We start from the raw sequence: 53,338 nt of genomic DNA, 5'->3' as shown, positions 1-53,338 counted from the left end.
TGGCGCGGGTTGATGTGGTGCAGCCGGTGTTGTGGGCGGTGATGGTGTCGTTGGCGGAGGTGTGGCGTTCGTTCGGTGTGGCCGTGGATGGTGTGGTGGGTCATTCGCAGGGTGAGGTGGCGGCTGCCTGTGTGGCGGGTGGGTTGAGCCTGGACGACGGGGCGCGTGTGGTGGCGTTGCGTTCCCGTGCGGTGGGGGTGTTGGCGGGGCGCGGCGGTATGGCGTCGGTGCCGTTGCGGGTGGATGTGGTGCGGGAGCGTCTGTCCGGGTGGGGTGGTCGGTTGTCGGTCGCGGCGGTCAACGGCCCGTTGTCGACGGTGGTTTCCGGTGACGCGGACGCTGTCACGGCACTGGTGGACGAGTTGCTGGGGGAAGGCGTACGGGCGCGGTCGGTCGAGGTGGATTACGCGTCGCACTCCTCGCATGTGGAGGAGATCCGCGAGCAGTTGCTCTCCGACCTGGAAGGCATCACACCTCGTTCCGGTGCGGTGCCGTTCTTCTCGACGGTGACGGGTGGCTGGCTGGACACGAAGGGCTTGGACGCGGAGTACTGGTACCGGAATCTGCGGGAGACCGTCGAGTTCGGGAAGGCGACGGAGGCGCTGTTGGGGGAGGGCTTCCGGTTCTTCGTCGAGGCCGGCCCGCACCCCGTGCTCACCTTCGGTGTCCAGCAGACCGCCGACCGGGCCGACACCGCCGGCTCCGCGCAGGGCCCCGCCGTGGTCGTCGGCACGCTGCGGCGCGGCGAGAGCGGCCTCGACCGCTTCCTGACCTCCTTGGGAGAGGCCCACGCGGGCGGTCTCTCGCCCGACTGGGACCGGGTGTTCGCCCGGCACCGTACGGACGGCGTCTCCCTGCCCACCTACCCCTTCCAGCGCCGCCCGTACTGGCTGGAGGACACCGGCCCGGCGGCAGGCGTTCCTGCCGGGACGCCGACGGAGGGCGACGACTTCTGGGAAGCCCTGGGCGGGGGTGACCTGGACCGGTTCACCACGGCCCTCGGGGTGGCGCCCGAGGACCCGCTGAACGTGGTGCTCCCCGCGCTCGCCACCTGGCGCACCGAGCGCACCGAGCGTTCGGTGGCCGACTCCTGGCGCTACCGCGTGACCTGGCGGGCCCTGCCCGAAGGCCCCCCGCCCGTGCTGGACGGCAGCTGGCTGATCCTGTCGTCGGACGGTCAGTCCGAGGAAGGAGCGCGCCGGTCGGAGGAGATCCTCCACGTCATGGAGCAGGCCGGCGTCTCGGTGGTCCATGTACGGCTCACCGAGGCGGGGGCCGACCGCGCCGTGCTGGCCGAACGGCTCCGTGTCTCCCTCGACGCGCTGCCCGGCCCGGTGACAGGCGTGCTGTCGCTGCTGGGCCTCGACGAGCGCCCGCACTCCGCGCACCCCTCCGTCCCGTTGGGCACCGCCCTCAACCTGACCCTGGTGCAGTCCCTCGGTGACGCCGCGATCGACGCGCCCCTGTGGTGGGCGACCCGGGGCGGAGTGTCGGTCGGGGCCACGGACACGGGGAGTGCGGTCAGTGCCGCGCAGAGTCTGCTGTGGGGGCTGGGCCGGGTCGCCGCGCTGGAGTTCCCGCAGCGCTGGGGCGGTCTGATCGACCTTCCGGAGGTCCTGGACGCGGACACCGCCCCCCGGCTGTGCCGGGTGCTGGCCGGTGCGGCCGGGGACGAGGACCAGGTCGCCGTACGGGCCGGCGGCTGCCACGGCCGGCGGCTGGTCCGGTCCGCGCTGGGCGACACCGTGCCGGGGCGGAACTGGCGGCCCGGTGGCACCGTGCTGATCACCGGCGGCACCGGCGGGATCGGCACGCAGATCGCGCGCTGGCTGGCCCGGCGGGGCGCCGCACACCTGGTGCTGGTCAGCCGGGGCGGAGCGGACGCGCCGGGTGCGCTGGAGCTCTCCGAGGAACTGTCCGGCCTGGGCTCTCAGGTCACCTTGGCGTCGTGCGACGTCGGTGACCTGGACGCCCTGCGCGCGCTGAAGGACGGCCTCGAACAGGACGGCCACCGGATCAGCACGGTCTTCCACGCGGCGGGGGCCGGGCTCCTGGTGCCCCTGCCCGACACCGACGTGGACGAGTTCGCTGGCACGCTCCATGCCAAGGCGGGCGGGGCCAGGAACCTGGACCTGCTCTTCGACCGGGACACGCTCGACGCGTTCGTCCTGTTCTCCTCCATCTCCGGGGTGTGGGGCAGCGCCGTCCACGGCGCCTACGCCGCCGCCAACGCCTACCTCGACGGCCTTGCCGAGGACCGCAGGAGCCGTGGCCTCGCCGCGACCTCCGTGGTGTGGGGGATCTGAAGCCCCGAGGGCGGGGCCGGGATGGCCGCCGAACTGGTGGAGGAGAACCTGCGCGGCCACGGCGTGCTCTTCATGCCGCCGGCGGTCGCGATCACCGGACTCCAGCAGGTCCTCGACCACGACGAGACGGTGACCGTGGTCGCCGACATCGACTGGGACCGCTTCGCGACGGTGTTCACCTCGGCCCGTCCGAGCCCGCTGTTCGACGAACTCCCGGAGGTTCGCACCGCGTTGGTCGCCGAACCGGCGACCGTCGGAAGCGGGGCCGAGGAGACCTCCTCGGCGCTGCGCGACCGGCTCGAGCCCCTCCCCGCGGCCGAGCGGGCCCGGGTGCTGGTCGACCTGGTCCGGACCCACGCGGCCGCCGTGCTCGGCCACGGGTCGCCGGACGAGGTCACCCCCGGCCGCGCCTTCCGCGACCTGGGCTTCGACTCACTGACCGCCGTGGACATGCGCAACCGGCTCAACACCGCCACCGGCCTGCGGCTCCCGGTCACCGTCGTCTTCGACTACGCCTCGGCCACCGCGCTCGCCCGGCACCTGGAGACCGGACTGCTGGGCGCCGCCGAGGAGCCCGCCGCCGCCCGGCAGCTCCCGTCCGTGGCCCCCGCTGAGGACGACGACCCCATCGTGATCGTCTCCATGAGCTGCCGCTACCCCGGTGGCGTACGCACGCCCGAGGACCTGTGGCACCTGGTCGCGGACGGACGCGACGCCGTCTCCGGGCTGCCGTCCGACCGGGGCTGGGACCTCGAAGCGTTGTACGACGCGGACCCCGACCGGCCCGGCAGGAGCTACGCCGCCGCAGGCGGATTCATCCGGGACGCTGACCGGTTCGACCCGGCCTTCTTCGGGATCTCCCCGCGTGAGGCCCTGGCCATGGACCCGCAGCAGCGGCTGCTGCTCGAAACGTCCTGGGAGGCGATCGAGCGCGCCGGTATCGACCCGACGACCCTGCAAGGCACCCCGACCGGGGTCTTCGCCGGGGCCTCCTACCAGGGATACGGCGGCACCCTGAGCGAGGTCCCCGAAGAGCTGGAGGGCCTGTTCATCGCGGGCATCTCCACCAGCGTCCTGTCCGGCAGGGTCGCCTACCAACTCGGCCTCCAGGGGCCCGCCGTGACCGTGGACACGGCCTGCTCCTCGTCCCTGGTGGCGGTCCACCTCGCCGCGCGGTCGCTGCGCGCGGGCGAGTGCCAGCTGGCTCTGGCGGGCGGCGCCACGGTGATGGGCACCCCGCTGTCGTTCACCGGCTTCAGCCGGCAGCGGGGGCTCGCCGAGGACGGGCGCTGCAGGTCCTTCGCTGCATCGGCCGACGGCTTCGGCATGGCCGAGGGCGTGGGCCTGCTGGTCCTGGAACGCCTTTCGGACGCCCGCCGCAACGGCCACCCGGTGCTCGCGGTGCTGCGCGGCTCGGCCATCAACCAGGACGGCGCGAGCAACGGGCTGACCGCGCCCAGCGGCCTGGCCCAGCAACGGGTGATCCGCGACGCGCTGGCCGACGCCCGGCTGACGGCCGCCGACGTGGACGCCGTAGAGGCGCACGGCACCGGTACCCGGCTGGGTGATCCGATCGAGGCCGACGCGCTGTTGGCCACGTACGGTCAGGACCGGCCCGCCGACCTCCCGTTGCGGCTGGGGTCGCTGAAGTCGAACATCGGCCACACCCAGGCCGCCGCTGGGGTCGGCGGCATCATCAAGATGGTGCTGGCCATGGCGCACGGCGAGCTGCCCCGGACCCTGCACATCGACCGGCCGTCCCCGAACGTCGACTGGACGGCGGGCGCCGTCGAACTGCTGACCGAGGCCGCACCCTGGCCGGAGACCGGCAGGCCGCGCCGGGCCGGGGTGTCCTCGTTCGGCCTCAGCGGCACCAACGCCCATGTCGTCATCGAGCAGCCGCCCGCCGAGGCCGCACTTCCGTCGCCCGCGTCGCCGGCCGCGCCGGTGCCCGAACTCCCCGCCGAGTCCGGCGAGAAGGCCGCGGGCGCCCCGCGCCCCGCCGTCCCGTGGGTCCTGTCCGGGCGGACCGCCGAGGCGGTCAAGGCCCAAGCGGAGCGGCTGCACACGTATCTGACGGATCATCCGGAGCTGTCGTCCGCCGACATCGGCCATTCGCTGGCCACCACCAGGACCGCCTTCGAGCACCGCGCGGCCGTCGTCAGTGACGACCGTACGGCCCTGCTGGGTGGCCTGGCGGCGCTGGCCGCCGGCGACCGCGCACCCGACCTGGTCGAGGGCACCGTCGCCCGGTCGTCCAGGACCGTCCTCGTCTTCCCCGGCCAGGGGTCCCAGTGGGCCGGCATGGCCCGGGAACTGCTCGACCACGCCCCGGCCTTCGCCGACCGGATCGCGGCCTGTGAACGCGCCCTCGCCCCGCACCTGGACTGGTCGCCGCTCGCGGTCCTGCGCGAGGAGCCCGACGCGCCCCCGCTGGACCGGGTGGACGTGGTGCAGCCCGTGCTGTTCGCCGTGATGGTGTCGCTGGCCGAGCTGTGGCGGGCGCACGGGGTCGTCCCCGACGCCGTGGTCGGCCACTCCCAGGGGGAGATCGCCGCCGCCTGTGTGGCCGGTGCGCTCTCGCTGGACGACGCGGCCCGCATCGTCGCCCTGCGCAGCCGGGCCCTGTCGGCCCTGACCGGCCGAGGCGGCATGCTGTTCGTACCGCAGCCCGCCGAAGCCGTACGCGAAGCGCTCGCCGACCACGTCGGACTGCTCGACATCGCCGCCGTCAACGGGCCGACGTCGGTGACGGTCTCCGGCGACCCGGCGGCGCTGGAACGGCTGAGCGAGCGGTACGCCGAGGAGGGCGTCCTGACCTGGCCGGTCCCCGGGGTGGACTTCGCCGGCCACTCGCCCCAGGTGGAGGAGATCCGGGAGGAACTGCTCACCCTGCTCGGCCCCACCACGCCCCGGACGTCCGCCATCCCCTTCTACTCCACGGTCAGCGGCGGCCCCATGGACACCCTGGGCCTGGACGCCGCGTACTGGTACAAGAACCTGCGCCGCCCCGTGGAGTTCGGACGGGCGGTCGACGCGCTCATCGCCGACGGACACCACATCTTCGTCGAGTGCAGCACCCACCCCGCTCTCACCGTCTGGCTCCAGCAGGCCGTCGAAGCGGCCGGGATCGGTGACGGAGCCGTCGTCGGCACCCTGCGCCGCACCGAGGGCGGCCCCGGCCGCTTCCTCGCCGCGCTCACCGAACTCCACGTGAGCGGAGTGCCGGTGGACTGGGGCACGGTGTTCGCCGGAACCGGAGCCCGTACGCGGCACCTGCCCACGTACGCCTTCCAGCAGCAACGCTACTGGCTGGAGCCCACCGCCCCCGACCGGTCCGCCACCACCACGACCGGCGCCGGCCCGGCCGACTCCGGCTTCTGGAGCGCCGTCGACCGCGGGGACCTGGACGCCCTCGCCACCACCCTGCGGGTCGAGGACGGGGAACTGCGGTCCTCCCTCGCCTCCCTGGTGCCCACCCTCGCCGCGTGGGCACGCGGCCGGGCCGACGACCGGACCGCCGACAACTGGCGCTACCGGGTCGCCTGGAAGGCCCTGCCCACCCCCGAACGCCCCCGCCTCACCGGCAGCTGGCTCGTCGTCGCCCCGGCCGGAAACGCCGACGACCCGGCCGTCACGTTCGCCATGGACTCCCTGCGGGGACACGGCGCCACCCCCGTCCTGGTCGAGGCGGGCCCCGACGCGACCGACCGGACACGCTTCGCCACCCTCCTCCGCGACGCCCACGAGCGCACCGACGGGCCGCCCACCGGTCTCCTGTCACTGCTCGCCCTGGCCGAGGAACCCCACGACGGGGGATCGGCGCTTCCCCGCGGCCTCACCCTGACGGTCGCCCTCCTCCAGGCCCTGGGCGACCTCGGCACCGACGCCCCGCTCTGGTGCGCCACCCGGGGCGCGGTGTCGGTCGGCCGCTCCGACCGGATCGGCAGCACGCTCCAGGCCCTGGTCTGGGGGCTCGGCGGGGTCGCCGGTGTCGAGTACCCGCAGCGCTGGGCCGGCCTGATCGACCTGCCGCGACGGCTCGACGACCGGGCCGCGACCCGGCTCGCCGGAGCGCTGACGGGCCCGGACGGAGAGGACCAACTGGCCGTACGCGCCACCGGCCTCCACGGCCGCAGGGTCGTCCACGCCGGACTCGGTGGCACCGCCCCCGCACGCGACTGGACCCCCGAGGGCACGGTCCTGATCACCGGCGGCACCGGCGGCCTCGGCGCCCAGATCGCCCGTCGGCTCGCCCGTACCGGTACCGCGCACCTGCTGCTCACCAGCCGACGCGGTGCCCAGGCCCCGGGGGCCGACGACCTCCTGGCCGAACTGCGCGGACTCGGTGCCACCGTCACCGTCGCGGCCTGTGACGTCGCAGACCGCGACGCGCTGGCGGACCTGCTCGACGGCCTTCCGGCCGAGCGCCCGCTCCGCGCCGTGCTGCACACCGCGGGCATCCTCGACGACGGGGTGATCGACACGATCACCCCCGAACGCGCGGCCGGGGTCCTGCGCCCCAAGCTCGACGGCGCCCGCAACCTCGACGAACTCACCCGGGAACTCGACCTCACCGCCTTCGTGCTCTTCTCCTCCCTCGCCGGCACGCTCGGCGGCACCGGCCAGGGCAGTTACGCCGCCGCCAACGCCTACCTCGACGCGCTGGCCCGGCACCGCCGCGACCTCGGACTGCCCGGCACCTCGGTGGCCTGGGGCCTGTGGGGCGGTGACAGCCTCGCCTCCGGAGCGGTCGCCGAGCGGCTGATCCGCGACGGTCTGCCCGCCATGGACCCCGCCACGGCCACGGCCGCGCTGCACCGGGCCCTCGACCACGACGACACGGCCGTCCTCGTCGCGGACTTCGCCTGGGACCGCTTCACCCGGGCGTACACCGCGCTCCGGCCCAGCCCCGCCCTCGGGGACCTGCCCGAGGTACGGGAGGTGCTCGACGCCCCGGGCGGGCCCCGGAGCACGGCCGACGGCGCCGAGCCGCCCGCCCTGCGGCTGGCCGCACTGCCCCCGGCGGAACGGGACCGGGCGCTCCTGGACCTGGTCCGCCGCGAGGTCGCCGCCGTGCTCGGCCACCCCGGGCCCGAGGCGGTGGGACCCGACCAGGCGTTCAAGGACATCGGCTTCGACTCGCTGACCGCCGTCGAACTCCGCAACCGGCTCGCCGCCGCCACCGGCCTGAGGCTGTCGGTGACCCTGGCCTTCGACTACCCCACCGCCACGGACCTGGCCGGACACCTGCGCACCGAACTGCCGGGGTCGCCCGCCACCGAGGCGCCCGCCATCCCCCGGCAACTGCTGGGGGCCGTCGCGGTGCCCGAGGACGAGGCGATCGCCGTGGTCGCCATGAGCTGCCGCTACCCCGGCGGCGTCAGCACCCCCGAGGAGCTCTGGGAGCTCGTCGCGGGCGGGCAGGACGCGATCACCGGCTTCCCCACCGGACGAGGCTGGGACCTGGACGGCCTCTACGACCCCGACCCGGACCGGGTCGGCAGCACCTACGCGCGGGAGGGCGGCTTCCTCCACGACGCCGACCGCTTCGATCCGGCTTTCTTCGGGATCTCCCCGCGCGAGGCGCTGACCATCGACCCCCAGCAGCGGCTGCTGCTGGAACTCTCCTGGGAGGCCTTCGAACGGGCCGGCATCGACCCGCTGTCGCTCAAGTGCAGCCCGAGCGGCGTCTTCGTCGGATGCAGCCACCACGACTACGGGTCGCGCGTCACCGAACCCTCCGAAGAGTTCGAGGGCTACCTCGGCATCGGCAGCGCGGGCAGCGTGGCGTCCGGGCGCATCTCCTACAGTCTCGGTCTCGAAGGCCCCGCGGTGACCATCGACACGGCGTGCTCCTCCTCGCTGGTCGCGGTCCACCTCGCGGCCCGGTCGCTGCGCTCCGGCGAATGCTCGCTGGCGCTCGCTGGCGGGGTCACCGTGATGTCCACCCCGGGCGCGTTCGTGGAGTTCAGCAGGCAACGGGTGCTGGCCGAGGACGGCCGCTGCAAACCGTTCGCCGCCGCCGCCGACGGCACCTCCTGGGCCGAGGGCGCCGGACTGCTCGTCCTGGAACGCCTCTCGGACGCCCGGCGCAACGGCCACCCCGTACTCGCCCTCGTACGCGGCTCCGCCGTCAACCAGGACGGCGCCAGCAACGGCCTGACCGCCCCCAACGGCCCCTCCCAGCAGCGGGTGATCCGTGCGGCGTTGGCGGACGCCGGGCTGACGGCCTCCGAGGTCGACGCGGTGGAGGCGCACGGCACCGGCACCCGTCTCGGCGACCCGATCGAAGCCCAGGCGCTGCTGGCCACGTACGGCCGGGAACGCGGTGCGCGGGAGCCGCTGTTGCTGGGGTCGCTGAAGTCGAACATCGGGCACAGCCAGGCCGCCGCCGGAGTCGCCGGCATCATCAAGATGGTGCAGGCCATGCGGCACGGCGCGCTGCCACGCACCCTGCACGTCGACACGCCGACCCCCCACGTGGACTGGTCGTCAGGTGCGGTCCGGCTGCTCACCGACGACACCCCGTGGCCGGAGACCGGCCGCCCCCGGCGGGCCGCCGTGTCGTCGTTCGGCGTCAGCGGCACCAACGCCCACACCATCCTCGAACAGCCCACCGAAGCGGCTTCGGCCGCCGGTCCGGTGCAGGCTCCGGAGGATGCCTTCGCCCTGCCCGGTCGGGCAGGGACCGGAGCGTCCCTCGGCCCCGACGTATGCGAACCGGCCGGGACCGGACCGCCCNGCCGACCCCGATGTATCCGAACCGGAGCAGGCCGCCGCCCCCGACGCCTCCGGCGCCGCTCAGCCCCGCGCCCTCACCGTCCCGGACGCCTCCGCAACCCCCGGCGCCTCCGGCCCCTCCCTGCCCGACACCCCAGCGCCGAACCCGGCGGCCACCACCGCGCCCGCCCTGCCCTGGCTGCTCTCCGCCCGCAGCGCGTCCGCGCTGCGCGCCCAGGCCGCCCGGCTGCTGCGGCACGTGGAGAGGCACCCGGCCCTCGCCGTCGCGGACCTGGGCCGTTCCCTGGCTCTGAACCGCAGCACCTTCGAGTACCGGGCCGCCCTCACCGGCACGGACCGGCGGGCCCTGCTCCAGGGGCTCGCCGCGCTCGCCGCCGGAGAGCCGTCGGCGGACCTGGTGAGCGGTGTCACCGGTCCGGCGGCGAAGACCGCCTTCCTCTTCCCCGGCCAGGGCAGCCAGCGCACCGGCATGGGCGCCGGCCTGTACGCGCGGTTCCCGGCCTTCGCCGACGCCTTCGACGCGGTCTGCGCGGAACTCGACCCGCTGCTGGACCGCCCGCTGCGGGAGGTGATCGACGCGGGCCCCGGCGATCCGGACCACGGTCTGCTGGACCGTACCGAGTACACCCAGCCCGCCCTGTTCGCCCTCGGCGTCGCCCTGTTCCGGCTTGTCGAGCACTGGGGCGTACGTCCCGACCGGCTGCTCGGCCACTCCGTGGGCGAGCTGGCCGCCGCCCATGTCGCGGGCGTGTTCGCCCTGCCCGACGCCGCACGGCTGGTGGTCGCGCGGGGACGGCTGATGCAGGCCCTCCCGGAGGGCGGCGCGATGGCCGCCCTCGCCGCCGGGGAGGAGGAGGTGCTGCCGCTGCTCGCGGGCCGCGAGAGCGCCGTAGGTCTCGCGGCGGTCAACGGCCCGGCCTCGACCGTGATATCGGGCGACGCAGCGGCGGTCGACGAGATCGCCGCCGTACTCGCCGCGCGCGGGCGCAAGACCCGTCGGCTGCGCGTCTCCCACGCCTTCCACTCGCCCCTCATGGAGCCCATGCTCACCGAGTTCCGCGAGGTCGTTGCCCAGGTCGTCCCGGGGGCGGCCACCGTCCCCGTCATCTCCGACCTGACGGGCGAGCCTGCCACCTCCGAGCAACTCGGCTCACCGGACTACTGGGTGGAGCACGTGCGCGGCACCGTCCGCTTCGAGGACGGCGTGCGGCACCTGGAACGCGACGGCGTCACCGCGTTCCTGGAACTCGGACCCGATGGCGCGCTCACCGCCCTGGGCCAGGACTGCCTGACCGGAGCCACCGGAGCCACCGCAGCCGTCGGAGGCTCCGAAGGCACCGGTACCGCCGCCCTCACCGGCACCCCCCTGCTGCTGCTGCCGCTGCTGCGCAAGGACCGGCCCGAGGCACCCGCGGCGGCCACCGCCCTGGCCCGACTGCACGTCGCGGGCGTCCCGGTGGACTGGAGCGCCGTCCACTCCGGTGGTCCGTCCCGCCCCGCCGTCGACCTGCCGACCTACGCCTTCCAGCGCGGCAGCTACTGGCTGGCGGCCGGTCCGGCCACCGCGGACCTGCCCGCGGCCGGACTCCGGACCGTCGACCACCCGCTGCTCGGCGCCGGAACGGAACTCGCGGACTCCGACGGCTTCCTCTTCACCGGCAGGTTCTCGGCCCGCAGCCACCCCTGGCTGGCCGACCACGGCGTCTACGAAGGGGTGCTGTTCCCCGCCACCGCGTTCCTGGAACTCGCGGTCCGCGCGGGTGACCAGGTCGGCTGCGACCAGGTCGAGGAACTGACCCTGGAGGCACCGCTGGTGCTCCCGCCGGGCGGAGCGGTCGCCCTCCAGCTCACCGTCGGCAGCCCGGACGCCTCCGGCACCCGCCCGCTGAGTGTCCACGCCCGGGCGGCCGACGACGGCCCTGACGCCCCCTGGACCCGGCACGCGAGCGGTCTGCTCACCCCCGCCGAGGACCCCGGCCCGGCAGACCGCTCCGACCAGGCGGGCCCGGGCGACCCCGTGGCCTGGCCGCCGCCCGGAGCCGTCCCCCTCGACACGGACGGCCTGTACGACCGATTCGCTGACGGCGGCTTCGCCTACGGCCCCGCGTTCCAGGGCCTGCGCGCGGCCTGGCGGCTGGGCGACGAGGTGTACGCCGTCGCGAGCCTGCCGGAGGAACAGCGGCCGGAAGCCGCCGCGTTCGGCCTGCACCCGGCGCTGCTGGACGCCGCCCTGCACGCACTGGTCTTCGACGTACTGGAAGGACCCGCGCAGGGCTGGCTGCCGTTCTCCTGGAACGGGGTGCGCCTGCACGCCTCCGGCGCCACCGAACTCCGGCTGCGGCTGACCCCCACCGGCCGCGACGCCGTCACCGTACGGGCGACCGACGCCACCGGGCGGCCCGTGGTCTCGGCCCGCTCCCTCGTCCTGCGGCCCGTCTCGCCCGACCGCTTCCGGGCCACGCGCACCGGACACCACGAGGAACTCTTCCGCCCCGAGTGGCACACCCTGCCCGAGCGCACCGGCGCAGCGGCGGACACCGTCCCCGACCCGGAGACCTGGACCGTGCTCGGCACCGGGACCCCCCTGCCCGGCGCCGCGCCGCTCCCCGGCCGTACGGTCACCGACCTCGCCGCGCTCTCCGCCCTGCTCGATGCGGGCGAGCACCCGCCCCGGCTGGTCCTGGCCGCCCCGCACGCGCCGCCCGGCACCCTCCGCGACGCGGTCCACGACGGCCTCGGCACGGTCCTCGCCCTACTGCGCGGCTGGCTGGCCGACGAGCGCCTGACCGGCTCCAAGCTGGTCCTGGTCACCGCGGGCGCGGTGCCGGTGACCGGCGACGACGCCCCGGACCCGGCCCTGGCCGCGCTCTGGGGCCTGGTCCGCTCGGCCCAGACCGAGAACCCCGACCGTTTCGTCCTGCTGGACCTGGACGCCCACGACAATCCGCCCGCCGTCCTCGCCGAAGCCCTCGCATCAGGGGAGCCCCAGCTCGCGATCCGGGCCGGGGCCGTCCACACCGCCCGGCTCGCCCACGTACCGCTGGCCGCCCCCGGCCGCACCCCCGGCTGGTCCGGCGACGGGACCGTCCTGATCACCGGCGGCACCGGCGCGATCGGCGCCCACATCGCCCGCCACCTGGCCGCCGAACACGGCGTCCGGCACCTGCTGCTGACCAGCCGCAGCGGCCCCGCCGCCGACGGCGCGGCGGAACTCGTCGCCGAACTCGCCGCCCTGGGCGCGCACGCCGAGATCACCGCCTGCGACGCCGCCGACCGCGACGCCCTGGCCGCCCTGCTGGCCGACCTGCCTCACGCACATCCCCTGACCGGGGTGATCCACGCGGCGGGCGTCCTGGCCGACGGCGTCGTCGCCACCATGACGCCCGAGCAACTGAACCTGGTCCTGCGCCCCAAGGTGGACGCCGCCGTCAACCTGCACGAACTCACCGCCGGGCTGGACCTCTCCGAGTTCGTCCTCTTCTCCTCCATCGCCGGAGTCTTCGGCGGCATGGGCCAGGGCAACTACGCCGCCGCCAACGCCTTCCTGGACGCCCTGGCCCACCGGCGCCGCGCCGACGGGCTGCCCGGCCGCTCCCTCGCCTGGGGCCTGTGGGCCAACAGCACCGGGATGACCGGCGGGCTCACGGAGGCGGACCTGCGACGGATCGCCAGGGGCGGGATCGTCGCCTTCGAACCGGACCAGGGACTGGCCCTGTTCGACACGGCCGCCACCCTCGACGAGCCAGTGCTCCTCCCGCTGCGGCTCGACACCGTCGCCGTCCGCGCGCAGGCCGTCACCGGAGGCGTCCCCGCCCTGCTGCGCGGCCTGGTGCGCCCCGCCGCACGGCGCGCCGTCGCGGGCCCCGCCACCGGCACCGGCCCCGACGGGCCCGAAGCGCTGAAGCAGCGCCTCGGCTCCCTCGACGAGACCCGGCGCGGCCGGGTCCTCCTCGACCTGGTCCGCACCCACGCCGCCTTGGTCCTCGGCCACAGCGGCCCGGCCGAGGTCGAGCCCGGACGCGGCCTGCTGGAGGTCGGCTTCGACTCGCTGACGGCGGTGGAACTGCGCAACCGGCTGCGCGCCGCCACCGGCCACCCCCTGCCGGCCACCCTGCTCTTCGACCACCCCACCCCGGCCGCCGTCGCCGCACACCTTGCCGCCGAACTGGTCGCCGACGCCGCACCCGGCCCGGTCTCCGGCCTCACCGAACTGGACCGCCTGGAAGGCGCACTCGACGGCGGCGTCGACGACCCGGCGGACCGCGAACGGCTCGCCGCCCGGCTCCGGGAACTCCTCGGGCGCCTCGACCCGGCGGCCACCGCAGGCGACGGCACGGCGGCCGACTCCCTCGAGGACCGCATGGACGGCGCCAGCGACGACGAACTCTTCGACCTCATCGACAGCGAGCTCGGCCTGTCATGACACCGAACCGACACGCGAACCAGGACGGCGGCTCCCGATGGTGAATGACGACAAGCTGAGGGACTACCTCAAGCGCGTGACCGCGGACCTGCACCGCACCCGCCGACGCCTGACCGAAGCGGAGGAAGCGGGCCGCGAACCCATCGCGGTCGTCGCGATGAGCTGCCGCTACCCCGGCGGCGTACGGTCCCCCGAGGACCTCTGGCGCCTGGTCACGGACGGGACCGACGCCATCACCGGATTCCCCCGCGACCGGGGCTGGGACCTCGACCACCTGGACGACCCGGAACAACTGCGCGAGGGCACCAGCCACACCGCCCTGGGCGGCTTCCTCGACGACGTCGGCCACTTCGACCCCGGGTTCTTCGGCATCTCCCCGCGCGAAGCACTCGCGATGGACCCGCAGCAGCGGCTCCTCCTGGAGACCACCTGGGAGGCGTTCGAACGGGCCAGCATCGACCCCGCGACCCTGCGCGGCAGCAGGACCGGCGTCTTCGCCGGAGTGATGTACCAGGACTACGCGGTACGGCTGCGCCAGGTCCCCGACGACGTGGCCGGGTACGTCGGCAGCGGCAGCTCCGACAGCGTCGCCTCGGGCCGCGTCGCCTACACCTTCGGCCTGGAGGGCCCGGCGGTCAGCGTCGACACCGCCTGCTCCTCCTCGCTGGTCGCCATCCACCTCGCCGCCCAGGCCCTGCGGTCCGGCGACTGCACCCTGGCCCTGGCCGGGGGCGCGATGGTCATGTCGACACCCGTCCCGTTCGTGGAGATGAGCCGCCAGGGCGGCCTGGCCCGGGACGGCCGCTGCAAGTCCTTCGCCGCCTCCGCCGACGGCACCGGCTGGGGCGAGGGCGTCGGCATGCTCCTGCTGGAGCGCCTCTCCGACGCCCGGCGCAACGGCCACCCGGTCCTCGCCCTGATCCGTGGCACCGCCGTCAACCAGGACGGCGCCAGCAGCAGGCTCACCGCCCCCAACGGCCCCGCCCAGCAGCGCGTCATCCGCCACTCCCTGGCCAACGCGGGACTCACCCCCGCCGACGTGGACGTGGTCGAGGCGCACGGCACCGGCACCCCGCTGGGCGACCCGATCGAGGCCCAGGCCCTGCTGGCCACCTACGGGCAGGACCGCGCGGACGGCCAGCCGCTGCTCCTCGGCTCGCTCAAGTCCAACATCGGGCACACCCAGGCGGCGGCCGGAGTCGGCGGCGTCATCAAGACCGTCCTCGCCCTGCGGCACGGCACCGTCCCGCCCACCCTGCACGCGCAGGACCCCTCCCCGCAGATCGACTGGACGGCGGGCGCGGTACGCCTGGTCACCGCGAACACCCCCTGGCCCGAGACCGGACGGCCGCGCCGGGCGGCGGTCTCCTCGTTCGGCGTCAGCGGTACCAACGGACATGTCGTCCTGGAGCAGGCGGAGGAAGAACGGGCGGACGGAGAACGGGCGGACGCCCCCGGAGCCCCCGCCGAGCACGGAGAACCGGACGCCCAGGGCAGCTCCGACGCCCCCGTCGGCCAGGACACGGCCCGGCACACCCCGGCCCCGTACGGCACACCGCCACCCGTCCTCCCATGGGTGCTCTCCGGACGCACCGTCGAAGCGCTGCGCGCCCAGGCCGCACGGCTCCGCGACCACCTCGACACGCACCCCGGACCCGGCCCGGCCGAGGTCGGCCACGCCCTCGCCACGACCCGCGCCGCGCACGAGCACCGGGCGGTCCTGATCGGGGCACACCCCGACGAGTTCCGGGACGGCCTCGACGCCCTGGCGGCCGGACGCACCGTCCCCGGCCTGGTCGGCGGCATTGCCGGAACCGGCGGGCAGGTCGCCCTCGTCTTCCCCGGGCAGGGGTCCCAATGGGCCGGCATGGCCGTCGAACTCCTCGACTCCGCCCCCGCCTTCGCCGCCCGCTTCGCGGAGTGCGAGGCTGCCCTGGCCCCCTACGTCGACTGGTCCCTGGAAGCCGTCCTGCGCGGCGCCCCCGGCACCCCGCCGGGCGAACGCGTCGACGTGGTGCAGCCGGTGCTCTGGGCCGTCATGGTCTCCCTCGCCGAACTGTGGCGCTCCCACGGCATCACCCCCGGCGCCGTCATCGGCCACTCCCAGGGCGAGATCGCCGCCGCGTGCGTCGCCGAAGCCCTCTCCCTGGACGACGCCGCACGGATCGTCGCCCTGCGCAGCCGGGCCATCCGCGCCCTGGCCGGACGCGGCGGCATGGCCTCGGTGGCCCTGCCCGCCGAACAGGTCACCGAACACCTCGCCTCCTGGGAGGGCCGGCTCTCCGTCGCCGCCGTCAACGGACCCGCCTCCACCGTCGTCTCCGGCGACACCGACGCGCTCGACGCCTTCCTCGACCGGACGACGGCCCTGGACATCCGCAGCCGGCGCGTCCCCGTCGACTACGCCTCGCACAGCGCCCACGTCGAGGACATCCGTACGGAACTGCTCACCCAGCTGGACGGGGTGACCCCGCGTCCGTCCGTCGTCCCCTTCTACTCCACGGTCAGCGGCGCCCTGTTGGAGGACACCTCCGTCCTCGACGCCGACTACTGGTACCGGAACCTGCGCGGGACCGTCCGCTTCGAACAGGCCACCCGCGCCCTGCTCGCGGACGGCTACCAGGTCCTCCTGGAGAGCAGCCCGCACCCGGTCCTCACCGTCGGGATGCTGGAGACCGTCGAGGACGCGGGTGTCGACGCCACCGCCCTGGGCACCCTGCGCCGCGACGACGGCGGCCCGCGCCGGTTCACCGAGTCGCTGGCCGAACTCCATCTGCGCGGAGTCTCCCCGGACTGGGACACCGTCTTCGCCGGCCGCCGCCCCGGACGGGTGGAACTGCCCACCTACGCTTTCCAGCGCGCCCCGTACTGGCTGGAGGACGGCGCCGCACCCACCGCCGACGTCACCTCCGCCGGACTGACCCCCGCCGGCCATCCTCTGCTGGGCGCCGTCGTGCTCCTCGCCGACAGCGACGGCCTGCTCCTCACCGGCCGACTGTCGGCCCGCACCCATCCGTGGCTCACCGACCACGCCGTCGGCGGCCGGGCACTCCTCCCGGGCACCGCCTTCCTGGAACTCGCACTCCAGGCCGGAGCCCGCGTCGGCTGCCCCCGGGTCGAGGAGTTCACCCTTGAGGCCCCCCTGGTGCTGCCCGAGCACGGCGGCACCGTACTGCGCCTCACCGTGGGCGCTCCCGACTCCCTGGGCCACCGCCCGCTCAGCCTGCACTCCCGGCCGGACACCACCGCCGACGGAGACTTCGACGACGAGTGGACCCGGCACGCCGAAGGCGTCCTGGCCCAGGACGGCGCCGAAGCCACCGGGGCCGGCGGGCCGATGCCATGGCCGCCGCCCGACGCCGAACCCCTCGACCTCGACGGGCTGTACGACCGCTTCGCGGCGGGCGGATTCGCCTACGGTCCCGCCTTCCAGGGCCTGCGCGCGGCCTGGCGGCGCGGCGACGAACTGTTCGCGGAGGCCACCGTGACCGCCCCCGACGCCGACCGCTTCGGCCTCCACCCGGCCCTGCTGGACGCGGCCCTGCACGCCACCGGCGTGCCCGGCGCCCCCGGCGCGGACGCCCACCCCGGGGGACGGCTGCCGTTCTCCTGGAACGGTGTCACCCTGCACGCCACCGGCGCCGGGGTGATCCGCGTCCGGCTCGCCCCGGCCGGACCCGACGCGGTGACGCTCGCCGTCGCCGACGCGACCGGTGCCCCCGTGGCAACCGTCGACGCGCTGGTCCTGCGGCCCGCCGGAACGCTCGCCCTCGGCGCCGACCGGGCGCCTCAAGGCCGCCGCCACCAGGACCTCTACGCCACGGAATGGGTCACCGCACCCCCGCGCGCCGGCGGCGCACCCGTCCACCGCACCGCAGACCTGGCCACACTGCAGGCCGCCGTCGACGCCGGAGCCCCGGTGCCCGGAACGGTCCTGCTCGTCTGTGGGGAGCCGGACGCGGCCGGACCGGCCGCCGCGGTCCGCGCGGCCGTCCACCAGGCCCTCACCGACGTACAGACCTGGCTCGCCGACGACCGCTTCGCGGGCGCGCGCCTGGTGTTCGCCACCCGGGGCGCGGTCAGCGCCGGGGAAGCCGGGGAAGGGGAGGACGTACGCAACCCCGCGCACAGCGCGCTCTGGGGGCTGGTCCGTTCGGCCCGTTCCGAACACCCCGGGCGCTTCGCCCTGCTCGACCTCGACCTCGACGACGAACACGGCACCTTCCCGGGCGTCGCCGCCGCCCTAGCCTCGGGGGAACCGGAGTCCGCGGTGCGCGGCGACGTCCGCGTACCCCGGCTGGTCCGGGTCCTCAAGAACGCCCCGGACCCCTCGGACGACGCGGCCGGGCCCCTCCCGTCCTTCGACCCGGACGGTACGGTCCTGATCACCGGCGGTACCGGCCTACTCGGCTCCCACATCGCCCGCCGCCTGGTCACCGCGCACGGCGTCCGGCACCTGCTGCTACTCTCCCGCAGCGGCCCGGCCGCCGCCGGAGCGGAGGAACTCCGTTCCGAACTAGCCGAGTTGGGCGCCGAGACCGCCGTCGTCGCCTGCGACGCCGCCGACCGGGACGCCTTGGCCGCCGTACTCGCGGACCTCCCGCCCGCCCACCCGCTGACCGCCGTGATCCACACGGCGGGCGCCCTCGACGACGGCGTCGTCACCGCGCTCACGCCTGAACGCGTGGACGCCGTCCTGCGCCCCAAGGCCGAGGCCGCCCTCCACCTGCACGAACTGACCCGCGACCTCGACCTCACCCACTTCGTACTCTTCTCCTCGGCCGCGGGCACCTTCGGCGGCCCCGGACAGGCCAACTACGCCGCCGCCAACGCCTTCCTCGACGCCCTCGCCGTCCGGCGCCGGGCGGCGGGACTGGCGGGCCAGTCGCTGGCCTGGACCCTGTGGGAGCAGCCCAGCGTCCTCACCGGACACCTGGACGAGGACGACGTACGCCGCCTTGCCCGGTCCGGGATGCCGCCGCTCTCCACCGAGCGGGGACTCGCGCTATTCGACACCGCGCTCACCGTGGACCGGGCCGCCCTGGTCCCGATGCGCCTCGACAGCGCCGCCCTGCGGTCTGCGGCCACGGCCGAAACCCTGCCACCGCTGCTGCGCGGCCTGGCGCGCACCCCGCCGCGCCGGGCCGCCGCGGGCGCGGAGGCGGCGGCCGATGACAACGCCCTGCGTCACCGCCTCGCGGCCCTCGACGCGGGCGGACGGACCCGGCTGCTCGTCGAACTCGTCCGCACCCACGCGGCAGCCGTCCTCGGCCACCCCGCCCCGGACACCCTCGACCCCGGACGTGCCTTCCGCGAACTGGGATTCGACTCGCTGGCCTCGGTGGAACTGCGCAACCGCCTCAACACCGCCACCGGCCTGCGCCTCCCCGCAGGCCTGGTGTTCGACCACCCGACCCCGGCGGCGCTCGCTGCCTTCCTGGGCGCCGGACTCAGGGCCCCGAATGCCGCCACGACAACGGCCTACACACCCTCCGTACCCGCGCGGCCGGCCGACCGGAACCGGGACGCGGACGACGACCGGATCGCGATCGTCTCCGTGGCCTGCCGTCTCCCCGGCGGTGTCCGTTCCCCCGAGGACCTGTGGCGGATGCTGGACGAGGGCCGCGACGGCATCTCCGGGTTCCCCACCGACCGGGGCTGGAGCCTGGACACTCTCTACGACCCCGATCCCGACCGCACCGGCACCTCCTACACCCGCCACGGCGGCTTCCTCCACGACGCGGCCGACTTCGACGCGGAGTTCTTCGGCATCTCCCCGCGCGAGGCCCTGGCCATGGACCCGCAGCAGCGGCTGCTCCTGGAGACCACCTGGGAACTCTTCGAGCGCGCGGCCATCGACCCGTCCACCCTGCGCGGCGCCCCGGTCGGCACGTACGTCGGTCTGATGCAGCAGGATTACGCAGCCCGGCTGCTGCCCTACATCCCCGAGGACGTCGAAGGGTTCCTCGGCACCGGAAACTCGGGAAGCATCGTCTCCGGACGCCTGGCCTACTTCTTCGGCCTGGAAGGCCCCGCCGTCACGGTGGACACGGCGTGCTCGTCGTCGCTGGTGGCCCTGCATCTCGCGGTACGGGCGCTGCGCTCGGGCGAGTGCTCCCTCGCCCTGGCCGGCGGTGTCAACGTGATGTGCAGCCCCGAACTCTTCGTCGAGTTCAGCCGACAGGGCGGACTCGCCCCGGACGGCCGCTGCAAGTCCTTCGCGGCGGCAGCCGACGGGACCGCCTTCGGGGAGGGCGTGGGGATGCTGCTGGTGGAGCGGTTGTCGGACGCGCGGCGTCATGGGCATCCGGTGCTGGCGGTGGTGCGGGGTTCGGCCACGAACCAGGACGGTGCGAGCAATGGTCTGACGGCGCCGAACGGTCCGTCGCAGCAGCGGGTGATCCGGGCGGCACTGGCGGACGCGGGGCTGACGGCGTCGGATGTGGATGTGGTGGAGGCGCACGGGACGGGGACCCGGTTGGGTGATCCGATCGAGGCGCAGGCGCTGCTGGCGACGTACGGGCAGGACCGGCCGGTGGACCGTCCCGTCTGGATCGGTTCGCTGAAGTCCAACATCGGACACGCCTCGGCAGCCGCAGGTGTGGCAGGGGTCATCAAGTCGGTACTCGCCCTGCGGCACGGGGTGATGCCCAAGACGCTGTACGTGGACGGTCCGACGCCTGAGGTGGACTGGTCGGCGGGGGCCGGACAGTTGCTGACCGAGGCCCGTACGTGGGACGAAACGGGCAGTCCGCGCCGGGCCGGGGTCTCCTCCTTCGGCGTCAGTGGCACCAACGCCCACGTCATCCTCGAACAGGCCCCGGCCGACCCGAAACCTGCCGCGGACCAGCTCATCGACGGGTCCGGGACACCGGAGACCGTACCCGCCGCCGTCCCCCTGCTCCTCTCGGCACGCACTCCGGAAGCACTGCGCGCCCAGGCCGCGGCGCTGTCGGCCCGGATCACGGACGGGTCGGGCGTCCGCGCGGCGGACGTGGCCTTCTCCCTGGCCACGGGCCGCAGCGCGCTGGGACACCGCGCGGCCCTGGTGGGCACGGAGAACCTCGCCGAGCACCTCACCGCGCTGTCACAGGGGGCTGCGGTGTCCGGCGGAGGGCTGGTTTCCGGCCGTTCGGTGCTGGTTCTCCCCGGTCAGGGGTCGCAGTGGGTGGGGATGGCTGCGGAGTTGTTGGCGGAGTCGGAGGTCTTCGCGGGGCGGATGGCGGAGTGTGAGCGGGCTCTGGGGCCTTACGTGGATTGGTCGTTGACGGAGGCGTTGGGGTCGGAGCGGTTGTTGGCGCGGGTTGATGTGGTGCAGTCGGTGTTGTGGGCGGTGATGGTGTCGCTGGCCGAGGTGTGGCGGTCGTTCGGTGTGGCCGTGGACGGCGTGGTCGGTCATTCGCAGGGTGAGGTGGCCGCCGCTTGCGTGGCGGGTGGGCTGAGCCTCGACGACGGGGCACGGGTGGTGGCGTTGCGTTCCCGTGCGGTGGGGGTGTTGGCGGGCCGGGGTGGCATGGCATCAGTCCCGTTGCCGGTGGGCGAGGTGCGGGAGCGTCTGTCCGGGTGGGGTGGCCGGTTGTCGGTCGCGGCGGTCAATGGCCCGTTGTCGACGGTGGTTTGCGGTGATGCGGACGCCGTCGCAGAGCTGGTGGAGGGGCTTGTCGCTGAAGGGGTGCGGGCGCGGTTGATCGAGGTGGACTACGCGTCGCACTCCTCCCATGTGGAGGAGATCCGCGAGCAGTTGCTCTCCGACCTGGCAGGGATCACCCCGCGCTCGGGTGCGGTGCCCTTTTTCTCGACGGTGACGGGTGGCTGGCTGGACACGAAGGGCTTGGACGCGGAGTACTGGTACCGGAATCTGCGCGAGACCGTTGAGTTCGAGCAGGCGACGAGAACGCTGTTGGCCGATGGTTTCCGGTTCTTCATCGAGGCGAGCCCTCACCCCGTGCTGGGTGTGGCGGTGGGGGAGGCGGCGGAGGCAGCGGGCGTGGATGCCGCGGTGCTCGGGACCCTGCGGCGTGGGGAGGGCGGCCAGGAGCAGGTGTTGCGTGCGGTGGGCCGTGCCTGGGAGTGCGGACTGGACGTGGACTGGTCCGGGGTGTTCCCGGGGGCGCGGCGGGTCGAGTTGCCGACGTACGCCTTCCAGCGCAGCCGCTACTGGCTCGACGTTCCGACCACTAGTTGGGATGTCGCCTCGGCGGGGCTCGCCACGACCGGTCACCCACTGCTCGGTGCGGCGACGCAGGTCGCGGACTCCGACGAGCTGCTGCTCAGCGGCCGGATCTCGCTGGACACCCACCCCTGGCTCGCTGACCACGCGGTGTCGGGCGTCGTCGTCTTCCCCGGCACGGCCTTTCTCGAACTCGCGCTGCGCGCCGGGGCCGAGGCGGAGTGCCCGGTGGTCGAGGAGCTGACCCTCGGATCGGCACTCGCGCTCCCGGCCGAAGGCGCCGTCCACCTCCAGCTTCGGGTCGCCGCGCCCGACGGCGACGGCCGCCGGCGGCTCAGCGTGTTCGCCCGTACCGCACGGGACGCCGAGGCGCCCTGGACCGAGCACGCCACCGGGACGTTGGCGCCCCGGCCCGCTGGGGACCCGGCCGGTCTGCTGAGCTGGCCGCCGCCCGGCGCCGAACGCGTGGCCACCGGCGACCTCTACGAGCGCTTCGCGGAGGCCGGCCACCGCTACGGCCCCGCCTTCCGCGGCATCCGTGCCGCATGGCTCCGGGGCGGCGAGGTGTTCGCGGAAGTGGTGCTGCCGGAGCCGCAGCACGCCGACGCCGCCGGATGCGTGCTGCACCCCGCGCTGCTGGACGCGGCCCTCCAGACCGCCGCACTGCTGCCCGACGGGGACGGCCGGGCCCGGCTGCCCTTCAGCTGGAACGGGGTGACCGGCGGGATCACCGGGGCCACCACACTGCGCGTACGGCTCGCCGCCGACGCGCCGGACTCCGTGACCCTGCACGCCCACGACCTGTCGGGCCGTCAGGTGCTCGGGGTGGAGTCTCTGCTGCTGCGGCCTCCGGCCGAGGGCGGGCCGCTCTCCGCGTCCGCCCACGCCGACCTGCTGTACCGCCTCGACTGGATCCCGGCCACCGGCCCGGCCGACAGTGCCCCGCCCTCCTGGGGAGCCCTCGGCGGTGCCGTCCCCGGCGTGGTGTCGTGGCAGGACCTCGACGCCCTGGGGGCCGCACTCGGAGCGGGCGCCGCCCTCCCCGAGGTGATCGTGGCGGCCGTCGACACCACCGACCTGCCCGACGCCGCCGACCGGGTCCGCGTCACCGCGCACCGGGGCCTCGCCCTCGTACAGGAATGGCTGGCCGACGAGCGGTTCGCCGGGGCCAAGCTGGTCCTGCTCACCAGGGACGCGGTCCGCACCGGACCGGTCGACCGGCCCGTCGATCCCGCCCAGGCCGCCCTGTGGGGCCTGGTGCGCAGCGCGCGGGCCGAGCACCCCGGGCGCTTCGTCCTCGTCGACGCGGCCGGGACCACCGAGCCGGCGGACCTGCTGCCGGTGGCGCTCGCCGCCGGGGAACCCGAGCTGGCGCTGCGGACCGGCCCGCCCCTGCTGCCCCGGCTGGTGCGCGGCGGACGGGCCGACGGCACGCTGTCCCTGCCGGACTGCGCCGCCTGGCGGCTCACCACCGACGGCCGTGGCTCCCCGGAGGACATCACGGCGGAGCCCGCCCCCGAGGCCCTCGCCCCGCTGGGCAAGGGCGAGGTACGGATCGCGGTGCGCGCCGCCGGGCTGAACTTCCACGACGTCATCGCCGCGCTCGGCCTGGACCCCGGCCCCGAACAACAGGGCCTGGGCAGCGAGGGCGCCGGGACCGTCGTCGAGGTCGGCCCGGGGGTGGACGACCTGGTGCCCGGGGACCGGGTGATGGGGATCTTCACGGGCGCGTTCGGCCCGACCGCCGTCGCCGACCGCCGTACCGTCGCCCGGATACCGGCGGGCTGGTCCTTCGCCCGCGCGGCGTCCGTGCCGGTGGTGTTCCTCACCGCCTACTACGGCCTGTTCGACCTCGGAGGGCTGCGGCGTGGGGAATCGGTACTCGTCCACGCCGGGGCGGGCGGTGTCGGCATGGCGGCGGTGCAGCTCGCCCGGCACGCCGGGGCGCGGGTGTTCGCGACGGCCTCGCCCGCCAAGTGGGACGTCCTGCGGGCCGGTGGGCTGGACGACGCGAACATCGCCTCGACCCGGACCACCGACTTCGCGGAGAAGTTCCTGACGGCCACCGAAGGGCGCGGCGTCGACCTCGTACTCGACAGTCTGGCGCGGGACTTCGTCGACGCCGGTCTGCGGCTGCTGCCGAACGGCGGCCGGTTCGTGGAGATGGGCAAGACCGACGTCCGCGACCCCGAGGCGGTCGCCCGGCAGTACCCCGGGGTGCGCTACCGGGCGTTCGACCTGGTGGAGGCCGGTCCGGAGCGGATCGGTGAGATGCTCACCGACGTCCTGCGCCTGTTCGAGCAGGGAGCGCTGCGTCCCCTGCCCGTCACCGGCTGGGACGTCCGGCAGGCCCCGGCCGCCCTGCGCTCGCTCAGCAGGGCCCGGGGCGTCGGCAAGAACGTCCTGCTGCTGCCCACTCCGCCGGACCCCGAAGGGACCGTCCTGATCACCGGGGCCACCGGCACGCTGGGGCGGCTCCTGGCCCGGCACCTGGTCGTCGCGCACGGCATCCGGCACCTGCTGCTGGCGGGCCGCCGGGGCGGCACCGCCGACGGAGTGCCGGAGCTGGTAGGGGAGTTGACCGGGCTCGGGGCGTCGGTGACCGTCGCCGCCTGCGACGCCGCCGACCGCGCCGCGCTCGCCGCCCTGCTCGGGTCGGTGGACGCCGCGCACCCGCTGACCGCCGTCGTCCACGCGGCCGGTGTCCTGGACGACGCCATGGTCACCGGGCTGACCCCGGACCGGCTCGACCGCGTCCTGCGGCCCAAGGCGGACGCGGCGCTGGCCCTGGACGAACTCACCCGGGACCTCGACCTCGCGGCGCTGGTCCTGTTCTCCTCGGGCGCCGCCCAGTTCGGTGCGGCCGGGCAGGCGAACTACGCCGCCGCCAACGCGGTCCTCGACGCCCTCGCCGCCGAACGCCGGGCCGGGGGACTGCCCGGACTGTCCATCGGCTGGGGCCTGTGGGAGGAGCGCAGCGGGATGACCGCAGGGGTGACCGCGGGCCGGGGCACCGGGGCGGGCGCGCTGACCTCGACGGAGGGCCTCGCCCTGTTCGACGCGGCGCTGGACTCCCCGTACGCCTACCGGCTCGCGGCCAGGATCGCCCCGTCCGCGCTGCGGGCGGACGACCGGCTGCCCGCCGTGCTCCGCGGCCTGGTCCGCCCCGCCCGCACCGGTGCCGCCTCCGCCGCCGAACCGGCCCGCTCGATGGCACGGCAGCTCGCGGAGCTGCCCGAGGCCGAGCTGCACCGGACCCTGCTCGACCTGGTGCGGGGCACCGCCGCGGCGGTGCTCGGCCACAGCTCGCCCGACCTGGTCCGTCCGGCCCGCCCGTTCAAGGACGTCGGCTTCGACTCCCTCACCGGCGTCGAACTGCGCAACCGGCTGGCCTCCTCGACCGGTCTGCGGCTGCCGCCCGCGCTCGTCTTCGACCACCCCACCCCGGAGGCACTGGCCCACCACCTCGCCGGGCGGGCCACCGCCGCCCGCCCGACCGGCGACGCGGCGGTCCGGGCCGGGCTCGACACCCTGGAGACCCTGCTCGACGCCCTGCCGCCGGACGGTGTCAGCGACGAACTCGCCGCCCGGATACGGGAGGTGCTGGCCCGCCCGCTGCCCGGCGGGCCGCCGGCCGCCACCGCCCGCCCCACGGACGACGCGGACGAGCTGGCCCCCGAGCTGATCGAGACGGCCACCGACGACGAGATGTTCGACTACATCGACCGGCAGTTGGGGTCGGCATGACGGGGGCACCGGTCCGCGCGCCTCACCCCGTCCGCGTACTCCACGCCGTGTGCGTACGCGCCGTTCGCGCACCCCGCGCACCGGGAAACGAGACCCGAGCAGCCCGAGACGAAAGCAGCGGTGTCCAGTGAGCGACCAGAGGATGCGCGACTACCTCAACCGGGTGACCATCGACCTGCGGAACACCCGGCAGCGGCTCCGGGAAGCCGAGGCCCGTACGAGCGAGCCCATCGCGATCGTGTCCATGGCCTGCCGCTTCCCCGGCGGTGTCCGCACCCCGGAAGACCTGTGGGACCTGCTCGCCGAAGGCCGCGACACGGTCGCGGCCGTCCCCGGCGACCGGGGCTGGGAGACCGTCTGGCCGTCCGGCGGCACGGTCCCCGGGCAGGGGGCGTTCCTGGACGGTGCGGCCGACTTCGACCCGGAGTTCTTCGGCATCTCGCCCCGTGAGGCGGTCGCCATGGACCCGCAGCAGCGGCTGCTGCTGATGGCGTCCTGGGAGGCCGTCGAGCAGGCCGGCATCGACCCGCTCACCCTGCGGGGCAGCCGTACCGGGGTGTACGCCGCGGCCATCGACCAGGGGTACGCGACGCTCGGCCCCGGTGCTGCCGAGGCCGTCCAGGGGTTCCTGATGACGGGGAACTCGATGAGCGTGATGTCCGGGCGGGTGTCCTACGCGCTCGGCCTTGAGGGCCCCGCCGTCACCGTGGACACCGCCTGTTCGGCCTCGCTGGTGGCGCTGCACCTCGCGGCGCGGGCCCTGCGGGCCGGTGAGTGCTCGCTCGCGCTCGCCGGTGGTGTCAGCGTGATGGCGCTCCCGGCGGTGTTCGTCGAGTTCAGCAGGCAGGGCGCGATGTCCCCCGACGGCCGCTGCAAGCCGTTCGCGGCGGCGGCGGACGGCACCGGCTGGGGCGAGGGCGTGGGGATGCTGTTGCTGGAGCGGCTGTCGGACGCGCGCCGCAACGGCCGTACGGTGCTGGCCGTGCTGCGCGGCTCGGCCATCAACCAGGACGGCGCGAGCAATGGTCTGACCGCCCCCAACGGTCCGTCGCAGCAGCGGGTGATCCGGGCGGCGCTGGCGGACGCGGGCGTGACCGCGTCCGACGTGGACGCGGTGGAGGCACACGGCACCGGTACCACGCTGGGCGACCCGATCGAGGCCGATGCGCTGTTGGCCACGTACGGTCAGGACCGGCCCGCCGACCGGCCGTTGTGGCTGGGTTCGCTGAAGTCCAACATCGGGCACACCCAGGCCGCCGCCGGGGTCGCCGGGGTCATCAAGACGGTCCTCGCCCTGCGGCACGGTGTCCTGCCGCGCACCCTGCACGTGGACGCGCCCACTCCGCACGCCGACTGGTCCTCGGGCGCTGTCGAACTCCTCACCGAGGCCCGCGACTGGCCCGCCGTCGACCGGCCGCGCCGGGCCGGGGTGTCCTCGTTCGGCATGAGCGGCACCAACGCGCACGTCGTCCTCGAACAGGTACCGGAACCGGAACCGGCCGAACAGGCGCCGGAACCGGCCGACGGAGCGGAAGAGGTGACCGACGGGCCGGAAGCGCAGACCGACGGACCGTTGGCCGAGCAGGCGGACGTGCCCGGGGCCGCGTTGCCCTGGGTGCTGTCCGGCCGCACCGCCTCCGCGCTCGGGGACCAGGCGGCGCGGTTGCGCGCCCGGCTCACCACGGGCGCGCCCGCACAGCCGGCCGATATCGGGTTCTCGCTGGCGACCACCCGGTCCGCCTTCGAACACCGGGCCGTGCTGATCGGCGGCGGGCACCACGCCCTGCTGAACGGGCTCGCCGCCCTGTCCGCACCTGCCCCGGACCTCCCCACTGCCCCGGGCACGGACCGACCCGACGCCCCCGCCCCGCCTGCGGACGCCGTCACCGCCCCCGCCGACGTCGTCATGGGCACCGGCCGGGTCGTCGAGGGCCGGACGGCGCTGGTGTTCCCCGGCCAGGGCTCCCAGTGGACCGGTATGGCCCGGGACCTGCTCGCCACCAGCCCCGCCTTTCGGGACCGTCTCGCCGCTTGCGACGCCGCCCTCTCCGCCCATGTCGACTGGCGGCTCCCCGCCGTCCTGGAGGGTGTGCCCGGGGTGCCCGACCTGGAACGTGTGGACGTGGTGCAGCCGGTGCTGTGGGCGGTGATGGTGTCCCTGGCCGCGCACTGGGAGTCCTGGGGCGTCCGGCCCGACGCCGTGGTCGGGCACAGCCAGGGAGAGATCGCCGCCGCCGTGGTGGCGGGAGCGCTGAGCCTGGAGGACGGGGCGAAGGTCGTCGCCCTGCGCAGCCGGGCCATCCGGGCGCTGGCCGGGCTCGGCGGCATGGTCGCGGTGTCCCTGCCCGAGGAGGAGGTCCGGGCCGCAATCGCCCCCTGGGCCGAGAAGCTGTCGGTGGCCGCCGTCAACGGGCCCGCCGCCGTGGTGGTCTCGGGGGAGCCGGGGGCCCTCGCCGAACTGCTCGCCCACTGCGCCGCGCAGGGCGTACGGGCCCGGTCCATACCCGTGGACTACGCCTCGCACTCGGCCCAGGTCGAACGGATCAGGTCCGAGGTGCTGAACGCGCTGGCCGGAGTACGCCCGCTCCCGGCCCGTACACCACTGTTCTCCACCGTCACCGGCGACCGGCTCGACACCACGGTCATGGACGCCGACTACTGGTACCGCAACCTCCGCGGGACCGTCCGCTTCGACGCGGCCGTACGCTCCCTGGTCGAGCAGGGCCACGAGGTCTTCGTCGAGGTGTCGCCGCACCCGGTGCTGACCATGGCCCTCCAGGACACCGCCGAGGCCACCGGCGCCGCGGAGCCGCCCGTGGTCGTCGGCACCCTGCGCCGCGACGACGGCGGACTGCGCCGGGCCCTGACCTCGGCCGCCGAGCTGTGGGTGGCGGGCGCGTCCGTCGACTGGTCCGCGGCGTACGCCGGTACCGGCGTACGCCCGACCGCCCTGCCCGGATACCCCTTCCAACTGCGGCGCTACTGGCTGGAGCCGGAGACGGCGCCCGGCACCGGACCGGCCGCCGACCCGCACGACACGGCCTTCTGGCACATGGTCGACCACGAGGCCCCGGCCGAGATCGCCGCCCGCCTCGCCGTCGACGAGGACGCCCTCGCCCCCGTACTGCCCGCCCTGCGCGGCTGGCACGCACAACGGCGCGACGAGAGCGTCATCGACTCCTGGCGCTACCGCATCGGCTGGCAGCCCCTGCCCGACCCGCCGGCCGCCACTCCCGCCGGGACCTGGCTCGTCGTCCTGCCCGCCGGACACGACGACGCACGGGTACGCGGCCCGCTGCTCGCCCTCACCGAAGCGGGCGCCACCGTCGTCACGGCGGAACTCACGGCCGACGCCGTCCACCGCACGGACCTCGCGGACACGCTCGCCACCGCCCTCGGCGGCCTCGTCCCGACGGGCGTGCTGTCGCTGCTGGCCGCCGCCGACCGCCCCCACCCCGACCACCCGGCCCTGCCCACCGGGACGGCACTCACCGTCGCCCTGGTGCAGGCCCTGGGCGACTTGGGCCTCACTGCGCCTCTCTGGTGCGCCACGACCGGGGCTGTGTCCACAGGCCCGGACGACCCGGTCACCCGCCCCCGCCAGGCACTGGTCTGGGGCACCGGACTGGTGGCCGCACTGGAACTGTCCGCCCGCTGGGGCGGACTCATCGACCTGCCACCGGAGCTGGACGCCCGCGCCAGGACCCGGTTCGCCGCCGTACTTACGGCCTCCGTCCCCGGCACGGGCAGCGCCGGCACGAGCGGCGGCCCCGGCCGCGAGGACCAGCTCGCTCTGCGCCCCACCGGGGTCCTCGCCCGCCGCCTCCGGCGCGCCCCCCGGAGCGGCACCCCCACCAGCCGCTGGACGCCCCGTGGCACCGTACTGCTGACCGGCGGCACCGGAGCCATCGGCCCGCACCTCGCCCGCTGGCTGGCCCGCAGCGGCGCCACCCACCTCGTCCTACCCGGCCGCCGCGGCCCCCAGGCACCCGGCGCGGCCGAACTCGCCGCCGAACTGGCCGCCCTCGGCGTGCGACTGACCCTGCCCGTCTGCGATCTGTCGGACCGTCAGGCGGTGGCGGAGCTGCTCACCGGGCTGGAGACGGCGGGCGACCCGGTCACCGCGGTCGTCCACGCGGCCGCCTTCGTGGCGCTCGCCCCGCTGGACGGCACACCGATGTCCGCGTTCGAACAGATCGTCGCAGCCAAGGCCGCCGGAGCCGAACACCTCGACGCCCTGCTCGACCGCGAACTCGACGCCTTCGTCCTGTTCTCCTCGATCGCCGGAGTCTGGGGCAGCGGCAACCACGGCGCCTACGCCGCCGCCAACGCCTACCTCGACGCCCTGGCCCAGCACCGCCGGGCCCGCGGCCTCACCGCCACCACCGTCGACTGGGGCATCTGGCAGGCCGAGAACCCCTGGCAGGACCGCGTCGCCGGAGCGGACGCCGACCTGTTCAACCTGGAGCAGCACGGCCTGCCCCGGATCGCCCCCGACCTCGCCTTCCACGCCCTGCGCCAGGCGCTCGACGACGACGAGACCGTCCTCACCGTCGCGGACGTGGACTGGGAGCGGTTCGCCGCCGTCTTCACCTCCACCCGCCCCAGCCCGCTGCTCACCGGCATCCCCGAGGCTCGCCGCGCCCTGGAGGCCGTGGCCGCAGACGCGGAGGCACCCGCCGCCGCGCTGCTGCGCCAACGGCTCGCCACCCTCGCCGAATCCGAACAGCACCGGCTGCTGCTCGACCTGGTCCGCACCCATGCCGCAGCCGTCCTCGGCCATGCCACGGTGGACGCGATCCGGCCCGGCAGAGCCTTCCAGGACCTGGGCTTCGCCTCCCTCACCGCCGTCGAACTCCGCAACCGGCTCAACGCGGCCACCGGACTGCGGCTGCCGTCCACCCTGATCTTCGACCACCCGTCGTCCACCGCGCTCGCCCAGGAGATCCGCACCGAATTGCTCGGCCGCCAGGCCACCGACCCGGCCCCCTCCGACCCGCGCCTCTCCGACCCGGCCCGCTCGGTCACGGACGCCGCCGCGCATCCGCCCGCGCCCGACGACGAACCGATCGCGATCGTCTCCATGGCCTGCCGCTTCCCCGGGGGCATCGGCACCCCCGAAGAGCTCTGGCGCCTGCTCGTCGACGGCGGCGACGCCGTCTCCGACCTCCCCACCGACCGGGGCTGGGACATCGAGGCCCTCTACGACCCCGATCCCGACCACCCCGGCACCTCGACGACCCGGCGGGGCGGCTTCCTCCACGACGCGGCCGACTTCGACGCGGAGTTCTTCGGTATATCGCCGCGCGAGGCCCTGGCCATGGACCCGCAGCAGCGGCTGCTCCTGGAGACCACCTGGGAGGCCATCGAGCGCGCGGCCATCGACCCGGCCGCCCTGCGCGGCAGTCGCACCGGAGTGTTCACCGGCGTCAACTACGCCGACTACGCGGCCGTCGTCGCCCAGTCGGAGGAAGGGGACGGCCACCTCCTCACCGGCAGCGCACCCAGCGTCGTATCCGGCCGGGTCGCCTACACCCTGGGCCTCGAAGGCCCCGCGGTGACCATCGACACGGCCTGCTCCTCCTCCCTCGTCGCCCTGCACCTCGCGGGCCGGGCGCTGCGCGGCGGGGACTGCTCGCTCGCGCTGGTCGGCGGCGTCGCCGTGATGGCCACCCCCGGCGCCCTCATCAGCTTCTCCCGTCAGCGAGGACTGGCCGAGGACGGCCGCTGCAAGGCGTTCTCGGACGACGCGGATGGCATGGGCATGGGCGAGGGCGTCGGCGTCCTGCTGCTGGAACGGCTGTCGGACGCCCGCCGCAACGGACACCCGGTCCTGGCGGTGGTACGCGGCTCCGCCGTCAACCAGGACGGCGCGAGCAACGGCCTCTCCGCCCCCAACGGCCCGTCCCAACAGCGGGTGATCCGGGCGGCGTTGGCGGACGCGGGTCTGACGGCGTCCGAGGTGGACGTGGTGGAGGCCCACGGTACCGGCACCACCCTGGGCGACCCCATCGAGGCGCAGGCGCTGCTGGCCACGTACGGCCAGGACCGGCCCGCCAACCGGCCCCTGCTGGTCGGCTCCCTCAAGTCCAACCTCGGCCACGCCCAGGCGGCGTCGGGGGTGGCAGGGATAATCAAGACGGTGCTGTCCATGCGGCACGGACAGGTGCCCCGCACCCTGCACGTCGGCAGGCCCTCCGGCCACGTCGACTGGACACGCGGAGCCCTGGCCCTCGCGACCGAGCAGCAGCCCTGGCCGCTCCACCAAGGCCGTCCCTTACGGGCCGGGGTGTCCTCCTTCGGCCTGAGCGGCACCAACGTCCACACCATCCTCGAACACGCTCCCCTGGACGACGACGGCCCGCCTGCCGAGCGCGCCCCCCTGCCGGCGGTTCCCTGGCTCCTGTCGGCGAAGGGCCCGCAGGCACTGCGCTCCCAGGCCGACCGTCTACGCCGCCACTTGGACGGCAGCCCCGTACCCGACCCGCGCGACATCGGGTCCGCCCTGAACACACGCACCGCCTTCGAGTACCGGAGGGCGCTGATCGGAGACCGGGACCAACTTCCCGCCCTGCTCGCCCAGATGGCTGACGACGAATCGGGAGCGTGGGACGGCGGCCGTACGGTCGAAGGTCGTTCGGTGCTGGTCTTCCCGGGTCAGGGGTCGCAGTGGGTGGGGATGGCTGCGGAGTTGTTGGCGGAGTCGGAGGTCTTCGCGGGGCGGATGGCGGAGTGTGAGCGGGCTCTGGGGCCTTACGTGGATTGGTCGTTGACGGAGGCGTTGGGGTCGGAGCGGTTGTTGGCGCGGGTTGATGTGGTGCAGCCGGTGTTGTGGGCGGTGATGGTGTCGCTGGCGGAGGTGTGGCGGTCGTTCGGTGTGGTGCCGGATGCGGTGGTGGGGCATTCGCAGGGTGAGGTGGCGGCTGCCTGCGTGGCGGGTGGGTTGAGTTTGGAGGATGGGGCCCGTGTGGTGGCGTTGCGTTCCCGTGCGGTGGGGGTGTTGGCGGGGCGGGGCGGTATGGCGTCGGTGCCGTTGTCGGTGGATGTGGTGCGTGAGCGCATAGCCCCGTGGGCGGGGTGGTTGTCGGTGGCTGCGGTCAACGGCCCCTTATCGACGGTGGTTTCGGGTGACGCGGACGCGATTGCCGGTCTCCTCGAAGAACTGGCCGGTGAGGGTGTCCGGGCCCGTAGTGTCGAGGTGGATTACGCGTCGCACTCCTCGCATGTGGAGGAGATCCGCGAGCAGTTGCTCGCCGGTCTGAAGGGCATCAGCCCGCGCTCGGGCGCGGTGCCGTTTCTCTCGACGGTGACGGGTGGCTGGCTGGACACGAAGAACCTGGACGCCGAGTACTGGTACCAAAACCTCCGGCGGACCGTCGAGTTCGGGAACGCGACGGAGACGCTGCTGACCGACGGTTTCCGGTTCTTCGTCGAGGTCGGCCCGCACCCTGTGCTGGGCGTTGCGGTGGGGGAGTCGGTCGAGACGGCCGGTGTGGATGCCGCGGTGCTCGGGACGCTCCGGCGTGGAGAAGGCGGCCAGGAGCAGGTGTTGCGTGCGGTGGGCCGCGCCTGGGAGCGGGGGTTGGGGGTCGACTGGTCGGGGGCGTTCCCGGGGGCGCGGCGGGTCGAGTTGCCGACGTATGCCTTCCAGTGCAGCCGCTACTGGCCCGCGCCGGTGCTCACTACGGCGGCCGATGTGGGATCGGCCGGGCTCGACCCCGCCGGCCACCCCCTCCTCGGAGCGGCCACCGAACTGGCCGACACGGGTGAACTGCTGCTCAGCGGCCGGTTGTCGCTGCGGACTCACCCCTGGCTCGCCGACCACGCCGTGGCCGGTACGATCCTGCTGCCCGGCGCGGCCTTCGCGGAACTCGCCGTACGCGCGGCGGACGAGGCCGGATGCCACACGGTGGAGGAACTGACGCTCCAGTCACCGCTGTTGATACCTGCCGACACCGCCGTGCGCCTGCAAGTACGGGTCGGCGCGGCGGACGCGCACGGCAGCCGCTCCCTGGACCTGTTCTCCTGCCCTGAGGACGCGACGACCTCGCACTGGACCGCGCACGCGACCGGCGTACTCACCGCCGACGCCACGACCCGCAAGCCACCGCCCGCACCGGACGACCCCGGATCCTGGCCCCCGCCCGGTGCCGTCCCGATCCCCGTCGACGACCTGTACGAGCGGTTCCACACCTCCGGCTACGGCTACGGACCGGCCTTCCGCGGGCTCACCAGCGCCTGGCGCCGGGGAGACGAGATCCTCACCGAGGTGCGCCTGCCCGAGGACCAGCACCGGTCCGCCGCCGCCTTCGGTGTGCACCCCGCCCTCCTGGACGCCGCCCTGCAGGGACTGTTCCTGCGTGGCCGGCCGGAGAGCGGGCCGGGCCCGGACCGGCCGTCCGCCGGGCTGCCGTTCTCCTGGAGCGGAGTCAGGCTGTACGCCTCCGAGGCCACCGCGCTCAGGGTACGGCTCGGCTCCCGGCCGGACGGGTCGGTGGCGATCGACGCCACCGACCCGAACGGCCTCCCGGTCGCCTCGGTCGAGGCGCTCGCCGTCCGCCCGGTAGATCTCGACGCCCTCCGCCCGGTCGGCGGGCCGGAATCCCTCTACCGGGTGCAGTGGTCGGCGGCGCCCGACACCGCGCCCGTCGGCCCCCTCGGATACTGGGCCGTCCTCGGTGATCGGGCACTCCTCCCGGACACGGACAGCCATCCGGACCTGGCCGCGCTCGGTGCCGCGCTGGACGGGGGAGCGCCGTTGCCCGCCGCCGTACTGGCCTGGTGCGACCCCACGCCGCATCCTCTGTCCCCGCCCGACGCCGCGTCCGTACACACCGCACTCGACGACGCCCTGCGGCTCGTCCAGGAGTGGCTGGCCGACCCGCGCTGGGACGACGGCGCCCGGCTCGTCCTCGTCACCCGGGGTGCGGTCTCCACGGCGCCCGGTGAGGAGGTCACCGACCTCACCGGCGCGGCCGTCCGCGGCCTCGTCCGCTCCGCCCAGTCCGAGCATCCGGACCGCTTCCTGCTGATCGACACCGACGACCCGGCCGCCGTGACCCGCCTGCTGCCCCGGGCCCTGGCCGGAGCCGATCCCCAACTGGCGATCCGCGCCGGGCAACTCCTCGCGCCTCGACTCGCCAGGGCCACCATCACGACAGAGCTGAACCCGGGCACGGATGTGCACCCAGGCCCTGACCCGGACCTGAACACGAACCCGGCCCCGGACGCGCTCGCGGGCCCTGCTCCGGCCCCTGCCCCCGGCACCCCGTCCGGTATCGGCGCGCCGGGTGGAACGGTCCTCGTCACCGGAGCAGGTGGCGCGCTCGGCGGTCTGGTGGCCCAGCACCTCGTGACCGCGCACGGCGTACGGAACCTGCTGCTCGTCGGCAGGCGCGGCGCCGACGCCCCGGGCCTGGCCGGCCTCGCCGCCGAACTGCGCGGCCTCGGCGCCCGGGTGGATGTGGAGGCGTGCGACGTCGCCGACCGGGACGCGCTCACAGCCCTGCTCGCCGGCATCCCCGCCGACCGTCCGCTGAGCGCGGTCGTCCACGCGGCCGGTGTCCTGGACGACGGTACGGTCGAGTCGCTGACCCCCGCGCGGATGCGCCACGTACTGCGGCCCAAGGTCGATGCGGCTCTCCATCTGCACGCCCTCACCCGTGATCTGCCGCTGTCGGCCTTTGTCCTGTTCTCCTCCGCGTCCGCCACGGTCGGCAACGCCGGTCAGGGCAACTACGCGGCCGCCAACGCCTTCCTCGACGCGCTCGCCCAGCACCGCCGGGCCCTGAAACTGCCCGCCCAGTCACTCGCCTGGGGCCTGTGGGAACGCCGTAGCGCCATGACCGGGACGCTGACCGCCGCCGACCTGCGGCGTATGTCCCGGGGAGGCACAGCGGCCATCGGCAGCGAAGAGGGAATGGCGCTGTTCGACGCGGCCCTCACCCTGGACGAACCGCTGCTCGTGCCGGTCAGGATCGACCTCGGCCGGCTCCGGGCGGCGGCCCGGACCGCGCCCGTCCCGGCCCTGCTCTCGGCCCTGGTCCCCGGCACCGTACGCCGCCCGGCCTCCGGGGCGGACGCCGCCGAGGCCGACTTGCTGCGCCGCCGGCTGACCGGCCTCCCCCCTGCGGAACGCCTCGCCATCCTGCTCGACCTGGTACGGAGCCGGGGCGCCGACATCCTCGGCCGCGGCGGAGCCGGGTCCATCGACCCGGACCAGCCGTTCAAGGACCTCGGCTTCGACTCGCTCACCTCGGTCGAACTCCGCAACCGGCTCAGCGCCGCCACCGGCCGCCGGCTGCCTGCGACCCTGGTCTTCGACCACCCCACCCCCGCCACCGTCGCCGCCTACCTCAGCACACGCCTGGTACCCGACGGGCCGGGCGGACCCGCCGTCACCGGGAAGGCGGCCGGGACGTCGGACCACGAGATCGGCTCCCTGCTCGCCACGATCCCGCCCGCCGCCCTGCGCCGGGCCGGTCTCCTCGACACGCTCCTGGCCCTCGCCGGCCGGCCGGAGGCAGCGGCGGGCGACACCGGCACTCCCGCCGCCGAGGCCATCGAGGACATGGCCGTCGACGAACTCGTCCGGATGGCCCTGGGTGGCGAACGTGACTGACCGACAGCCGCAGAAGGAGAAGCCGAACCCCATGCCCGCCGACACGGATCAGGTGGTCGCCGCCCTGCGCGCCTCGCTGCTGGACAACCAGCGCCTGCGGGAGGAGAACCGACGGCTCCGCGACGACTGTGCCGAGCCCGTCGCCATCGTGGCGATGAGCTGCCGCTACCCCGGGGGTGTGCGTACCCCGGAAGACCTGTGGGAGCTGCTGCTCAAGGAACGCGACGCGGTCTCGCCGTTCCCCACCGACCGGGGCTGGGACGTCGAGGGCGGCTTCGACGCGGACCCCGACGCCCCCGGCACGTTCTACGTCAGGGAAGGAGGCTTCCTCCACGACGCCACCGGCTTCGACCCCGGCTTCTTCGGCATCTCCCCGCGCGAGGCCCTGGCCATGGACCCGCAGCAGCGGCTGCTGCTGGAAGCGTCATGGGATGCGGTGGAACGCGCGGGCATCGACCCGACGACCCTGCGCGGCAGTCGCACCGGCGTCTACACCGGAGTGATCTACGGCGAGTACGCGTCCCGCCTCGACCGCGTACCCGACGAGGTGGAGGGCTTCCTCGGCACCGGCAGCATCCCGAGCGTCGCCTCGGGCCGTATCGCCTACACCCTGGGCCTGGAAGGCCCGGCCGTCACCCTGGACACCGCCTGCTCGTCCTCCCTGGTCGCCGTCCACCTCGCCTGCCAGGGGCTGCGCTCCGGCGACACCACCCTGGCCCTGGCCGGCGGGGTGACCGTGATGTCTACCCCCGGGCTGTACGTCGGATTCAGCCGCCAGCGCGGGCTGGCACCCGACGGGCGCAGCAAGTCCTTCTCCTCCGCGGCGGACGGAGCCGGGTTCGGGGAGGGCTTGGGTCTGCTCCTGCTGGAACGCCTCTCGGACGCCCGGCGCGCGGGCCACCCCGTCCTGGCCGTCATCCGGGGCTCGGCCGTCAACCAGGACGGCGCCAGCAACGGGCTGACCGCACCGAACGGGCCCGCGCAGCAGCGCGTGATCGGCCAGGCCCTCACTCGTGCCGGACTCGCCCCGTCGGAGGTGGACATGGTGGAGGCGCACGGCACCGGCACCGTGCTCGGCGACCCCATCGAGGCCCAGGCGCTGCTGGCCACGTACGGCCAGGACCGGCCCGCCGACCGCCCGCTGCGGCTGGGCTCGCTGAAGTCCAACCTCTCCCACACCCAGGCCGCCGCGGGCGTCGGCGGGGTGATCAAGTCGGTGTTGGCGATACGGCACGGAGTGATGCCGCGCACCCTGCACATCGACCGCCCCTCGCCCGGCGTCGACTGGACCGAGGGAGCCGTCTCCCTGCTCACCGAGGCCGCCCCCTGGCCGAAGACGGGACGGCCGCGCCGGGCCGGGGTGTCTTCCTTCGGCGCCAGCGGGACCAACGCCCACGTCATCCTGGAACAGGCCCCCGCAGTCCCGACGGCCTCCCCCGACAGGCCGGTTGACCCGCCCGAAGCGCCGGGACCGGTGCCCGTCGCCGTCCCCTGGATACTGTCGGCGCGCACTCCGGACGCACTGCACGCCCAGGCGGCTGCGCTGCACGAGCGGGTGGTGGCGGAGCCGGGGCTGAGCGTCGTGGACGTGGGCCATTCGCTGGCGGTGGGGCGTTCGCGGTTCGCGGAGCGTGCCGTGGTGGTGGGGGCGGACCGGGACGAAATGCTGGCCGGTGTCGCCGCCCTGTCGCGGGGCGCGGGCGCGGCGGGCCTGGTCTCCGGCCGCGGTCGGCTCCCGGGCCGGTCGGTGCTCGTGTTCCCGGGGCACGGCTCGCAGTGGGTGGGGATGTCCGCGGAGTTGCTGAGGGAGTCGGAGGTCTTCGCGAAACGGATGGCGGAGTGCGGGCGGGCGCTGGGTCCTTACGCCGACTGGTCGTTGACGGAGGCGCTGGGCTCGGAGCGGCTGTTGGGCCGGGTCGATGTGGTCCAGCCGGCGCTATGGGCCGTGATGGTGTCGCTGGCGGAGGTGTGGCGGTCGTTCGGGGTCGTTCCGGACGCCGTCGTCGGCCACTCCCAGGGCGAGATCGCGGCCGCCTGCGTGGCGGGCGGTCTGAGCCTCGACGACGGGGCGCGCGTGGTGGCGCTGCGTTCCCGTGCGGTGGGGGAGCTGGCGAGCCGTGGCGGTATGGCGTCGATCCCGTTGCCGGTGGACGTGGTGCGGGAGCGCATCGCCCCATGGGCGGGCCGGTTGTCGGTGGCCGCCGTCAACGGCCCCTCGTCGACGGTGGTTTCGGGCGACGCGGACCCGGTCACGGCGCTGGTCGAGGAACTTCTCGAGGAAGGGGTGTGGGCGAGCCGAATCGAGGTCGACTACGCGTCGCACTCCTCGCACGTGGCGGAGATCCGTGAGCGCCTCCTGTCCGACCTGGACGGCGTCACCCCCCTCCGGGGCGCCGTGCCGTACTATTCCAGCGTCACCGGTGGCCTGCTGGAGACGGAGGCCCTGGACGCCGAGTACTGGTACCGCAACCTCCGGCAGACTGTCGAGTTCGAGCAGGCGACCCGATCGCTCCTCGCGGCAGGGCACCGCGTCCTCATCGAAGTCGGCCCCCAGCCCGCCCTGATGTACGGGATCGAGGACACGGCCGCCGACGCGGGCGCCCCGGAGACACTGGTGCTCGACACCCTGCGGCGCGGGGCCGGAGGGCTCCGCCGGTTCCAGACCGCCCTCGCCGAGGCACACGTCCGGGGCCTGAGCGTCGACTGGGAGCGGCTGTTCGCGGGAACCGGCGCCCAGCGGGTGGATCTGCCCACCTACGCCTTCCAGCGACGCCGCTACTGGCTCGACGCCCTCCCGTCCGGGCGGGACCCGGTGGCCGTCGGCCAGTCGGCTGTGGACCACCCGCTGCTCGGCGCCGAGGTCGAACTGCCCGACGACGCGGGTACCCTCTTCACCGGCCGGATCTCCCCGGCCACCCACCCCTGGCTCGCCGACCACGCCGTGGCCGGAGCCGTGATCGTGCCCGGCGCGGCCCTCGTGGAGCTGGCCGCGCACGTGGGCCGCCGCCTCGGCTGTGCTCTCGTGGAGGAACTGACCCTCGCCGCCCCGTTGCTGTTGCCCGGCGACGCCGCGGACGACCACGCCGTGCACCTGCGCGTACGGGTGGGGGCCGAGGACCCCATGGGGCGGCGCCCGGTGGAGTTCCACTCCCGGTCCGAGCCCGCTCCCGGCACCGAGGCCCCGCCCTGGACCCGGCACGCGACCGGCACGGTCGGCCCCCAGGAGCTCACGGCCGACGGGAACGACACGGTCGCCGAACCGGCCGGCGCATGGCCACCGCCCGACGCCGTCCCGTTGGACGTGGACGAGCTGTACGGGCTCCTCGAAGCCCGGGGCGTCGGCTACGGTCCGGCGTTCCGGGGCCTGCGCGCCGCCTGGCGCACCCCGGACGCGATCCACGCCGAAGTGGCCCTGTCCGACGGCCTCTCCGGCACCGGGGCGGACGGGTTCGCCGTGCACCCGGCCCTCCTGGACGCGGCCCTCCAGACGGCCGGTCTGCGCGGAGACGCCGCAGCTGAGGAGCGCGCCGACGGCGTCCCCCTGCCGTTCTCCTGGCAGCGCGTACTGATCGAGCCATCCGACGCACCGGTCCTGCGCGTCCGGCTGCGCCTCGACGGCCCCGACACCGTCGCCGCGCGGATCACCGACCCCTCGGGGCGTACGGTGGCGACGGTCGGCGCGCTCACCCTGCGTACGGCCTCCACCGCCGCACTGCGGGCGTCCTCCGGCTCCGTCTTCCACGTCGGCTGGACGCCGGTCACCGCCGGGCCCGGCCCGCGCCCGGTCACCCGCTGGGGCCTCCTCGGCCGTCGGGACGAGCGGCTGCTGCCGACCGGATTCCCCGCCGAACTCCTGTCCGCGACACCCGACGCGATGCTGTTGGTCTGCCCGCCGTCCGCCGTTGCAGGCACCGGGAGTTCGGCCGGTGAGCCGGGGGACGCCTCCGCCCGGGACGCGGACCCCGAGGCGGTGCACACGGTCGTGTCCGGGGTCCTGAAACGGCTCCAGGCCCATCTGGCCGACGACAGCACCGTCCGAACGCCCCTGGTGGTCCTCACCCGGGGGGCGACCGGCCCGCTCGGCGCGCGGCCGGCGGACCTCGGCGCGGCGGCCGTCCGGGGCATGCTCGGCGCCGCTCAGCTCGAACACCCCGACCGGTTCGTGCTGCTGGACATCGACGGTCCGGACCCGGACGGCCTCGGCGAGGCGCTCGCCGACCTCCTCGCCACGGGCGAACCCCAGGCGGCCCTGCGCGACGGTGTCCTGTACGCGCCCCGGCTGGTCCGGCCACCGGCCCCCACCCCCACCCCCACCGCCTCCGCCTCCGCGGAGGCGACCCGGCCCGACGGCCCGTTCGGGCCGTCCGAGGGGACCGTACTGCTGAGCGGCGGCGGTGCTCTCGCCGCCGTCCTGGCACGCCATCTCGTCGCCGCGCACGGAGTACGCCACCTCCTCGTGCTGAGCCGTCGCGGCGCCGACGCCCCGGGGATGCCGGAGCTGGCGGCGGAGCTGGCCGAGGCTGGAGCCGAACTGTCCGCAGTAGGCTGTGATGTGACGAATGATCAGGCCCTGGGCGTCGCGCTGGCGGCCATCCCCGAGAGCCATCCGCTGTGCGCCGTGGTCCACACCGCCGGAGTGCTCGACGACGGTCTGCTGGACGGGCTGACGGGGGAGCGGGTGACCGCCGTCCTGCGGCCCAAGCTCGACGCCGCGCACCACCTCGACCGGCTGACGCGCGGGGCGGACCTCTCGGCGTTCGTCGTCTTCTCCTCCGCCGCGGGTGTGCTGGGCAGCCCCGGCCAGGCGTCCTACTCGGCCGGCAACGCCGCGCTCGACGCCCTCGTCGCGGAACGCCGGAGGCTCGGTCTCCCCGGCCTGTCCCTGGCCTGGGGGCCCTGGGAGCGGGTCAGCGGGATGACGGCGGAGCTCGGCGGCGCCGACCGGCGGCGCATCGACCGGCGCGGCGCCCGCGGCCTCTCCGACGAGGCGGCCATGGCCTTGCTGGACACGGTGTGTGCCGCCGACGCCGCCCCGCCGGAGGCCGGGAGCCCTGTCGTCCTGGCCCACCTCGACCTCACCGCGCGCGGCGACGGCCCGGTGCACCCGATGCTGCGCTCCCTGGTGCGGCGCGGCCCGGCCGCGACGACCGGGGCGAAGCGGACGCCGAGTGCCGCAGCGGCGCTGCGCCACCGGCTCGACACCGCCGCCGACGCACCGGAACGCGAACTGATCCTGCGTGAACTCGTCCTCGCCCAGGCCGCCGAAGTCCTCGGCCACACCGACTCCGGGGCACTGTCCGCGACGGCGCCCTTCCTCTCCGTCGGATTCGACTCGCTGACTGCGGTCGAGCTGCGCAACCGGCTGGCCGCCCTCACCGGACTGCGGTTACGGCCCTCCGCCGTCTTCGACAGCGCCACCCCCGCCGCGCTCGCGGCACGCCTCGCCACCGAGGCCCGTACCGAAGACACCCCCCGTCCCGCAACCGCAACCGGCGCCGCCGCGCCCAGCCCCGCCCCAGCCGACACCGACGACCCGGTGAGCGTGCTGTTCCGCCGTGCCTGCGCGCTCGGCCGGATCGACGAGGGCATCGCCCTGCTCAAGAACGCCTCCGCCCTCCGCCCCGCCTTCCACAGCGGCGGCGACCTCGCGGCCGCCGGTACCGGCCCCCGGCTGCTGCGCCTGAACGAGCGCGCCGACGCCCCCGTGCTCGTCTGCTTCGGCTCCGTCGTCGCCCTCGGCGGCGCCCACCAGTACGCCCGCTTCGCCGCCCGCTTCCGGGACCATTACGCCGTCGCCGCCCTGGACGCCCCCGGGTTCACCCCCGAGGAGGAACTGCCCGCCGACATGGCTGCCCTGCTGGACTTCCACGCGACGACCCTGCTCCGGGAACTGCCCGGACGGACCCTCGTCCTGGCCGGCTCCTCCTCCGGCGGCACGCTCGCCCACGGAGTGGCGGCCGCGCTGGAACAGCGAGGCGCGGGCCCGGCGGCCGTGGTGCTGCTGGACACCTACCTCTCCGACAACCAGGGCATCACCCAGTTCAACGACGTCCTGCTGGGCGGCATGTTTGCCCGCGAGGACCGGGCGGCCCCGATGGACGGAACCCGGCTGACCGCGATGGGCGGCTACTTCCGTCTGCTCGACGACTGGACCCCACCGGCGGTCCGCGCCCCGCTGCTGCTGGTCCGCGCCTCCACCCCGCTCGGCCGCCCGTCCGCCGAAGCCGGTGACTGGCGCTCGTCCTGGGCCGGTGCCGACACCGTCCTCGATGTTCCCGGAGACCACTTCTCGATCATGGAAGAGCATGTCGCGACCACCGGCGACGCCGTCGCCGACTGGCTCGGCACCACCCTCCGCACCCCCGACGACCTGTGAAGACGAAGGAGAACTCGTTGACCGCGGCCCCGTACGACGACCCGCCCCCGCGCCCCGCCCTCACCGTCCTGGGAGCCGGGGTGATGGGCGTCGGCATCACCGTCCTCGCCCTCGGACACGGCCTGCCGGTCCACCTGGTCGACATCGACCGGGACCGGCTCGACCGGGCCGGGGAACTGATCGACGGTGAACTCCGGCTGGCCGAGCTGATGGGCGCCCTGCCCGCCGGGACGGCCCCCGGCAACCTGGTCACCGGCACCTCGCTCAAGGCCGTCGGCGGCTCCACCGCCGTCATCGAGGCGGTCACCGAGAACGCGGCCGTCAAGGCCGCCGTCCTGTCCGAGGTCTCCGGACTGGTCCGGCCCGGAACCCTGCTGATCACCAACACCTCCTCCATCCCCGTCGACGAACTGGCCGGGGCCCTGGAACGGCCGGAGGAACTGGTCGGCACCCACTTCATGAACCCGCCTTACCTGATCACCACCGCCGAGGTGGTGCGCGGTCCCCGGACCGGTGACTCCGCGATGGCCGCCGTGGCGGCCCTACTCACGGCGGTACGGCGGCGCGCCGTCGTCGTCCGGGACGCACCCGGCTTCGTCACCAGCCGCGTCCTGCACCCGATGATCAACGACGCGGCCCGGGTCGTGGAGGAGGGCACGGCGACCGCCGAGGACGTCGACGCCTTGATGCAGGGCTGCCTGGGACACCCCACCGGCCCGCTGCGCACCGCGGACCTGATCGGCCTCGACAACCTCGTCGACTCCCTCACCGTGCTCCACGAACGCACCGGCGACGACGGCTGCCGTCCCACCGGACTGCTGCTCCGGCTGGTCCGCGAGGGGCGGCTGGGCCGTAAGTCCGGGCGCGGCTTCTACGACTACACCTGATCACCCCCACGAGGAGACGGCCATGACCACAGCGAACACGCCCGACATCCACGACCTGGAGAAGGAACTGCTGGAATTCCTGGAGGAACGCACCGGAACCGCCTGGGACGCCGAGACCGACCTGTTCGACGTCGGCGGCCTGTCGTCCCTGTTCGCCATGCAGGTGGTGGTGCACCTGGAGAAGACCTACGCCATCGCCATCCGCGGGGCGGACCTGCGGCTGGACAACTTCCGTACCGTACGGCGGATGGCGGAGCTGGTGGACCGGCTCCGGGTACCCGCCGCCGGAGGCCGGCATGGGTGAGGACCTGAGCGGTGCCATGACCTCGCTCACCCTGCGGGTCGGAGACCTGGCGGGGGAGTGGGACCGCACCGGCCTCATCCCGCCGGAGCTGCTCCGCGACCTGGGAGCCGAGGGACGGCTGTGCGCCGAAGTCCCGGAGCAGTACGGCGGCTGGGGGCTCAGCAGCCTGCACAGCGGCGCGTACACCGCCCACGCGGGCGGCCTGTGCAGCTCGCTGCGGAGCGTGATGACCTCCCAGGGCATGGCGGCGTGGACCATCCAGCGCCTGGGCACCGCCGAGCAATCGGCGGGCCTCCTGCCCCGGCTGACCGGTGGCGCGCTGGCGGCGGTCGGCTTCAGCGAGCCGGGTGCGGGCAGCGACCTCGCGGCGATGACGACGACCGTCCGCCGCGACGGTGACACGGTCGTCGTCGACGGACACAAGAAGTGGGTGACCGCCGCCCACTACGCCGACCTGCTGGTCGTCGTCGGCCGCCACGAGGACGGTGCGGTGGCCGTCGTGGTGCCCACCGGCACGCCCGGCGTCAGGGTCGAGCGGATCACCGACCCGCTCGGCTGCCGCGCGGCCGGACACGCGGACGTCCACCTCGACGGGGTGCGGCTGCCGGCCGACAGCGTCCTGGGCGGCCACGGGCTGCCGACCGCCCTCCTGGTGACGACCGCGCTGGCCTACGGGCGGATGTCCGTCGCCTGGGGGTGCGTGGGCATCCTGCGGGCCTGCCTGTCGGCGGCCACCGCGCACGCGACCGTACGGGAGCAGTTCGGCAGACCGCTCGCCGAACACCAGCTCGTCGCCGGGCACATCGCCGACCTCTACACGGCCGAGCAGGTGGCCACGCGGGTCTGCGAGTACGCCGGCCGCTGCTGGGACGAAGGCTCACCGGACCAGGTGGTGGCGACCGTACTGGCCAAACAGGTCAGCGCGACCCAGGCCGCGCGGGGCGCGGCGACGGCCGTCCAGGTACTGGCCTCGGCCGGGTCCCGGGACGGGCACACGGTGGCCCGGGCGTACCGGGACGCCAAGCTGATGGAGATCATCGAGGGCAGCAGCGAACTGTGCCGGCTGATGCTGGCCCAGCACGCCCTCTCCGCTCCGGGGGCACCGTGAACGGCCCCGCGTCCGACGAGACGAGGAAGGACGACATGGCCGAGACCGTCAAGTGCCTGGTCTGGGACCTGGACGACACCCTCTGGCAGGGCACCCTGCTGGAGGGCGGTGAGGTGCACCTGCCGGACGAGGTGCGCAAGGTGGTGATCGAGCTCGACTCCCGCGGCATCCTCCAGTCCGTCGCCAGCCGCAACGACCACGAACACGCCTGGGCCCGGCTGGAGGCGTTCGGCGTGGCCGAGTACTTCGTCCTGCCGGAGATCGGGTGGGGCGCCAAGTCCGATGCGGTGCGCCGGATCGCGGACCGGCTGAACTTCGCGCTCACGACCATCGCCTTCGTCGACGACCGGCCCGCCGAACGGGCCGAAGTGGCCTTCCACCTGCCCGATGTACGGTGCTACCCGGCCGACCGGGTCCTGGCCATCCCCGACCTCGTCGAATTCACCCCCGCGACCAGCACCGTCGACTCCCGGCGCCGCCGCGAGATGTATCAGGCGGGCTTCCGCCGCGAGGCCGATCGGGCGGCCGCGCCCGGCCCCGACGAGGAGTTCCTGCGCTCCCTGGACCTGCGGATGCGCATCGGCCGGGCCACCGGTGAGGAGCTGTCCCGGGTCGAGGAACTCACCCTGCGCACCAGCCAGATGAACGCGACCGGGGTCCACTACCCGGACGCGGTGCTGCGCGGCCTGATCACCGACCCCCGGCACGAGGTTCTGGTGGTCACCCTCACCGACCGGTTCGGTCCGTACGGCGCGGTCGGGGTCCTGCTGCTGGAGCGGCACCCGGGCCTGTGGCACCTCAAGCTGCTCGCCACCTCCTGCCGGGTCGTCGCCTACGGTGCCGGCGCGACCCTGCTGAACTGGCTGGCCGACGCCGCCGCCCGGTCCGGGGTCCACCTGGCGGCGGACTTCCGGGCGACCGAACGCAACCGGATGATGGAGATCGCCTACCGGTTCGCCGGCTTCGAGGGCCTGGCCGAAGCCCCGTGCCCGTGCGCCGCAGTCCTCGTACCAGCCGCGGAGGACACCGGACTGGAAAGCCTGCACCTGGTCCCCGGCCCGCGCGTGGTGTCCACCGTCATGGACGTGGAGGCACCCGACCTGAGAACGCCGGAAGGGGGCCCGGGAACACCGTGACCGCCGCGGTGGGCCGGTGCTCCGGGCTCCGGCCCGCCGCTCTCAGAGCTTGCGGACGAGGGTGATCCCGTCGGCCATCACCAGCAAGGACAGCTCCACCCGGGGGTCCTCGTGCAGCACCCGGTTCAGGGCCCGGACGCCGGCGGTCTCCGGGTCCACGGCGGCCGGGTCCGCGACCCGGCCGAAGAAGAGGGTGTTGTCGACCACGATCAGGCCCCCGGCGCGCAGCAGCGCGAGCGACGACTCGTAGTAGCGGGGGTAGTTGGCCTTGTCCGCGTCGATGAACACCAGGTCGAAGCTCTCCGGCCCGCGTTCGGTCAACAGCGCGTCCAGGGTCGCGGCGGCATCTCCGATCCGCAGGTCGATCCGTGAGTCGACCCCGTCCCGCTTCCAGAATTCGGCGCCGATGGCCGGCCACCGGTCGTCGATGTCGCAGGACACCAGCAGACCGTCGGCCGGGAGCGCGCGGGCCATGCACAGGGTGCTGTAGCCGGTGTAGGTGCCGATCTCCAGCACTGTTCGTGCCACCGTCAACCCCACCAGCAGGGACAGCAGTTGGCCCTCCTCCGCCATCACCTGCAGGGCGCTCCCGCCCGGTAGCTCCGCGGTGGCCTCCCGCAGCTCCCTGAGGAGATCGTCGTCCCGGAGGGAGACCTCGCGGACGTAGGCGAGGAGGTCGTGGGTGGCTGCTGTCTGGTCGGCCATGGTGCGGCGGTCCTCTCGAAGGAGATCGGGGTGCAGGAGAGCAGGGCGAAGGACACCGGGTCGCGAAGGACCCGGTCGGAAAGGATCGGAGCGATGGGCGGGGCAGGGGTGTCGGGGCGGTCACCCGGCGCGCATGTACGAGCGGCCGTACCGCCGCACGTCGCCCGCCTGCGCCCGCTCGCGGGCGTACGCCCGAAGCAGCGCGTCCAGCCGGTAGAGGCCCCCCGCGGGCGGACCCAGCAGATTCGCCACGACCAGGGAGTCCAGGGCCTCCTCGGCCTGCGCCTCCGAGCAGCCGAACATCATCGCGACCTCGCCGCCGGAGACCGAGGAAGCCCCGGCGGTCCCCAGCGCGGCCAGCACCTCGGCGGCGTCGATTCCGCCCGGTGCCGTCCGTCGGAGCCCGGCCACCTCGGCGTCCAGGCAGGGCCGGACACCGACATCGCCAGCGCACAGTTCGTTCAGCGGCCGGGAGGTCTCCGTGAGCCGCCGGGCCAGGCGCCCGATGCTCCAGTGCGGGCGCTCCAGCAGCCGGATCCCCGCAATCCGGATCGCCAGCGGCAGGCCCGCGCAGACCGTCACCACCGTACGGGCCGCCCGCGGTTCGCCGCCGACCCTGGCCGTGCCGACGATGCTGCCCAGCAGCTCCAGCGACCCGGCCTCGTCCAACGGGCCGAGCAGAAGGGTGCGCGCCCCCTCCAGATCGGCCAGCTGCCGCCGGCTGGTCACCAGCAGTCTGCTGCCCCCGCTGCCCGGGATCAGCGGCCGCACCTGCGCGGAGCCGGAGGCGTTGTCGAGCACCACCAGCAGACGGCGGCCCGCGGTGAGCGAGCGGTAGAGGCTCTCCCGCTCCGACTCCTCCCCGGGGATCTCGTGCCGGGGCACACCGAGGTCTGCCAGGAACCGGGGCAGCACCTCCCGGGCGGTCAGGGGCCGCTCCGCCCCGCCGAGATCGGCGTAGAGCTGGCCGTGTGCGGAGGTGTCGCGCATGGTGTGCGCCGCGTGCAGGGCCAGGGCGCTCTTGCCGACACCGCCCCGGCCGGTCACCACCGCCGTCGCCACCATGCCCGCGGACATCGTGCCGGTCGTCAGGATGTGCCGTACCCGCGCCAGTGCGTCGGAGCGGGCCGACAGCGGCGGCGGCACCGAGGGAAGCTGCGCCGGATCGGGCCGGCGGGACCTCTCCCGGACCGTGGCAGCGGCCGGTGCGGCGGCTGTCTCCGGGGCCGCGGCGGGCCGCTCCTGAGGGCCGGGCGTACGGGGTCGGTCGTGGGCCGAGAGGATGTGCCGGTGGACCTCGCGCAGATCCGTGCTCGGCTCGGCCCCGAGCTGTTCGACGAGCAGTACCCGGGTGTGCCGGTAGAGGTCCAGGGCTTCCGACTGCCGTCCCGAGCGGAAGAGCGCGAGCATCAACTTGCCCACCAGGGCCTCCCGTAAGGGATGCTCCCGCACCAGCCGTACCAGCTCCGGCACGATGTCGGCGTGCCGCAGCAGCGCCAGCTCCGCGTCGAACCGCAGCTCCATGGTCTGCAGCCGAAGCTCCTGGAGGTAGCGGCCCTCCACATCGCGCAGCGTCCGTGACGGGATGTCCGCCAGCGGCTCCTCGCGCCACAGGGCGAGTGCCTCGGCCAGCTCGGCGGAGGAGCCCTCCAGGTCTCCGCGCTCGGCCAGCTCCGCCGCGCATCTGCGGTGAGCGGTGAACTGGCCGAGATCGCTCTCTTGCTCACTGAGTTCGAGGAGGTAGCCGGGCGCCCGGGTGAGGATGCGGGCGGAGGCGTGCTCGCCCAGCGACTGCCGCAGGCGCATCACGTAGGTGCGCACGGTCGCGGCGGCACTCGGAGGCGGGGCGCCGTCCCAGACGTACTCGGTGATGCGGTCGACCGAGATCACCCGGTTGGCGTTGAGGAGGAGCGCTGCCATGACCACGCGCTGCCTCGGCGCCGACACGTGCACCTCACGCGCGTTCAGCCGGACGGAAAGCGGGCCCAGCAACAGGAAGTTCAAGGGGGAGTCCTCTGCGTCGCGCGACCGGTGGGCAAGACTGCATTCCAGCGTCTTAGGCGACCATGTGGGGGTCAACGCGCTCCTGTCGTGTCTAGATGTATTCCTAGAGCGAGGATCTTGCGCTCGTGCCGGGTTTACGCTGCGCGGCACCTTCATGGCGGCTCCGCGGCCCCGCTCCGGGGCGGCCGGAGGCTGTGGGCCGTACGGGAGAGCGGCGGGTCCGCCGCCACGGGTCAACCCCACCCGTCGCCGCGGAGCCGGAGCCGAGTGAATCCCCCTGGATTGATCCGGACCGCAGCTTTCTCGCCATTTACCGGAGAATCAGCGGGAATTGAACGCGGACCTGCGTGGCCGGATACGCTCAGATGCGTACTTGCTGACATTCCGAGGGGCATGGCAGGCTGTCATATGCGGTGCCCTGACTCGCCGACCACCGTCGCTCGGCGCTCCCCGCGATAGCGCGTACTGACCGACCCACCGGTGCGGAGGATGTGCCATGCGATCACCGAGCACCGCTCGCCGGCCCCGTGCGGACAATTCGAGGAAAGATTGAAAGGCCGACATGACCTCGCTCTCCCTGGACAGCGACCTGTGGTGCCGTCGCTTCCATCCCTCGCCGACGGCCACGCGCCGACTGGTCTGCTTTCCGCACGCCGGTGGCTCGGCCAGTTCCTACTTCCGGGTGTCCGCGGCGCTGCGCGGACCGGTCGACCTCCTGGCCGTGCAGTACCCCGGCAGGCAGGACCGCTGGGAGGAGCCCGCCGTCCAGGACCTGCACCGCATGGCCGACGACGTGGCCGAAGCGCTGCGCCGCTGGGACGACCTCCCCCTGACGCTCTTCGGACACAGCATGGGCGCGCTCGTCGCCTTCGAGGTGGTCCGGAGGATCGAGCGCGCGGGCGGCCGGATCGACCACCTCTTCGTCTCCGGCCGCAAGGGGCCGTCCGTGGACGGGCCCGAGCTCTTCCGCCCGCTCGACGACGAGGGCATCGTGGCGGAGGTCAGGGCCATGAGCGGAACCGACGCCCGGCTTCTGGAGGACGAGGAGCTGCTGCGGATGGTACTGCCCGCGCTGCGCGGCGACTACCGCGCCCTGGGCGCCTACCGGGCCGACCGCGACGCCGCGGTCACCTGCCCGGTCACCGCCATGGTGGGGGACCAGGACCCCTGGACACCGGTCCCCGAGGCCGCGCACTGGCGCGACCGCACGACGGCCGCGTTCGACCTCAGGGTCTTCCCCGGCGGGCATTTCTACCTCAGCAGCGGGGCGGACGAGGTGACCGCCATGCTCCGTGACCACCTCACCGGCACGCTGCGCACCTGAGACAACGGACGACAGAGAAGGGGGACCGGGGAGTGACACTGTCAGCGACCTCTGAAGAGATCAAGCCCGCACCGCGGCCGCCGAGGTCCGAGCCCGTCGGCGACACCCGTCCGGCGGGCGGAGGCCCGTCCGTCGGCACGGGTGTCCGGCGGCTGACCGACGTGGACGTCCGCATCCTGGAAGGTGTCGCGGTCGGCACCCCGACCGTCCGGCTGGCGGCATCGCTCTATCTGAGCCGACAGGGCGTCGAGTACCGTATCGGGCTGATGATGCGCCATTTCCAGGCCACGAACCGGGCCGCTCTGATTTCCCGGGCGCACTCGCTCGGTGTGCTGAGCGTCGGGGCATGGCCGCCCCGTGTCCTCCCGGAATTTCTTGAACCCTAGAAGAAAGATTCGAAGACCTTCGGAGAAAAGGTCGAAGAGATCTTTTCCGAAGGTGGGAAAGGCACTCCGCCGGTATGGCGCCGGAGATTTCGCCAGAGCTGGATATCGTCTCGATATCGCGCCGCGCGACAGATCGCCGACGGGGCGAGCGCCGGATTCTGCACCATGGGACTGTCAGGTACACGTCCGCTCTACTGCACTTGGGTCGCACCACTGCCCGCTCCATTCACACCAATCCACGGGAGCTGTCATGAGTCTGGGGTACCTGTTCGGCGGTGGCGTCGGAACCGAGCCGCGGGGCCTGGAGCTCTACCGGACCTACGAGACGGTGCAGAGCTGGTACGAACAAGTCTCCGCATGGACCGGGCTGACGGTCGGACAGATCTTGGAGGAGGACCTCCCGACCGCCCAGGAGGAGCGCCAGAGCGTCGGCACCGTCCGCGAAGCCGCACTCGCGATCGGCGTACACGACGTACTCGCATCGTTCGGCCTGCGCCCCGCGGCCATCGGCGGACTCAGCCTCGGCGCGATGACCGCCAGCTGTCTCGCCGGGGCGCTGGGGCGGCGGGAACTGTTCGACATGCTGGCCGGTTCCCGCGAGGCCCCGGAACCGCCCGCCGGAGACCCGCGGCAGGGGATAGCCATCGCCTTCGGCCCCCTCGCCGAGGGTGCCCCCTCCCACCCGGGCGAGAGCGTCCCCGGCATCCACCTGGCGGGCGACTTCGGACCCACGGCCGACGGCACCCGGCGCATCATGATGCTCGCCGGCCACGCCGAAGCACTCGGCGCACTCGCCGCCGAGGCCCCACCGGGAACGGTCGTGCACCTCCCCGGACGCACCATCGCCGTCCACACCCCGCTGCGTCGGCCCTACCGCGACTTCATGGCCCCGCGCATCGACGCGATCCCCTTCGCCGACCCCGAACTCCCCTTGCTGTCCTGCCTGGAGCCCAAGGTCCTTCGCACTGCGGCCGACGTCCGGGAGCTCTTCCAGCGTAACTCCACGGACCCGATCAGTCTGGTCGACGTCTACAGCGGGATGAAGCAGCAGGGCGTACGGCTCGGGCTGGTGATGGGCCCCTCGATCCCCGAGGGCATCCTCGCGTTCCCCTTCCCCGTGGTCCACATCGAGCGGCCCGAGCACGTCGAGCAGGCCCTGACCACCGCCTACGACCTCGGTGTCGACCTCTCCGGCGCCCCGGGCCTGTCGTGACCGCCGCCACCCGCGTCGACCCCGACGCCCGGATCGCACGATGGCTGGACACCGACCTCGACGAATGGACCCGTATCGTGGTCCGACGGCACTTCGCCCCGGTGTCCGGCAGCCCCTACTGGCTCGGTCAGGCCCCCCGGCTGGACTTCGACCCCCGCGACATCACCCGCTACGACCAGCTCGGAGCCTTCGGCCTGTTCCCGCTCGACCAGCTGCGTCACGAGGACCCCGCCGACCTCGTCCCGCTGTCCGTGCCCAGGCCGCTGGCCGGACGGGTCTGGGACAGCGGAGGCACCACCGGCACCCCCTGCCGGGCGTTCTACACCCCGGACATGCTGCTGCACCGGGCGATCTGGCGCCGCTGGTCCTTCGTACGGGAAGGGTTCGCCCCCGGCCGCACCTGGCTGCAGGCCACCCCCACCGGGCCGCACCTGATCGGGAACGGCGTCCGGGAGGTGTCGGAACTCCACGCCGGCCAGGTGTACGCCGTGGACATGGACCCCCGCTGGGTCAAGCGCCTCATCCGGGCGGGACGCCTGGCCGAGGTCGACGACTACACCACCCACCTGCTGGAGCAGATCACCGACGTCCTCGTTCAGGGCCGGGTCCACTACCTCAACACCACCCCGGCCCTCCTCCAGGCACTCTGCCGACACCGTCCTGAACTGGTGGCGGCCCTGGACGGCGTACGCCTGAGCGGTACCCAGATCAGCGCCGACATGTACCGGACCTTCACCACCGCCCTGCGGGGCGGGATCTGCGGACTGACCTACGGCAACACCTTCGGCAACGCGGCCTGCCTGGACATCGAGCAGGACGGCGAACTGATCAGCTACGTCCCGAACTATCCGCAGGTCACCATGGCGGTGGTCGACAGGAACGACCTCTCGACCCCGGTCGCCCCGGGCACAGTCGGCCGGGTCCGCCTTACCGTCCTCCACGAGGACCTCTTCCTCCCCAACATCCTGGAACGCGACCAGGCCCTCCGCCACCCGACCGACCACTGGCCCACCGACGGCGTCGCCAATGTCCGCCCCCTCCAGATCACCGACTCCTCGCCCGAGGGCCTCTACTGACGGATCTGGCAGAAGAGCGGCTCTGGCCTGTACTCGGTGTCACCACCGAGTACAGGCCAGAGCCGATCGTGGCCCTGTCTCACATTCGGTGTGACGGAGGGTGGTGTTATCCGAGGAGAATACGGTGGCGGAGGAGGGTAAAGCCTGCTCGGCCGTGCATCTGGCGCGCGATTCGCTTGGTCTTGGTGTTGACACCTTCGGTGGGGCCGTTGCTGTACGGAAGTGTGAGCGCGGCGTTCACGGCGTCGCGGTCTCGGTCCAGACCCCGGGTGAAGGCGTGCAGATGGGGCAGATCGGCTGAGCGAACCTCGACGATCCAGCGCGAGAGCCCGTCGGTGTCTCCTTCGTGAGGCGTCAGGAGTTTGGCGAAGCCCCCGACAACGATGGCCAGTTGGGTCATTTCGGGGCAGGCGGCGGTGAACCGCCCCGTGTCGAATAGAGACTCGATTTCATGAAAGGATCGAGTCATGGCACGACCTTCCCGTTATCCGCTTGAGCTCCGCCGTCGTGCGGTGCGCATGGCCGCCGAGGTGCGCGGCGACTACCCGACCGAGACGGCCGCCCTGCAGGCGGTCGCGGAGAAGCTCGGTATCGGCTCCCGCGAGACGCTGCGGAACTGGATCAAGCAGCACGAGATCGACGCGGGGACACGGCCGGGGACGACGACGGAGGAATCGGCCCAGCTCAAGGCGCTGAAGAAGGAGGTCGCCGAGCTGAAGCGGGCGAACGAGATCCTGAAGGCGGCGGCGAGTTTCTTCGCGGCCGAGCTCGACCGGCCACACACACGCTCGTAGCGTTCATCGACGAG

General features: G+C 74.1%; 13 protein-coding genes and 3 pseudogenes. 13 read left to right on the top strand and 3 right to left on the bottom strand.

The annotated features are described in order from the left end of the window. The 8 genes and pseudogenes from B9S58_RS39945 to B9S58_RS09285 form a co-directional block, all read left to right on the top strand. A pseudogene (locus B9S58_RS39945) lies at positions 1-13,470 on the top strand (type I polyketide synthase); the annotation flags it as partial. Between the two features lie 40 nt (positions 13,471-13,510). Further along, positions 13,511-25,390, top strand: a complete 11,880-nt coding sequence (locus tag B9S58_RS09315; RefSeq protein ID WP_103531646.1) for a type I polyketide synthase — start codon at positions 13,511-13,513, stop codon at positions 25,388-25,390. Between the two features lie 127 nt (positions 25,391-25,517). Beyond that, positions 25,518-36,011: a type I polyketide synthase gene (locus B9S58_RS09310; RefSeq protein ID WP_374935663.1), complete on the top strand. Its 10,494-nt coding sequence runs from the start codon at positions 25,518-25,520 to the stop codon at positions 36,009-36,011. Positions 36,012-36,042: 31 nt separating this feature from the next. Continuing rightward, positions 36,043-42,387 carry a type I polyketide synthase gene (locus B9S58_RS09305; RefSeq protein ID WP_103531644.1) on the top strand — a complete coding sequence of 2,115 codons (6,345 nt, stop codon included), beginning with the start codon at positions 36,043-36,045 and terminating at the stop codon, positions 42,385-42,387. 17 nt (positions 42,388-42,404) lie between these two features. Next, the gene (locus B9S58_RS09300; RefSeq protein ID WP_103531647.1) at positions 42,405-43,274 is read left to right on the top strand and encodes a 3-hydroxyacyl-CoA dehydrogenase family protein; all 870 of its coding nucleotides are present in this window, start codon (positions 42,405-42,407) and stop codon (positions 43,272-43,274) included. A gap of 22 nt (positions 43,275-43,296) precedes the next feature. After that, positions 43,297-43,578 carry an acyl carrier protein gene (locus B9S58_RS09295; protein ID WP_103531643.1) on the top strand — a complete coding sequence of 94 codons (282 nt, stop codon included), beginning with the start codon at positions 43,297-43,299 and terminating at the stop codon, positions 43,576-43,578. Beyond that, on the top strand, positions 43,571-44,686 hold the full coding sequence (locus B9S58_RS09290; protein ID WP_103531642.1) for an acyl-CoA dehydrogenase family protein: 1,116 nt from the start codon (positions 43,571-43,573) through the stop codon (positions 44,684-44,686). Before B9S58_RS09295 ends, B9S58_RS09290 begins: the two co-directional genes overlap by 8 nt. 35 nt (positions 44,687-44,721) lie before the next feature. Continuing rightward, the gene (locus B9S58_RS09285; protein WP_103531641.1) at positions 44,722-45,822 is read left to right on the top strand and encodes an HAD family hydrolase; all 1,101 of its coding nucleotides are present in this window, start codon (positions 44,722-44,724) and stop codon (positions 45,820-45,822) included. Between the two features lie 42 nt (positions 45,823-45,864). Here B9S58_RS09285 and B9S58_RS09280 read toward each other — a convergent pair whose 3' ends face one another. Together B9S58_RS09280 and B9S58_RS09275 are read right to left on the bottom strand one after the other, a co-directional pair. Then, positions 45,865-46,527, bottom strand: coding sequence for a class I SAM-dependent methyltransferase (locus tag B9S58_RS09280; protein ID WP_103531640.1), 663 nt, complete (start codon positions 46,525-46,527; stop codon positions 45,865-45,867). A gap of 120 nt (positions 46,528-46,647) precedes the next feature. After that, positions 46,648-48,531, bottom strand: coding sequence for an AfsR/SARP family transcriptional regulator (locus B9S58_RS09275; RefSeq protein WP_103531639.1), 1,884 nt, complete (start codon positions 48,529-48,531; stop codon positions 46,648-46,650). Positions 48,532-49,093: 562 nt separating this feature from the next. Between B9S58_RS09275 and B9S58_RS09270 the strand changes: the two genes are divergently transcribed. From B9S58_RS09270 to B9S58_RS09255, 4 genes are all read left to right on the top strand, one after another. Then, the gene (locus B9S58_RS09270; RefSeq protein WP_103531638.1) at positions 49,094-49,855 is read left to right on the top strand and encodes a thioesterase II family protein; all 762 of its coding nucleotides are present in this window, start codon (positions 49,094-49,096) and stop codon (positions 49,853-49,855) included. 32 nt (positions 49,856-49,887) lie between these two features. Next, on the top strand, positions 49,888-50,241 hold the full coding sequence (locus B9S58_RS09265) for a LuxR C-terminal-related transcriptional regulator (protein WP_103531637.1): 354 nt from the start codon (positions 49,888-49,890) through the stop codon (positions 50,239-50,241). A gap of 250 nt (positions 50,242-50,491) precedes the next feature. Next, complete coding sequence (locus tag B9S58_RS09260; RefSeq protein WP_103531636.1) at positions 50,492-51,454, top strand: malonyl transferase; 963 nt, start codon at positions 50,492-50,494, stop codon at positions 51,452-51,454. After that, a complete protein-coding gene (locus tag B9S58_RS09255) occupies positions 51,451-52,530 on the top strand; it encodes an arylcarboxylate reductase (protein WP_103531635.1) in 1,080 nt (359 codons plus the stop codon). The genes B9S58_RS09260 and B9S58_RS09255 overlap by 4 nt, the downstream gene beginning before the upstream one ends. 106 nt (positions 52,531-52,636) lie before the next feature. Here B9S58_RS09255 and B9S58_RS09250 read toward each other — a convergent pair. After that, positions 52,637-52,954, bottom strand: a pseudogene (locus tag B9S58_RS09250) (transposase); the annotation flags it as partial. 43 nt (positions 52,955-52,997) lie between these two features. Between B9S58_RS09250 and B9S58_RS09245 the strand changes: the two are divergent. Beyond that, positions 52,998-53,338: pseudogene (locus B9S58_RS09245) on the top strand (transposase); the annotation flags it as partial.

This window comes from Streptomyces sp. SM11 (genome assembly GCF_002910905.1).
In the GTDB taxonomy this organism is placed as follows: Bacteria; Actinomycetota; Actinomycetes; order Streptomycetales; family Streptomycetaceae; genus Streptomyces.
The sequence above is the reverse complement of the archived record's forward strand: the minus strand, read 5'-3'. Positions and strand labels throughout refer to the sequence as shown.

What these genes read in the sequence shown, in the direction of transcription:
- B9S58_RS09315 (WP_103531646.1), top strand. Translation starts at nt 13,511, where the DNA reads ATGGTGAATGACGACAAGCTGAGGGACTACCTCAAGCGCGTGACCGCG.
- B9S58_RS09305 (WP_103531644.1), top strand. Translation starts at nt 36,043, where the DNA reads ATGCCCGCCGACACGGATCAGGTGGTCGCCGCCCTGCGCGCCTCGCTG.
- B9S58_RS09295 (WP_103531643.1), top strand. Translation starts at nt 43,297, where the DNA reads ATGACCACAGCGAACACGCCCGACATCCACGACCTGGAGAAGGAACTG.
- B9S58_RS09290 (WP_103531642.1), top strand. Translation starts at nt 43,571, where the DNA reads ATGGGTGAGGACCTGAGCGGTGCCATGACCTCGCTCACCCTGCGGGTC.
- B9S58_RS09285 (WP_103531641.1), top strand. Translation starts at nt 44,722, where the DNA reads ATGGCCGAGACCGTCAAGTGCCTGGTCTGGGACCTGGACGACACCCTC.
- B9S58_RS09280 (WP_103531640.1), bottom strand. Translation starts at nt 46,527, where the DNA reads ATGGCCGACCAGACAGCAGCCACCCACGACCTCCTCGCCTACGTCCGC.
- B9S58_RS09270 (WP_103531638.1), top strand. Translation starts at nt 49,094, where the DNA reads ATGACCTCGCTCTCCCTGGACAGCGACCTGTGGTGCCGTCGCTTCCAT.
- B9S58_RS09260 (WP_103531636.1), top strand. Translation starts at nt 50,492, where the DNA reads ATGAGTCTGGGGTACCTGTTCGGCGGTGGCGTCGGAACCGAGCCGCGG.